The sequence below is a fragment of the Streptomyces sp. NPDC057950 genome (genome assembly GCF_042887295.1).
Classification (GTDB): Bacteria; Actinomycetota; Actinomycetes; order Streptomycetales; family Streptomycetaceae; genus Streptomyces; species Streptomyces kaempferi.
In genome coordinates this window covers 310,871-368,138 of record NZ_JBHVPP010000001.1, presented here as the reverse complement: position 1 = coordinate 368,138, position 57,268 = coordinate 310,871, and the positions used below count along the sequence as shown (strand labels likewise).

Here is a 57,268-nt window from a genome sequence, read left to right as displayed (position 1 = left end):
CCGCGACAAGGCCGTCATGTGGTCGCCGAGCGGCAAGGCGGCGATCGCCTACCGTGTGATCGGCGGAGTGACCCTGGCCTCGGGCGACCCGATCGGTGACCCGGAGGCATGGCCCGGCGCGATCGAGGAGTGGCTGCGCGAGGCGCGCCGGCACGCGTGGACACCGGCCGTGATGGGCGCCGGTGAGGAGGCCGGAACCATCTACGCCCGGCACGGTCTCGACGCCCTCGAACTCGGTGACGAAGCCATCGTGGAGCGGACGGACTTCACCCTCGAAGGCCGCGCGATGCGCGGAGTCCGTCAGGCGCACAACCGTATTCGCCGGGCCGGGTACACCGTCCGCATCCGCCGCCACGCGGACATTCCCGAGGCCGAGATGGCCACGCTGATCGACAAGGCGGACCACTGGCGGGACGGCGAGACCGAACGCGGCTTCTCCATGGCGCTGGGACGGCTCGGCGACCCGGGCGACGGCCGCTGCGTCATGCTGGAGTGCCACGACAGCCGGGCCGAGCCCCGGGCGGTACTGAGCTTCGTGCCCTGGGGCGAGAAGGGGCTGTCGCTCGACCTGATGCGCCGTGACCGGGACTCCGAGAACGGGCTGATGGAGTTCATGGTCATCGAACTGCTGCTGCGTGCCCAGGAGTTCGGGGTGCAGCGGCTGTCGCTGAACTTCGCCATGTTCCGGGCGGTCTTCGACCGGGGTTCCCGGCTCGGCGCCGGGCCCGTGCTCCGGCTGTGGTGCACCGTGCTGACCTTCCTCTCCCGCTGGTGGCAGCTCGAGTCCCTCTACCGGGCCAACGCCAAGTACCGGCCGGTCTGGGAGCCGCGCTACCTGCTGTTCGAGAAGAGCAGCGACCTGCCCCGCATCGGGATCGCCACAGCCCGCGCGGAGGGCTTCCTCACCACGCCCGCGCTGCCCGCCCTCGGCCGTCGCGGACACCTGCGGACACCGGGGGGAAGGACCCGACCGCCCCACGACGGTGCGCCGTCGAGCCCGGCGTCCGGTTCCCCGTCCGGTTCGTAGTCGGCTCCGTCGTCCGGTTCTTGGTCGGCTCCGTCGTCCGGTTCGTAGTCGGCCCCGTCGTCCGGTTAATGGTCGGCTCCGTCGTCCGCCGGGTGGTGCGACGTGCCCGGCGGGTACGGGAACGCCCTTGGGCTCCCGTACGGCCGGGCACCCGTCGCCACGTCGCGGTCACCGGGCGTTCACGTCTCCCCGCGACGATGCGGCCGACCGCCCGAGCCCGCTCCGGAGGAATCGACCACCCCATGAAACGCATCACGGCCGCCCCCGCCCTGGTCCTCGCGCTCTCCGCCCTCCTCTCCTCCGCCCTCCCGGCGGCAGCGACGGGAGGACTGGCCGGCTCGTACGGGACGAAGACGCCCTACGCCCCGCAGCAGGACGCCCGTTCGTACCAGCGGGCGCCGAAGGGCTTCGCCCCGGTGTTCACGGAGAACGTGTCCCGCCACGGCTCCCGCGCGGCGACGAGCGCTGAGGACGCGGAGTTGATCCTGCGGCTGTGGGACAAGGCCGCGAACGAGGGTGAACTCACGCGCTCCGGTGCGGAGTTCGGCCCCCAGGTACGCTCCCTGACCGCCGCGATGGAGAAGGTCGGCTACGGCAGTCTCAGCGGCCGGGGGCAGCGGGAGATCCAGGGCGCCGCGGTCCGTATGGAGCGCCGGCTGCCCGGTCTGTTCGCGCGGATCGCCCGGGACGGCCAACCGATCGACGTGGTCAGTTCCGGCCAGGGCCGCGCCGTCGACAGCGGCCGGCTCTTCGCCTCCGCCCTCGCCGACGCCGACCCCGCGCTAGGCCCCCTCATCGGCCCGGCGCGGACCGACGCCGACCTCCTGTACTTCCACAAGTCGGCGGGGGGCGCCGCCTATCGTGACTACATAGCCAACGACCGGCGACTGGCGACCACGCTCAGCGACATCACCGAGGAGCCCGCCACCCGGCGCGCGGCCCGCGGCATCCTGAAGAAGATCTTCACCCCGGCCTTCGTCCGGCGGATCACGGCGGGCGAGTTCTCCTCGATCGGATCCGAAGTCGACGCGGCGCAGGCGGTCTACAACCTGTACAGCATCGCCCCCGCCATGAGCGACGAGGGCGACTGGCACCTGGAGCGCTACCTCGCCCCGCGCGACGCCGCCCGGTTCGCCTATCTCGGCGACGCCGAGGACTTCTACGAGAAGGGGCCCGGCTTCGCGGACAGCGACATCACGTACAGGATGGCGGACGTCCTGCTCGACGACTTCTTCGAGAAGGTCGAGGCCAAGCGCGCGGGAACCAGCGACCTGGGCGCGGAGCTGCGCTTCACCCACGCCGAGGAGATCATCCCGCTCGCCGCGCTGATGCGACTGCCGGGCAGCACCGAGCCGGTGACGGAGAGCCGTCCCTACACCTATGCGGACAACTCCTGGCGGGGCGGGTCGGTGGCTCCGATGGCCGCGAACATCCAGTGGGACGTGTTCCGCAAGGGGAACACGTATCTGGTGCGGATGCTCTACAACGAGAAGGAGACCGCGTTCAAGCGTGGCTGTGAGCCCGTGCGGAAGGGCAGCCCGTTCTACGACCTGGACGAACTGGAACGCTGCTTCGGCCGCGAGGTGTCGTGACACCTGCCTCCGTCCAGGTGACCTGGGAACTTCTCCGCCCGCACCGTCAGTTCTGACGAGACCGGCCCGGCGCGCGAGCGTCGGGCCGGTTCGGAACGACGAGTGCGATCAGTGAAGGAGCCACAGCGGCATGGTGTTCAAGAGGCTGCTCGGGGCGATGGGCGCAGGCGGCCCCTCGGTGGACACGGTTCTCGACGGCGGCGCGGTGGCGCCCGGCGGAACCCTGTCGGGACAGGTCCATCTCCAAGGCGGCGACGCGGAGGTGGAGATCGAGCACATCGGGCTGGATCTGATCGCCCGGGTCGAGGCGGAGCACGAGGACGGGGAGAGTGAGGGCGCCGTCGTCTTCGAGCGGTTCACCGTCGGCGGCGGTTTCCGCCTGGCCGAGGAGGAGCGGCGCAGTATCCCGTTCAGTGTGCCGCTGCCGTGGGAGACACCGGTCAGTGAGTTGTACGGGCAGCCGCTCGGCATCGTGCTCGGGGTACGGACCGAGCTCGCGGTGGCCGGCGCGAGGGACAAGGGAGACCTCGATCCGCTCACCGTCCGGCCGCTGCCGGTCCAGGAAGCGGTTCTGGAGGCGCTGGGACAACTGGGGTTCGGCTTCCGCTCGGCCGACCTCGAGTACGGCCACATCGGGGGCACGGGACAGCGATTGCCCTTCTACCAGGAGATCGAGCTGTCCCCGGCGCCGCGGTACGCGCACGCGGTGAACGAGATCGAGCTGACCTTCCTCGCCACGCCGGCCGGCACGGAGGTCGTGCTGGAGGCCGACAAGCGTGGCGGTCTGTTCGAGTCCGGGCACGACGCCCTCACCCGTTTCACGGTGAGCCATCGGGACGCGCACACGCTCGACTGGAACAGCGAAGTCGAGGGCTGGATGGGGGAGTTGGTCGAGCACCGGGCGTCGTACGGCTCGCACGCCTCGTTCGGCCACGACGACCCGTACGCCGCCGGGAACGCGTACGGACACGCGCCCGGCCACGGCGGCCACGGGGGCGGTCACTCCGGGCCCGGCGTGGGGAGCGCGATCGCGGCCGGCGCGGCGGGACTCGCGGTGGGTGTGGTGGGCGGCCTGGTCGCGGCCGAACTCATCGACGAGGTGGGCGACTTCTTCGAGGGTGACGACGACGAGGAGGGCGAGGAGGACTGAGTCCCGAGCGGTGTCGGTACCGGGCGGCCGTGCGCGCCGACCCGGTGCGGACACCGGAGGGTCAGTGCGCGGAGCCCGGAAGGTCGGCCGTCGCGGGCGCCAGGAAGCGGTTGAGGGCCGGACGCACTGAACCCGCGGGACATGCTGGACCGTCGCGGCACCTGTCAGGCGTCGAAGCCGCTCAGCCGCCCCGCGCCCTGGGCGGGGAGCCCGGACGGGTCTGCTCGATCGGCCCGGTCGGCCCGGCCCGTCAGTTGTCCGACCATGAGGCGTGCGACGGTCACCACGTCCGGGTCGTCGACGAAGTAGACCTGGCGCCGGCCCTCGCGCCGGGACCGTACGAGGCCGGCGAGCTTCAGCTTGGTGAGGTGCTGGCTCACGGCGGGCAACGCCCCGCCGACCCGATCGGCGAGTCCGGTCACGTCGCTCTCGCCCTGTGCGAGCGCCCACACGATGTGCAGCCGTGCCGACGACGCGAGCAGCCCGAAGGCCGCGGCCGCCTCCGCCAACACTTCGGCGGACGGATCGTCGTCGAAGCCGCCGACCTCTGTCGCCACCGTGTTTCCTCCCCCTCGCCGGGATCGTCTCGCGCGAACCGCACCGGCCGCCATGTGAACCGCCCCAGTCTAGGAGCCCGGCCGACAAGGTCTCTTCGTACTGGCCCGCCCGGCCGCCGACCGCCTCGCCGACCTCGTGGCCGCCGGCCCCGAGCACTCGGTACGTCAGTGGGAGCGCGGGGCACCGGCGTTGGGCGGACCGATCAGGGCGCCGGCCAGGGCCGGGGGCCGGGGGCCGGTACCCGCGCTCGCCGGTGTACTGGACGGACCGGTCGGGCCGCACGGCGCCGGCTCCGCGCTCACGTACCCGGGCGCGGCGGCGGAGCCGCTCGGCCCGCTGCTGCGCGCGCGGTTCGGCGAGGTGCCCGTCGACTCGCCGGACGCGTACGACCGTGCCTCGCCGCTGCTGTCCGCGCTCGGCGGGCTGCGGTACGCCGAGCGCTGCCGGAGGCGCTGCGGCCGTTGCGCGGCCTGCCGGCCGGACTACGCGGCCGGGACCGGCCGGTGGAGGCGGCCACGCGGGCCGTAGGGGCATTCGGACCGGCGGCGCGGGAGGCGATACCGGTGCCGCGTGAACTTCTTGACGGCGCGTACGCGGTGCGGGCGGCGGCCGTGCTCTGGTCGGCGAAGGGGGACGCCGGGCCCGTAATGCCGGTGCTGCTGTGTGAGTTGACGCGGGGGGTGACGCGGGGGCATGCCCGCGCGAGCGCCGGAGCGCCGGAGCGCCTGGCTGCCGGGTCCCTCGGCGGGCGCCGCGCTGCCCGACCTGCGCCGCGTGGCCGCGCCGAGGGACATAGGGGAACGGACGGCGGCCGCGGGGGCGCCGTGGGACGTCGCCGGGAATCCGGATCCCGCCCTCACGGCGCTCCGTCCGACCCGGGAACAGAACGTGCGTACGCGCGGCACGCCGGCCCTGTGTCTGGGCCGAATGGGTCCGGCGGTACAGCCGCCCACGATCTGCTCCGTACGGAACTCGCCGCACCGCGACGGCACCGGGCACGGTCCGCCGGGCACGGCAGCCACGACGTCGTCGAGGACGAACAACCGCTGCGCGCCTGCCGGGCCGTGCTGGACGGCGCTGGTGATCAATACGCCTAAGGCGTCGCGAAGGCCCCGTCGTCCGCCCGGGATGCGTGCCAGGCGGGGCGAGGCAGGCGGGGCTTTCGCGTCACGCCCCAGGACGGCATCCGCCTCAGCCTGTCTTCCGCCCCCACAGTGGTCCGATCCGCTGCCACTCCTCGTCCCACTGCTCCATGCGGCGCCGTTCCATGCGCCCGCGCACGAGCCGGCCGCCCATGAACGGCACCCCCGCGGCGCTCACCCCCATCAGGATCCCGACCAGCGAGGCGCGCAGCCGGGCCTGGGAGGGCGAGGAGGGCCTGGCGACCAGCCGGCCGTCGTCGTCCGTCCACACGGTGACCGGGGTGCCCGCGTGACTGCCGACCGAGACCCGCGCCTGGCCGGCACGCGGCGAACCGTCCGTCGCGGTCCAGCGGACCTTCGCCCACACCATGTCGGCGCCGGTCGCCGACGCGGTCGACTTCGGCACGTCGTCGGCGAGCAGAGCCAGGACGGGGTGCCACTCGGCGCGCTGCCGGGCGAGGCCGTGCTCCACGGACTGCGTCGCCAGCAGGCAGGCGAGCACTCCGCCGAGCACGGTGAGCGCTCCGGCGACGAGCACGATCCATGCCTCGAGGGCGTCACTGCGACGCCGCAGCGGATTGCGCCGCCATCTCCACAGCCACACGTTCGGAACCTTCGGACCACGGAATGCCGCCATCAACGGCGTCCTCCTCACGACCGCACGGACATGTCACGTCGCCCTCCCATACGGGATCGGTCCCTCCGATGCTCACAACGAACCCGTCGACACGTCCGTTCCGCAGCTTCCGTCGCCCTCGGCTCTCCGTCCCCCGCGCACGGGCCGTCGACGGACAAGGCCGTCCGACACGTGCCGTCATCCACTCCCGTGATGCCGTGATGACGCCGAGGTGTGCTCGGTGATGGCCTCGAAGAGGAGGAGACCCTGATCCACCAGGTCCTCCCTCGAGACGTCCAGGGCTCCGCTGAACCAGCTCAGCGACATCTCGCCGATCGCCCCCACGACGGCCACGGACAGGGCGGCCGTGTCGATACGGGGGTCGAGAGGCCGCTCCCTCAGGAGGGAGCCCACGAGGTCGCTCATCCGCCGCAGGCCCAGGCGCCGTTCGCGCGCCGTGAGGGGGCCGGCGCCCAGGGATTCCGCGAATTTGACGCGCCCTTTCTCCGGGTCTTCCAGAGGAAGGCCGACGACGACGTCGATCATGTTCCGTGCCCGGTCGCGCAGCGGTTCGTCCGTGCCGATCGCCTCGGCGCACCGGGCGATCTGTTCCTCGTAGATCTCCCGCATGAGCGCTGCCATGAGGTCGTCGAGGGACGAGAAGCTCTCCGCGAAGTACCTGTCCTTCAGGCCGGCGTGGCGGAGCACCGCGCTGATGGAGGTGTGGGCGTACCCCTGGCCGGCGAAGAGTTCGAGGCCGCTTTCCATCAGGCGCCGCCGGCGCGTCGAAGCGCGCTGCTCCGCCGTCGCTCCGCCATATGTCCTCACGACGGGCCACCTCTCCTGAGGCCGCACCCAAAGTTCTCCACCCTGGTTCTACCCATCTGGTGACGCTCTACCCCAGATGGGTGTAACGTCGCTTTTAATCATCAATGAACCGGGAAAACGCCCTCCACGAGGTGGGTGTCCGCCGCTGGAGGCGTCCCGGATGTGGCCCGTCCGCCGGTTCGACGCGCCGGGCGACGACATGAACGGCCAGGCCGGTAACGGGCCTGCGTACCACGCTGAGTACCGCGGTCCCGAGGCCATGCCGAGGGAAGGGTTCACCATGGATCCCCACCATCTGTTCATCGGCGGACACTGGGTGCGCGCGTCCGGCGACCGTGTCATCGACGCCGTGTCCGCGAGTACCGGCGATCACCTCGGCGCCGTACCGGACGGCTCCCAGGCCGACATCGACCGAGCGGTCGGAGCCGCGCGCGCCGCGTTCGACGCCCCGTCCGGCTGGGCCTCCTGGGGCGCCGAACGCCGCGCGGCCGCCATGATCCGTCTCGCGGACGCGCTCGACGCCAGGAGCGGGGCGACGTCCGAGGCCGTCAGCGCGCAGAACGGCATGCCGATCACTGTCGCCCGGTCTTTCGAAGGGGCGGTTCCGTCAGTCCTGTTGCGCTATTACGCGGGGCTTGCCGACGAGGCGGCGACGGAGGAACTCCGTACCGGGATGCCCCGTGGCACCACCTTGGTCCGCCGGGAACCCGCAGGCGTCGTGGCCGCCGTCATGACCTGGAACTTCCCCCAGACCATCGGCTTCTTCAAGGTGGCCCCGGCCCTGGCGGCCGGTTGTGTGCTCGTCCTCAAGCCGGCGCCGGAGACGGTCCTCGACTCGGTGCTGCTGGCACGGGCCGTCGAGGAGGCGGACATCCCCGACGGCGTGATCAACATCGTTCCCGGCGGACGTGACACCGGCGCGTATCTGGTCTCCCACCCCGGCGTCGACAAGGTGTCGTTCACCGGCTCGACCGGAGCGGGCCGCCAAGTGGCCGCCGCCTGCGCCGATTTGCTGAGACCGGTGACCCTGGAACTGGGAGGCAGGTCCGCCGCCGTCGTCCTCGACGACGCCGACCTCACCGCGGATCCCGAGCAGTTCTTCATGGCCAGTCTGCTGAACAACGGACAGACCTGTTACGCGAGCACCAGGATCCTGGCCCCCCGCGGCAGGTACGGCGAGGTGGTCGAGTTCTGCACGGCGATGGCCCGTGACGCCGTCGTCGGTGACGCGCTCGACCCCCGGACCCAAATCGGCCCGCTCGTCAGCTCACACCAGCGAGAACGTGTGCTGGGCCATGTCAGGACCGGCCTGGACGAAGGTGCCCGGCTCACCACCGGAGGCGGCCGGCCGCCCGGCCTCGACCGGGGCTGGTTCGTCGAACCGACCGTGTTCGCCGACGTCGACAACTCATGGACCGTCGCGCAGGAGGAGATCTTCGGCCCGGTCCTCACCATCACGCCCTACGACGGCGAGGACGAGGCCGTGCGCCTGGCGAACGAGTCGAACTACGGCCTGGCCGGAACCGTCTGGACCACCGACGTGGACCACGGTGCCCGAGTGGCCCGCCGAATCCGGACCGGCACCGTGGGTCTCAACGGCTATCTGCCCGACCTGACCTCGCCCTACGGAGGCAGGAAGGCCAGTGGCCTCGGCAGCGAACTGGGGCCCGAGGGGCTTCAGGCCTACCAGCAACTCCAGTCGATCTACCGTCCCTGATCCGACGGCCGGCCCACGGCGCCATCCCCGGGTGGGTCCGGGCGGCGGCGTCGGCCGGGTGATGGAGCCATCATGACTTCCACCGGAACCGAAGGCTTCGACTACGTCGTCGTGGGCGCCGGCAGTGCCGGTTGCGTGCTCGCGGACCGCCTGAGCCGCGACGACCGTGTCCGCGTGCTGCTCCTCGAGGCGGGCGGCCCCGACACCGACGAACGCATCCACACCCCGGCCGCGCTCGGAATGCTCTTCGGATCGCACGCCGACTGGAGCTACCGGACGGTCGGGCAGGCCACGCGGGGCCGCGCCTTCTCCTGGCCCCGCGGCAAAGTACTGGGCGGCTCGTCATCCACCAACGTGATGATCTACATCCGAGGCAACCGGCACGACTACGACGGCTGGCGGGACGAGCACGGGGCGAAGGGCTGGGGCTACGACGACGTCCTGCCGTATTTCATGAGGTCCGAGTCGAACGGCCGCCACGGCCGGCCCCACCACGGATCGGACGGGCCCCTGCACGTCGAGGACCGCGTCTACACCCACGACCTCTCACAAGCATGGCTGGACGCCGCCGTGGAGTGGGGACTTGACCCCAACGACGACTTCGCGGGCGTGTCTCCCCTCGGCGCCGGCCCGTACCAGGTGACGTGCCGTCAAGGACGCCGGTGCTCCGCGGCCGACGCCTATCTGCGCCCGGCCCTCGGCCGGCCCAATCTCACGGTACGCGCCGACGCCCTGGTGACAGGGGTCACCTGCGACGGCTCACGCGCGACGGGTGTCACCTATCTCCTGGACGGTCAGGAGCGGTTCGCCCACGCCGACATGGAGACGCTGCTCTGCGGCGGAGCCGTCAACTCCCCCCAGTTGCTGCTTCTTTCGGGCATCGGCGATCCCGGCGAGCTGCGCCGTACGGGAACGGATGTCCGCGTTCCGCTGCCCGGGGTCGGACGGAACCTGCAGGACCATTTGATGGCCCCCGTCGTGTGGGAGACGCGGAACTCCACCGACATCGTCCGGGACCTCCTCACCCCGGGGAATCTCGAACGATGGCGTGCCCACGGCGACGGGCCCTTCGCCTCCAACTACGGCGAGGTCGGCGCGTTCCTCAACGTGACGGACGGCGACAGCCGTCCCGACGTCCAACTGACCGGAGGCGCCACGGCACTCATCCTCAGCGGCGAGGTGGTACCGGACCGGCCGGTGTTCACGATGAACTGCGCCGCCCTGAACCCCCGGACCCGCGGCACCGTCCGCCTCGCGTCCGCCGATCCGCAGGCCCCGCCGCTGATCGATCCCCGGTACTTCGACGAGCCGGCGGATATGAAGGTCATGGTCGCCGGACTGAGATCGGTCATGGGCATCGCCCACCGCGCACCGTTCGCCGAACGCCTGGCACGGCCCTTTCTGCCCGCCACCGACGACCCGTTCCCCCCGGACTCCCTGGACGACGCGGCTCTCGAAGAACATGTCCGCAGGTGGAGTGCCACGTCGTATCACCCGGTGGGGACCTGCGCCATGGGGACCGGAGAGGACTCCGTCGTCGGTCCGGACCTGGAGGTCCACGGAGTCGAGCGACTCCGTGTCGTCGACGCCTCGGTCATGCCCACCGTCATCAGCGGAAACACCAACGCACCCACGATCATGATCGCCGAGAGGGCGGCCGACCTGATCCGGGAGCGGTCACACTGACGTCGAAGGCCGGGAGCCGTCACATTGACGTCGAAGGCTCTGAACCCCTGCCGCGAGGCAGGTACCCGCCCCGCGCAACGGGTCCGTGCCCTACGGCAGTTGCCAGTCCACCGGTTGGGCGCCCTGCCGCACCAGCAGGTCGTTGGCCCTGCTGAACGGCCGCGAACCGAAGAAGCCCCGGTCGGCCGACATCGGCGACGGGTGCGCGGACTCGATCGCCGGAAGATCCCCCAGCAACGGGCGGAGATTGCGCGCGTCACGCCCCCACAGGATCGACACCAGCGGCTTGCCGCGCGCGGCGAGCGCCCGGATGGCCTGCTCCGTGACCTCCTCCCAGCCCTTGCCCCGGTGCGCGGCGGGCTTGCGCGGGGCCGTCGTCAGCGCCCTGTTGAGCAGCAGCACGCCCTGCCGCGTCCACGGCGTCAGATCGCCGTTCGACGGCCTGGGCAGCCCGAGGTCGGAGTGCATCTCCCGGAAGATGTTCTCCAGACTGCCGGGCAACGAACGGACCTCGGGCGAGACCGCGAAACTCAGCCCGATCGCCATGCCCGGCGTGGGATAGGGATCCTGACCCACGATCAGGACGCGCACGTCGTCGAAGGGCTGTTGGAAGGCGCGCAGGACGTTCGCCCCGGACGGCAGGTAGGTCCGGCCCGCCGCTATCTCGGCCCGGAGGAAGTCCCCCATGGTCGCGATGCCCCCGGCCACGGGCTCGAGAGCCTTCGCCCAGCCCGCTTCGACAAGTTCATACAAAGGTCGTGGTGCCACGCTGCGTCACTCTACTGGTAGATGCAGGCGCCCTGCATGCGCGCGCAAGCCCGCCGGACCAGTGCAGTTGACTCTCGTCCCGGCGGCCTCGGATCACCGCACAGGCATGTCCGGCATTACCGATCATTTCTGATCCGTGCGTAACTCATCCGACAAAAGCGGACGGATACCGCTCACCTGCACCCTCCCCGAACAGGGGAGCCCAGGAAACCAGTAACATGCGGCGCCATGAGCTCCCCCACTGGGCCCGCGTCCGGCCTGCCAGTACGAATGCCGCGACCCCGCCAGCCCGGGCGGCACCGCCGTCCGGAGCCCCTGGCGGCTCCCGAGGGCGCGCCCGCGCTCGTCCTCGCGGTGCCGGGCACCTCCAGCGCGGCCACGCGCAGCCTCGCCGAGGAGGTCGTGAGCATCGCGCGCTCCGAGCTGCCCGGCCTCGACGCCCGCATCGGGTACCTCGACGGGGACGACGCCGAGTTCCCCACGCTGCAGTCCGTGCTCGCGCGCGCCGCCGAGGAGCGCACCGCCCGCTTCGAGCAGGCCCGTGCCGCCGGTTCCGACGTCGCACAGCCCGACGGCCCCGTCGCCGTCGTGGTGCCGCTGCTCGCCGGTCCGGACAACGCGCTGCTGCGCCGGATCCGCCAGGCTGTCATGGACAGCCGTGTCGCGGCCGACCTGACCGATGCCCTCGGTCCCCACCCGCTGCTCGCGGAAGCGCTGCACGTGCGTCTGTCCGAGGCGGGTCTGGCACGCGCCGACCGCGCCCGGCTGTTCACCGTGGCCACCGCCGCCGACGGCATCATCCTCGCCTCCGTGGGCGGCGAGGAGGCCGTACAGGCCGCCGGTATCACCGGCATGCTGCTCGCCGCGCGCCTCGCCGTGCCGGTGATGGCGGCGGCGCTCGACGAGGAGGGCGCGATCGCGGCCACCGCCGAGCAGCTGCGCGGCTCCGGCTCCCAGCAGCTGGCGCTCGCGCCGTACCTGATCGGCCCGGAGGTCGACGCCGGCCTGCTGGACGAGGCCGCCAAGGAGGCGGGCTGCTCCGCCTCGGAGGCGCTCGGCCCGTACCCGGCGATCGGCAAGCTCGCGCTGGCCAAGTACACCGCGGCGCTGGGCATCGCCCCCCAGCAGCCGCAGGGAGCGCCGGTCCGCTGACCGGTCCCGTACCACCCTCTCGCACTCCGACTCTCGCACTCCGAAGGGCCCGCTCCTGATCCCAGGAACGGGCCCTTCTCCCGTCGCCCTCACGGACAGCCGCCCGCGTCCTCGCCCCGGTCCCGCGAGGTCCCACGAGGTCCCACGAGGTCCCGCGAGCAGCCGTACGGCCGGTGGCCGGCTCAGCCGAAGACCACGCAGGACGCCGCCGGAACCGGCACCGAGCCGCCCCGCCGCGGCACCCCCGTGTCCGCGTCGACGGCGAACCAGGTCACGTCGCCCGAGCGCTCGTTGGCGACGTAGAGGAAGCGTCCCGAGGGGTCGACGGCCAGGGCGCGCGGCCAGACACCCCCACAGGGCACCGAGGCGACCAGCCGCAGCCCCTCGCCCGCCGGGTCGGGCGTCAGCAGGGAGACGACGTCCTGGCCCCGCGTGGCGGTCCACACGAAGCGGCCGTCGGGCGACACCACGATGCCCGAGGGGTACGCGTCGCCGTCCGGGACGCCCGGGAGCACCGGCGTCTCACCGACGGGCCGCAGCGAGCCCTCCAGGGCGTTCCAACGGCACACCGTGACGGTGGGCGCGAGCTCGTTGAGCACGTACGCGTGTTCGCCCCGGGGGTGGAAGGCGAGGTGGCGGGGTCCGGAGCCGGGGCGCAGCGCGATCTCGCGGTGCAGCGCGAGCCTGCCGCCCTCCAGCGTGCACACCCGCACCGAGTCCGTACCGAGGTCGACGCTCACCGCCCAGCGCCCGCTCGGGTCGGACTGCACCTGATGCGCGTGCGGGTCCTTCTGGCGCCGGGTGTGCGGTCCGGAACCGGTGTGCTGGAGCACGCTCGTGGCGGCGCCGGCCAGCGTGCCGTCGGCGCGGACGGGCACGGCGGTGACGCTGCCCGAGCCGTAGTTGGCGGTGAGGACGTGTCCGGCGAAGACACTGAGGTGCGTGGGGCCGCTGCCGCCGACCGGCACCAGGGGCCCGGCGGGTTCCGGCTTGTCGCCGTCGACGCGGTACGCGGCCACCGCGCCGTCGGCCGTCTCGCTGACCGCGTAGAGCATGTCGCGGGTGGGCGAGAGAGCCAGGTACGAGGGATCGGGCACCCCGTCCACCGTGCTCAGAAGGGTCAGCGCGCCGCTGTCGCGGTCCACGGCGGCGGTGAGGACTCCCGGACCCCCCGCCGCCGTGAACGAGCCGATGAACGCCCGGTGTTCCCGCCTGCCGCCGTCTGCCACTGCCGACCCCTCTCGGTCCCCGCGTTGCCCGGGGCCGACGGTAGCAGTCGACGGCCTGCGGTCTAGACCAGGATCTCCCCAGTGCCGCCGCGCGCCCGTTCGTGCGCCTCGGGGTGGTGCACGTACGCGGGTCGCTGCTCCACCGTTTCGTAGGTGCGGTGGAAGACGGGTGTGGCGCTGCCGGAGATGGGCGGCACGATCCACGACCAGTCGGCGCCGACGCGACGGCCCTTGCGCTCCTCGCGGCCGAGGTGGGTGAGGAAGTGCCGGGACTCGGTGTGGTGGTCGGTGACGGTGACGCCCGCGCGGTCGAACGAGTACAGGACCGAGCGGTTGAGTTCGACGAGCGTCCGGTCCTTCCACAGGGAGCGGTCGGTGCGGGTGTCGAGGCCGAGACGTTCGGCGAGGAACGGGAGCAGGTCGTAGCGGTCGGCGTCGGCGAGGTTGCGCGCGCCTATCTCGGTGCCCATGTACCAGCCGTTGAAGGGGGCCGTCGGGTAGCAGATGCCGCCGATCTCCAGGCACATGTTGGCCAGCGCGGGCACGGCGTGCCAGCGCAGTCCGAGCGAGCGCCACCAGGTGTACTCGGGGTGTTCCAGCGGTACTTCGAGCACCGCGTCGTCCGGCAGCGTGAACCAGCGGGGCCCTTCGCCGGCACCCTGGACCACCAGGGGCAGGACGTCGAAGGGGGTGCCCGGACCGCCGGGCCAGCCGAGGCGCCGGGCGAGCGCGGTGAGCCCGGCGTTGCGCGGGTCGCCGGTCACGCTCCCGTCGGGGCGTGCGTAACCGGCGTACCGGATGAGCTGTTCGTTCCAGATCCGCGGGCCGGGTCGGCCCGGCTCGTCCGGCGCGAAGACCGTGATGAGCGCTCGGATGCGGCCGTCGCGGGTGGCCTCCCGCAGGTGGTCCGCGGAGGCGTCGGCGACGTCCTGCGCCGTCCGCACCTCCCTGCGGTCGCGGACCCGCAGCGAGTGCCAGTACAGGCGCCCGATGCACCGGTTGGCGTTGCGCCAGGCGACACGGGCGCCGAAGACCAGTTCCTCGGTGGTGTGGCGGTAGGTGCCCGTCCCGGCGATCTCCGCCCGTGCGGCGGCGATGCGGCGGGACGGGTCGCCGAGACGCTGCTCGGTGTGATGGAGGGTGAGGAACTCGGCGGCGGCGCGGAGCAGTTCGTACGCCGTGCGCCGTGGACTCGTGAGGGTGCGTTCCGTCGCGCCGGGTGTCCCGGGCCCGGTCCACGGCACGGTGCCGGGCGCCTCGGGGCCGGTCCACGGCGCGGTCCGGTCCGGGCGGGACGCCTGCCCCGGGCAGGAGCGCGCCTCGGTCGCGGGGCCTCCGGCCGGCCGACCGTGAAGGCCCGGTACCGGCACCGGGGCGGAGACCCGGGCTGGGACCTGAACCGTGGCAGCGGGGTCTGGGCGGGTACGAGGCTCCGTGCCGGCCCGCGCGCGCGGCGGACGGGACTCCGTACGTTCCGTCCGCTGTCCGCCGGGAAGCTGCTCCCGGAGGCCGGGGCCGTCCACGAGCTGATCCCGGTGGCTGCCGGGGAGGTGGTTGGGGGAGTCACCCGCGGGCTGACCCCGCCGGGTGTCCCCGTGCCGGTCCCCCGGACCGTCCCGACGCGGATCCTGGCGGCCGTCCCGGCGCCGGTCGCCACGGTCGTCCCGGCGCTGGTCCCGGCTGCCGTCCCGGCGCTGGTCCCGGCTGTCGTCGGGAAGCCGGTCCCGGTGGTCGTCGAGAAGCCGGTCCCGGCTGTCGTCGAGAAGCCGGTCCCGGCTGTCGTCGGGAAGCCGGTCCCGGTGGTCGTCGGTCTCGTCCACGGGCTCGTCCGTCCCGTCGTCGTCCCGGCGAGGTCCGGCCACCAGCCGGTCCAGCCGGTCCAGCCATCCACCCGGCCCGCCGGGCCACGGCGCGCTCCCCTCGTCCGCGAAGCGCTCCCCGTGTCCGGTTACGCGCGACATGTCCCGCATGGCGCCCCCCAGCGGCTCCTCCGTCCGCGGGCCGCTCCCGTACGGTCCGCGGCTCCCGTGCGTCTGATAGCGGCGGGGTTACCCCACCCGCACGGTGATCCACCATCCGCGTGGCACGTACATCCGTCCTGTCCACGAGGCTGGTTTGCCCCTGGCCCATGCCCGACGCACGCGCCCGCTGTCAGACACGCAGGGGCCGGGAGCCGCGCAGCGGCGCGGCGAGCTCGACGAGCGCCCGTTCCAGGCCGTGCAGGTGGGCGAGCGCCTGCTCGGCGCCCGGGTGCAGGCCCGGCACCCCCGGGTCGGCCGTCAGGGCACGCTCCGGCACCGCTCCGACCAGGGACTCCACCGCTGTCTCCACGCGCCGGCAGGCAGCCGTCAGCCGGGCGTCGTGGGAGGCGTCCGGGTCCCCGGCGACGGCCACGAGACCGTGTGCCTCACGGGCGCAGTCGTCCAGCAGGGCGAGCACCTGACGGGCCCGCGCCTTGCGCGCCCGCATGGGGTTGAGGGGATGCACCAGGGGCGCGAGAGCCATCCGCACGCGCCCCAGAAGTGCTTCGAGCTCCCCCGCATGGAGGGCGGGGTCCGCGGTCTCGTCCCCCGCGAGCCGTGCGGTCGCGGCCGCGGTGCAGCCGTGCACCGCGTGCAGGGCCCGCTCGACCCAGCGGTCGGTGACCGTGTGCGTGGTGAGGGGCAGGATCAGCGCGACGCCGAGCGCCGCGCCGAGCGCGCCGACGCCGGTCTCCGCGAGCCGCAGCACGATCAGCCCCGGGTCCAGCACGCCGAGCAGACCGTAGAGCAACTCGGCCATCAACGTCACCGCGAGCATCATCCAGGTGTACGAGACGGCGGCCGCGTAGAAGATCCCGAAGACGCACACCGCGACGAGAACGGTGCTCGGGACCGGCGCGCCGTGCAGGGGCACCGCGACGACGAGGCCCAGCGCCATGCCGAGCACGGTGCCGAGCACCCGGCGGAACCCGCGCACCAGCGTCTCGCCGCGCGACGCGGTGTTCACGAAGATCCACCAGGTGGCGCCCACGGCCCAGTACCAGCGGTCCTGCGACAGCCACTGGCCCACCGCCAGCGCGAAGGCGGCGCCCACGGTCGCCTGGAGCGCCTGGCGGGTGGTCGGCCTGGCCCAGCCCCTTCCGTGCGGTGCGGGGGGCGTCGCGCCGGGCGGCAGCCGCCTCTCGAAGCACCACAGGGCGAAGCGCACCAGCGAGGACGCCAGGAGCGAGAGCAGCACCGCGGCGTACAGGCCGGGCAACTGCCGGGGGACGGCGTGCAGGAACTGCGCCATGAACAAGGTCATGAACGCGAACACGCCCAGGGAGTGACCCCGAGGCCCCCACCGCCGCGCGTACACGCCGGCGCCGACGACCGCCAGGAAGGCCAGGTCCCTCGCGACCGGGTGCTCGTGCAGCCCGGCGGCGAGGGCCAGGACGGGGAAGCCCACGGCGGGGAGCAGGGCCGTGGTGACGGCCTGCCCCCGCACGGTCGCGTCGGTCACCGTGAAGAGGGCGAGCAGCGCGGCGAGGCCGCCGGCCACGGCCCCCACGAGTCCCCGGCCGGCAAGGCCGCACAGGGCGACCGCCAGACCGATTCCGAGGACGGCCCGGGAGGCGTTGCGCAGCCGCAGCCGTCCTGGATCCGGCGCCATGAAGACCCTCTTGAGCACTGCCCCGCCCTCTCACCACCGCCCGGCCGAACCGGCATGGAAAAGGCGCCGCGGGATTCCGCAGCGCCGTCGATGGGGACATCACACCATCCGCGGCCCACCTGGCTCAACAGAGGTCGGATCCGGAGGACCATTGGCCCACCCCGGCCGACTCACGCCGTGCCAAGGGTGAGCCAACGGATCACCCGGTGGGCAACGCGTCACTCGACGGGCAGGTCCGGCCGCACGAGCGTGCCGGACCTGCCGTGGACGATCTCGTACGCCGCGTCCAGGGCTCCGATCGCCGCCGGTCCGCCGGTGCGCTCGACGAAGCGCGCGGCGGCCTCGGCCTTGGGACCCATGGAGCCCTCGGTGAAGGCGCCCCGGCGCAGCTCGGCGGGCGTGGCGCCGGGCAGCGGCCGCTGCCCGGGGGTGCGATAGCCGGCGTAGACGCAGGGCACGTCGGTGAGGATGAGCAGGAAGTCGGCCGCCAGGTCCTCGGCGAGCCGCGCCGCGGTGAGGTCCTTGTCGACGACGGCCTCCACGCCGGTCAGCGCGCCGGTGTCGTGGTCGGCGGTGACGGGCACGCCTCCGCCGCCGGCGCAGATGACGAGTGTGCCGCCCCTCAGCAGCTCGTGCACGGTGTCCGTCTCCCACACCCGCTCGGGCTCCGGGGAGGGCACGACGCGACGCCGGCCCGTGCCGGCCGCGGCGAAGTGCCAGCCGCGCCCGGCGGCGAGGGACGACGCCACGTCCCGTGGGTACACCGCGCCGACGGGCTTCGTGGGGTGGTCGAAGGCCGGGTCGTCGGCGCGCACGAGGGTGTGCGTGACCAGCGCGGCGATCCGGCGGCCGGGCAGCGCGTCGTGCAGGCTGCGGGCCAGCAGGGACCCGATCATGCCCTGGGTCTGGGCGCCCAGGAGGTCCAGCGGGTAGGGGGCGCTCAGGGCGGGGTCGGCCGCGCTCTCGCCGGCGAGGAGGCCGAGCTGTGGCCCGTTGCCGTGCGTGATGACCATCTCGTGCTCGTGGGCGAGGGCGGCGAGCGCGGTGGTGACCCGGTCGACGTTGGCTTCCTGAACGGCCGCGTCGGGGCTTTCGCCCCGGTGCAGCAGGGCGTTGCCGCCGAGCGCCACGACGATGCGCATGGGTCGGTCCTTCTCGGGGGTCGGTCCGTCTCGGGGGCAGGACTTGTGTGTGGGGGGGCAGGACTTGTGTGTGTGGGGGGGCGGCTGGGGTTGTCGGAGGTCGGTCCTTCCAGGAGGAGCGGTGTTCGGGGGCCGGATGGTTCCCCGGGGGGCGAGCGCTTCAGAGGGAGAGGTCGACTCCGTACGCCGTGCGTCCGCCGACCAGTTCACGGCCGGTCACCAGTTCGGGTTCGATGCGGATGAAGACGTCGCGGGGTGTGGCGACCCAGGAGCGGGGGCCGGTACGGGACAGCCTGCCGTGTTCGGCGGGGTCGGTCACCACCGTCGCGCGGCCGGTGACGACGACGCTCCAGCCCGAGCGCGCACGGGCGTCGACCTCGTCCGCCTCGAAGGCCACGACCACGCCGTCGACCGAACGGGCCAGGTCCGAGCCCGCCGCGGTCCGCAGCAGCACGGCGGAGTCGGCGTCCAGGCAGAAGGTGACCGGCAGCACCGCGGGCAGGGCGTGACGCGTGTGCACGATGCGGCCGACGGGCGCCCTGACCAGCAGGACGAGACACTCCTGCCGGCCGAGTTCACGGAAGCCGTCGTCGGAATACATCACGGGTCGACTTTGATCCGGCGTCCGGAGATGTCGGCGGTGTCGATGGAAAGCCACACCAGGCCCTCGCCGCCCACCCAGGGCGCGCTGTACGCGAGCTCCTCCAGCCGTCGTACGGCGGCCGGGTCCGTCACGGTGTGGGCCAGGCCGCGTACGAGCACGCTCCAGCCCTGGCTCAGCTCCTCGTCGATGTGGTCGACCTCGAAGGCGACCCGGGCTCCGTCGGCGGCGGCGGGGGTCGAGCCGGGTGCCGTCCTGCAGACCACCGCGCCGTCCACGACGCTGTAGTTCAGCGGGCCGATGTACGGGCCGCCGGGCGTGTCCACGGCCAGTCTTCCGACACCGTGCGTCGACAGCCGCGCCCGGCACTCCTCGGTGTCGAGCACCAGCAGTTCGGGGTGGCCACCGGCCCGGCCGACGCCGGGCGACGGGTCGGCGTCACCGCCGCGCAGGGCCGTCACGCTGGTCTCCAGGACGTCGGCGAGCCGGATGAGCAGGCCGACGCCCGGGGTGGCCGTGGGCTGGTCCTCGATGTACCGGATGTAACCGGGAGCCGTGCCCGCCCGGTCGGCGGTCTCCTCCCTGGTCAGACCCAGTTCCTCACGTCGCCGGGCGATACGGCGCCCGATGTCGCCCTGTGCGCTGTCCGCTGCCGGGGACACCGTGTCCGGCGGGATCTGTCGGGACATGGCCTTCACTTCTTCCTGTCGGGAGGCCCTGGTCGTCGTCCTGCCGGAGGCCCTGGTCCCCGTCCGGGCGGAGGCCCTGGTCCCCGTCCTGCCGGGGCGCCGGCCGGTGTCCGGTCGGCGGCTCCGATCGTCGTGACCGGCCGTGCGGAGCGGTCGTACGAGGTCGAGGCGGCCTCGTACGACCAGCGTGACCGTGCTGGACGCGGTCCGCTTGGGCCGGTCGGACCCCTTCGCCGGCCGGACGGGGCAGGGCGGCCACCCGCGGTCCGCGGCACGCGGACGGGCCACGGCGGCCGTCCCGTCCGATGCCATGCGGCCCGGTGCCCGGGGCCGGGTGGCCCCTGGCACCGGTCGCGGGACGGGGAGAGTGTGAATGCGGCAGGGCCACGCGTCAGGAAGAGACAGGGACATGAACGCTTCTCCCACATTCACCAGGCTCCGGGCACTGCCCGTCGAACACCGCGAGCATCTGATGCGTCTCGCTCGCGAGGTGTCGTTCCCCCAGGGAACCCGTCTGTTCGAGGAGGGCAGGCGCGCCGACCGGTTCTGGATCATCCGGACCGGTACCGTCACGCTCGACCTGCGCGTACCGGGCCGTCGCGCGGCCGTCATCGAGACCCTCGGGCACAACGAGCTCATCGGCTGGTCCTGGCTGTTCCGGCCCCACATCTGGCATCTCGGCGCCGAGACGACCAGTCCTGTGCGCGCCTTCGAGTTCGACGCCGGGGAGGTCAGGGCCATGTGCCAGGACGACCCGGTGCTGGGAATGGCGGTGGCCGAGTGGGTGGGGGACACCGTGGCGCGACGGCTGCGGTCGGCCAGGACACGGCTGCTCGACCTGTACGCGCCCTACGGCAGCGGCCCGTTCGGCTGACACCGGCGGGCCTCGTCGCCCGGGTTGGACCGGTCGGCCCTGGTGCACCCGCGCCCGGAAGGCGATCATCGTCCTCACGGTCGCTCGTGCTCCGGGACGCAGGTCCGCCCGGGGAACGATCGGCGGTCCGCCGGGGAACATCCGCCAGGGAGCAACGGAACAAGGGGTCGTCATGGCCGAGGCGCGTGCCTTCACGGAAGAGAACCCGATCCGGGTCTTTCTGCTGGACGACCACGAGGTCGTACGCCGTGGCCTGACCGATCTTCTGGACGCCGAGCCGGACATCTCGGTGGTCGGCGACGCGGGCAGCGTCGAACAGGCGCTGGTGCGCGGCCCGGCGCTGCGCCCACACGTGGCCGTCCTCGACGTACGCCTGCCGGACGGCGACGGGATCGGCGTCTGCCGCGAGCTGCGCAGTCGGATGCCGGGTCTGGCCTGTCTGATGCTGACGTCCTTCGACGACGAGGAGGCGCTGCTCGACGCGATCATGGCCGGGGCCGCGGGCTATGTGCTCAAGCAGATCAAGGGCTCCGACCTGGTCTCGGCGGTGCGCACGGTCGCCGCGGGCCAGTCGATGCTGGATCCGACCACGACCGCCCGCCTGATGCGGTCGCTGCGCGCCGACCCGGCCGGGGAGCCGGCCCTCGCTCCCGAGCTCGCCGGCCTCTCGCCCCGCGAGCGCGACATCCTCGCGCTCATCGGGGACGGACTCACCAACCGGGAGATCGGCAAGAAGCTGTACCTGTCCGAGAAGACGGTGAAGAACCACATCTCCCGGCTGCTGGCCAAACTCGGTGTCCAGCGGCGTGTGCAGGCGGCGGTCCTGGCCAGCCACCTGGAGAATCCGGACACCACGGGCCGCTCCGCACGCTGACGCGCCGTGCGCCGTGCGCCGTGCCCCATGGCGCGCGTGTCCCGTACGCCGTGCCCCGTGGCGCGCGTGTCCCGCGGCCCCGTAGTCCCCGTGCCCCGTGCCCCGTGCCCCGTGCTCCGGCAGAGGCACGGCACCGCGACATCACCGGTCCGGGACGCCCGCAGGCCCTCGCCCGGCACCACCTGTACCACCTGGACCACCTGGACCACCTGGACCACCTGGACCACCTGGACCACCGTCTCGGACGCCCCCCGGTCTCCCGGCCGTCCGCGGGTCGGCCGGGGCCACCGGCACCCGCCACACCAGCCGCGTACCGCCGCCCTCCGGCCTCTCGCCGAGTGTCAGGGATCCGCCCAGGGCGACGGCACGCTCCTCCAGGTTCCGCAGCCCGCTGCGCCCGGCCCCGGGCGGCACCCCGCGGCCGTCGTCGGCCACCGTCAGCGTCAACTCGCCTCCGCCGCACCGGAGCCGGACGTCCACGGCCCGTGCCCCGGAGTGCCGGGCCGCGTTGCTCAGTGCCTCTCCGAGCACCGCGACGGCGTGGTCGGCGATCTCGCCGGGGACGTCGGTCTCCACGAGTCCCTCGATCCGCAGCGCGGGCGAGAACCCGAACGAGGTGGCCGAGGCCGTCACCGCCTGCGAGACCCGGCCGCGCAGCCCGCTGTCCTCCCCGGTACCCGCGCCGTGCGCGCGCAGACCGAAGATCGTGGACCGAATGATCTTGATGGTGTCGTCGAGGTCGTCGACGGTCCGCGTCAGCCGCTCCCTCCCCTCCGGATGCTCCATGAAGCGCTGCGCGCTCTGCAGGGTCATGCCCGCCGCGAAGAGCCGCTGGATGGCCAGGTCGTGGAGGTCGCGGGCGATGCGGTCACGGTCCTGGAGCAGCGCGATCTGTTCCGCGTCCCGGCGCCGTTCGGCCAGTTCCAGGGCCAGGGCGGCCTGGTCGGCGAACCCGAGCAGCGGACCGGTGTCCGCGTCACCGAAGGGCACGCCGCCCGGTTCCCGCCCCAGCAGCAGCACTCCGCGCGCCTTTCCACTGGTCCCCAGCGGCACCGCCACCACGGGCCCGAGACCGGCCCACGGCGCCGCGTCCGCGCCCGGCCGGGCGCCGTGCGCGAGGTCGTGCGCGAGGTCGGTGCTGACCACCGGCTCGGCCGTGGCCAGCGCGGCTCCCACGAGACCGTCCCGGGAGGACAGCACCAGGCCGCCGCGCTCGCGCGCACCGAGGCCGACCGCCAGTGCCGGCCGCAGGGCCTCCTCGCCGGGCACCCGCTCGGCGATCATCCCCATGTCCGCGCAGACGATCTTCCGCGCCTCGTCGATGATCAGTTCCAGCACCTCTTCGCCGGGCGCTCCGGTCAGCAGCACGCTGGTGACCTTCCCGCTGGCCCGCTGCCACCGCTCGCGCAGACGCGTCTCCTCGTACAGCCGCGCGTTCTCGATGGCGACCCCGGCCGCGACCGCGAGCGTCGACAGGACCGACTCGTCCTCGGCGTCGAACTGCGTTCCGCTGCGTTTCTCGGTGAGGTAGAGGTTCCCGAACACCTCGTCGCGCACCCGGATCGGGACCCCGAGGAACGAGTGCATCGGCGGGTGGTGGGCGGGGAAGCCGTACGACTCCGGGTGCCGCGAGAGCTCCGGCAGCCGCAGTGGCACCGGGTGCCGGATCAGCTCGCCGAGGAGCCCGTGCCCGCTGGGCAGCGCCCCGATCCGCGCGCGCCGCTCGTCGTCGATCCCGACGGTCAGGAACTCGGACAGCTTCCGGTCCCCGCCGATGACGCCGAGCGCCCCGTACTCGGCGTCCACGAGCACCACCGCGGCCTCCACGATGCTGCGCAGCACCTGCGGCAGGTCCAGCTCCCGCCCGACCGAGAGGACGGCCTCCAGCAGGCTGTGCAGGCGGTCCCTGGTGCCGCGCACCGCGTCGATACGCACCTGCAGCTCGCCCAGCAGCTCATCGAGCCGCAGTCGGGGCAGGTGCTGCCCGGACCCCTGGCTCCCGTCCGCGTTCATCGCTTCCTCCGACCGACAGGGCAGACAAGGCAGCTCGGACCAGCTCTCGTGTCTTCACGGTACTGGCCGGGAGCCCCGGTCTCATCAGGACGCCACGGGGACCGGGCTCGCGCGGGAATCGACCCGCCGGTGCCGAGGAGCGCCGCCGCACACCGGGCGGACGGTGTGCGGCGGCGCTCCTCGGCCCGGTGCCCCTCGGGCGTCGGAAGCCCGCTCGGGGTGTGCGGTCACGACGGTGGGCTCCTCCTCGCCACCCACGGGGTGCCGGTCGTCAGCCGGTCCAGCTCCAGTCGGCGACCTCGGGCAGATCGGTGCCGTGTTCGCGGATCCAGGCGTGGTGGCGGGTGCGGACGTCGGCCATCCGCTGGCGCACGGCGGCGGCGCGGACGCCGAGGCCGGGGACCCGGTCGATGACGTCCATGACGAGGCGGTAGCGGTCCAGGTCGTTGCGGACGACCATGTCGAAGGGGGTCGTGGTGGTGCCCATCTCCTTGTAGCCGCGGACGTGCAGGTGGGGGTGGCCGGTGCGGCGGTAGGCGAGGCGGTGGATGAGCCAGGGGTAGCCGTGGTAGGCGAAGATCACCGGCTTGTCGGTGGTGAACAGTCCGTCGTACTCGCGGTCGCTCATCCCGTGCGGGTGGTCCTCGTGCGGCATCAGCCGGGTCATGTCGACGACGTTGACGACGCGTACGGCGAGTTCGGGCAGATGGCGCCGGATGAGGTCGGCGGCGGCCAGCACCTCCTGGGTGGGGACGTCGCCCGCGCAGGCGAGGACGACGTCCGGTTCCCCGCCGTTCTCGGTGCCCGCCCAGTCCCAGATGCCGGCGCCGCGGGCGCAGTGGGCGCGCGCCTCGTCCATGGAGAGCCAGTCGAAGCAGGGCTGCTTGCCCGCGACGACGACGTTGACGTAGTCGCGGCTGCGCAGCACGTGATCGGCCACGGACAGCAGGGTGTTGGCGTCCGGCGGCAGGTAGACGCGTACGACCTCCGGGCTCTTGCTGAGGACATGGTCGACGAAGCCGGGGTCCTGGTGGGAGAAGCCGTTGTGGTCCTGGCGCCAGACGTGCGAGGTGAGCAGGTAGTTCAGGGAGGCGATCGGGGCACGCCACGACAACTCCCTCGACGTCCTGAGCCATTTGATGTGCTGGTTGACCATCGAGTCGACGATGTGGACGAAGGCCTCGTAGCAGGAGAACAGGCCGTGCCGGCCGGTGAGGAGATAGCCCTCGAGCCAGCCCTGGCAGATGTGCTCGGAGAGGATCTCCATGACCCGCCCGTGCCGGTCCAGGTGTTCGTCCACCTGGAGGGTCTGGGCCTGCCATGCCTTGCCGCTGGCGCCGTAGACGGCGTCCAGCCGGTTGGACGCCGTCTCGTCGGGGCCCACCAGCCGGAAGTCGCGGCGGTGCGCGCTGTCCTTCATGACCTGTTCGAGGAGATCGCCGAGGATGCGGGTGGGCTCGTGCTGGGTCGTGCCCGGCTTGTCGACGGGTACGGCGAAGCGGTCCAGGGAGGGGACCGGCAGGTCGCGGACGAGCAGACCGCCGTTGGCGTGCGGGGTGGCGCCCAGCCGGCGCGCTCCCTCCGGGACACAGGAGAGGACCTCGGCGACGGGCCGGCCCTCGGCGTCGAAGAGTTCCTCGGGGCGGTAGGACCGCAGCCAGGACTCCAACTGGCGCAGATGTTCCGGGTTTTCCCGCACGGAGGCCAGCGGGACCTGGTGAGCGCGCCACGTCCCCGCGACGGGCAGGCCGTCGACCTCCGCGGGACCCGTCCACCCTTTCGGCGTGCGCAGTACGATCATGGGCCAGTGCACCCGCTCGGTCACGCCGTCCTCACGGGCGGTGCGCTGCATCAGCGCGATGCGGTCCAGGGCCCGGTCGAAGGCGTCGGCCATGGCCCGGTGCACCTGGTGCGGGTCGTCACTGGTGACATGGATGGGGTCGTGGCCGTAGCCGCGCAGCAGCTCGTCGAGTTCGGGCTCGGGGATGCGGGCCAGCACGGTCGGGTTGGCGATCTTGTAGCCGTTGAGGTGCAGGATCGGCAGGACGGCCCCGTCGTGGACCGGGTCGAGGAACTTGTTGGAGTGCCAGGACGCGGCCAGCGGGCCGGTCTCCGCCTCGCCGTCCCCGATGACGCAGGCGACCAGCAGGTCCGGGTTGTCGAAGGCGGCGCCGTAGGCGTGGGCGAGGGAGTAGCCGAGCTCTCCGCCCTCGTGGATCGAGCCCGGTGTCTCGGGAGCGACATGGCTGGGCACGCCACCGGGGAAGGAGAACTGCCTGAACAGTCGCTCCATGCCGGCCGCGTCCCGCGACACGTTCGGGTAGGTCTCGCTGTAACTGCCCTCCAGCCACGAGTTGGCGAGCACGGCCGGGCCGCCGTGACCGGGTCCCCAGACGCACAACGCGTCCAGGCCGCGGGCCCTGATCACCCGGTTGAGGTGGGTGTGGACGAGGTTGAGTCCGGGCGAGGTGCCCCAGTGCCCCAGCAGCCGCGGCTTGATGTGGGCGGGGGTCAGGGGCTCGGTCAGCAGCGGGTTGGCCAGCAGGTAGATCTGGCCCACGGCAAGGTAGTTGGCGGCCCGCCAGTGGGCGTCCAGGGTGCGCAGTTCCTCGTCGCTCAGTACGGTGGCGTCCTGTTGTTCCACCTTGGACGGTTGGACCTTGGGCATGGTGACTCCGAAGTCATCGGGGCAGGTCAGTGGGCGGAGGAGGCGGCATGGCCGGCAAGAGGACGGCGTCGTTGCCGGGGGCGGTGTACGAGCGGGAACTGCTGCGGCTCCAGACGGAACTGGTGAAGCTCCAGGAGTGGGTGCGCGCCGAGGGCGCCCGGCTCGTGGTGGTCTTCGAGGGACGTGACGCGGCGGGCAAGGGCGGCACGATCAAAAGGGTCTCGGAGCACCTCAACCCACGGGTCGCACGGACCGTGGCGCTGCCCAGGCCGACCGAGCGCGAGCGCACCCAGTGGTATTTCCAGCGGTACGTCGAGCACCTGCCGGCCGCCGGGGAGATCGTCCTGTTCGACCGCAGTTGGTACAACCGGGCCGGTGTCGAGCACGTCATGGGTTTCTGCACCAAGGAGGAGTACCAACTCTTCCTGCGTCAATGCCCCGTTTTCGAGCGCATGCTCGTGGAGGAGGGGATCGTGCTGCGCAAGTACTGGTTCTCGGTGAGCGACGCGGTGCAGCAGGACCGGTTCCGGCGCCGGCTGAAGGATCCGACGCGGCGCTGGAAGCTCTCTCCGATGGACCTGGAGTCGATCACCCGCTGGGAGGCGTACTCCCGGGCGAAGGACGAGATGCTGGTGCACACCGACATCTCGGAGGCTCCCTGGTTCGTGGTCGAGAGCGACGACAAGCGCCGCGCCCGGCTGAACATGATCGCCCATCTGCTCGGCTCGGTGCCCTACTACGAGGTGCCCCCGCCGGTGCTCGAACTGCCGCCCCGGCCGCCGTCGACCGGGTACGAGCGGCCGCCGCGCGATCTTCAGACGTACGTCCCCGACCACGCGGCGAGCCTCTGACCCGGTCACGGTGTTCCCGCCCGGCCGGGGACGACGGCGACCGGGCAGTCGGACCGGTGCAGGACGGCGTGCGCGAGCCTGCCGACCGGCAGCCCGACGTGTCCGTGGTGCCGCTCGGCGCCGACGACCAGCAGGTCCGCCTCGGCCGCGGCGGCCAGCAGCACGCCGCGGGCGGGCCCCTCGGCGGCCCGCAGGCGGAGGTCCACCGAGGGATGGTCCGCCGCGGGTCCGCCGAGCACCGACTCCAGGATCTCCACCGCCTGCCGCTCGTTCCGTCGGGCGGGTTCCCCCTCGACGGGCGGCTGGTCCGTCGGTTCCCGGCCGGGCCACCGCCAGGCCCGTACCGCGTCCAGGGCGGCCCCGCGGGCCTGCGCCTCCTCGAGGGCGAAGCGCGCGGGTGCGGAGCTGTGCGGGCCGTCGCCGACGCCGAGGACGATCCGCCGGTGCTCCCCGGCCGGGCGGCTCTCGTGGCCGCCGCGCAGCACGATCACGGGGCAGTCGGCACGGGCGGCCACCGCGAGGCTCACCGAGCCGAGCAGCAGTTCGACCAGCCCGTTGCGCCCGCGCGAGCCGATGACCAGCGCGCACGCGGCGTGCCCCTCGTGCAGCAGGACACTCACCGGGTCGTCGGGCAGGACGTCTGCGGACACGTTCAGGCCGGGCCGCCGGTCACGGACACGCCGTACGGCGGCGTCGACGACGTCCTCCACCATCACCTGCTCCGAGGGCCGGTCCGCTCCCGTGGCGCGGGAGACTCCCTCGTAGCGTTCCCACAGTGAGGCGTTCACCAGCCGCAGCGGGGCGCCGCGCAGCGCCGCCTCGTCCGCCGCCCAGTCCACGGCGCGCAGACTCGGTTCGGAACCGTCGACGCCCACGACGAGGGGAAGCTCCAAGATCCTCACCTTCCCGTGCCGGGATCGAGGACGATCCCGGCCCTGGCCCGACCGAGCGGCACCTCGTCGGCGGGCTCGTCGGCGGACGCGAGCGGACGGGTGCCGCGGACGGTGCCGGTCCGGTCCACGGCGTGCGGCCGGGGGACCTCGTCGGCATCGTGCCGCGTCCCGGGGGCGGGTCCCGTCACCGTGATGCCGTCGCGGACCGTGCCGTGGGCGGGGGCCCGGATCGTGCGGTACGCCGGCACGGCCACCCTCACGAGTTTCCCGCCGGGCCGCAACCCGGGGTGGGAAAGGGCGAAGGCGGCTTCGGCCACCGAGGTGGTGATCCGCTCGCCGCGTGGCGTCTGCCCGCCGGACGGGCCCCGCTCGCGCCACCCGTGCGGCCTGCCCGGCCGGAGCACGGCCGTTCGCCGCCGCCGGGCCCCCGGCCGCCGCGGAGCCGGACGGGTGACACCCCGGACCAGGACCTGCCCGTGGCCCGCTACGGGAGCGGGACGCACCTCGACGACCGGAAGCCCACCGAAGACGGCGACACTGCGGGGCATGGTCTCCCTTTCCTGGGCGGGGCCGACGATCCCTTTCCAGCCTCTGGTCCCGAAAGGCCGCGGTGCAGGGGCCGCAGGTCCCCGGCGGGGGCCGAACGGCCCTATGGACGGACGCGACCACCCCGAAGACCCGGACCCCCGCGCCCGGAAGCAACCGGCGAGAGGCACGACACCGCAGGTGGGCCCGGTGCACCGGGCCCGGGGCCGGCCGACCTGTGGTGCCCGCCCGCTCGAGCGTCCACGCTGGAGGGAGCACCCTCGGCCCGGTGCCCCCTCCGGTGAAGCGACCGGACGGTCCTCGTACCGGTACGTACGCCCCTACGGCAGCGGAGGCCGGCCATGGACGACGTTCCCCTCCCCTATCAGGTGACCCAGGCGCGTGACGAGACGGCCGACACCGTCACGCTCACCCTGGCGCCGACCGGCACCGGACTGCTCGCGCCGTTCACGCCCGGCCGCTACGCCCTGGCGCACGCCCTCGGGGTGGGCCGGATCCCGGTACCGGTGTCCCGCATCGACCGCCACGAACTCGCGCTCACGGTCCGGTCGGCGGAGGCGGTCTCGGCCGCGCTGTGCGCCCTTCGGCCGGGCGGCCGGGTCGGTCTGCGCGGCCCGTTCGGCACCGGCTGGGAACTCGACAGGGCCGTCGGACAGGACCTGCTGGTCGTCGCGGACGGGCTCGGCCCGGCGCCACTGCGGCCGCTCGTCCTCGACGCGCTCGCCGCCCCGCAGCTGTACGGACACCTGAACGTCCTGGTCGGCGCCCGCACCCCGGACGACATCCTCTACGCCCAGCAGACGCACGCCTGGTCGGCGGCGCACGGCCCACCGCACTGCGCGGTCGCCGTCGAGTACCCCGGCCCCGCCTGGGAGGGTCCCGTCGGCGCCGTCACGGCTCTCCTGGACGGAGCCCGGTTCGATCCCGGGAACACCACCGCCTACGTCTGCGGCCCCGTGGCGACGGTCCGGGCGGCCGCCCGTGCCCTGCTCGGACACGGCCTGCCCGCCGAGCGGATCCGGGTGGCCCTCGACGGCTTCCCGGACGGCGACACCGGTCACGGCGGCACCGGTCACGGCGACCGTGTCCGTCCAGAGGATGTCCTGCTGTCCCGGAACGGTGGCCCGGTGGCCGGCTGGGACGAGGTCGAGTCCCCGTCCTCCACCGCGGGTCCCGACACCTGACCTGGGGTCCTCACCGTCAGGGCCGGTCCGCCGCACGAGGGGGCCATCGGCCGCGCAAGGAGCCGTCGGTACAGTCGGTGAAGATCACTTCAGGCGGCAGGAAGGCCGGCGCACCATGGCCGTGGACGAGCTCGACACCCGGATCCTGCGGCTGCTCCTGGAGCAGCCGCGTACGAGTGTGCGTGAGTACGCCCGCACGCTCGGTGTCGCCCGCGGCACGCTGCAGGCCCGCCTGGACCGGCTGGAACGGGACGGGGTGATCACCGGCATGGGTCCCTCGCTGTCCCCCGCGGCGCTGGGCCATCCCGTGCTGGCCTTCGTGCACATCGAGGTCACGCAGGGACATCTCGACGAGGTGGGCGACGCGCTCGCCGCCGTACCGGAGATCATCGAGGCGTTCTCGATCACGGGCGGCGGCGATCTGCTCACCCGGGTGGTGGCGCGCGACAACGCCCACCTGGAGGATGTGATCCAGTCGCTCATCAGCATGCCCGGCGTCGTACGTACCCGCACCGAGGTGGCGCTGCGCGAACGTGTACCGCACCGGGTGCTGCCGCTGGTGGAGTCGATCGGCCGGACGCCGAACGGCTGACGCGAGCGGGGGCGGTCTTGGCATCCTGGACCCCATGAGCGCTTTCGGCCGCACCTCGGTCATCTTCGATCTCGACGGAACTCTCGTGGACAGCGAGCCGAACTACTTCGAAGCCGGACGGCAGACGCTCGCCGCGCAGGGCGTCACCGACTTCACCTGGGCCGACCACGAACAGTACGTCGGCATCAGCACCCGGGAGACGCTCGCCCTCTGGAAGGAGCGCTACGGTCTGCGGGCTCCGCTGGAGGTCCTGCTCGCCGACAAGAACCGCCGCTATCTGGAGCTGGCCCGTGCCTCCACGCATGTCTATCCGGAGATGCGGAGGTTCGTCGGACTGCTGGCCGACGAGGGCGTCCCGATGGCCGTGGCCTCGGGTTCCTCGGCCGCCGCCATCGAGGCGATCCTCACGGGGACCGGTCTGGCGGCCCGTCTGACGACCGTCGTCTCGGCCGACGAGGTGGCGCACGGCAAGCCCGCCCCCGACGTCTTCCTGGAGGCGGCCGCCCGGCTGGGGGCGGCGCCGGCGGACTGCGTGGTCCTGGAGGACGCCGCCCCGGGGGCCGCGGCCGCGCACGCGGCCGGGATGCGCTGCCTCGCGATCCCGTACGTCACCGCGCAGGCCGACGACCCGGCGTTCGGCACGGCGGGACTGCTGCTGCGCGGTGGCCAGGCCGAGTTCACCGCGCGGGCCGCGTACGACTGGCTCGCACGCTCGGCATCGTCCTCGGGCACGTCCGGCACGTCCGGCACGTCCGGCACGTCCGGCTCCTCGGGGTCGCCCGGCACGCCCGGCACCTCCGGCACGTCCGGCACGCCCGGCTCCTCCGGCACGTCATGAGCCTCCGGCACGTCAGGCACGTCCGGCACGTCAGGCATGCCCGGCTCCTCCGGCACGCCCGGCACGTCCGGCTCCTCCAGCGCGTCATGAGCCGCCGGCACGCCCGGCACGCCCGGCTCCTCCGGCGCGTCATGAGCCGCCGGTACGTCCCACCGCGTGAATACGCACGCGGCCGGCACCCGTCAGGCGGCCTCCCGCTTCCCGGTCGCATGGTCGGCGGGGCCGCCGCCCCCGTCACGGTGGATCGGCGTCCGCGAGCCGGTCAGCGGAGCGCCGGTGCCGCCCTCCCGCGCCGCGACGATCTCCGCCGCGATGGACAGCGCGGTCTCCTCCGGCGTACGGGCGCCGAGGTCGAGCCCGATCGGGGACCTCAGCCGGGACAGCTCCCGCTCGCTGAGACCGGCCTCGCGCAGCCGCCGCTCACGGTCCTCGTGGGTGCGGCGCGACCCCATGGCCCCAACGAAGGCCGCCGGCATCCGCAGGGCCGCCTCCAGCAGCGGTACGTCGAACCTGGCGTCATGGGTGAGCACGCACAGGACCGTCCGCTCGTCGGTCCCGGTGCGCCGGAGATAGCGGTGCGGCCAGTCGACGACGATGTCGTCCGCCTCGGGGAAGCGGACCCGGGTGGCGAAGACGGGGCGGGCGTCGCACACGGTCACGTGGTAGCCGAGGAACTTGCCGACCCGTACCAGCGCCGTGGCGAAGTCGACGGCGCCGAAGACGATCAGACGGGGCGGCGGCACGCTGGACTCCACGAACAACGTCACGCCCCCGGGGCACCGCGAACCGTCCTCGGAGACCTCGACCGTGCCGGTACGCCCCGCCGCGAGCATGCCGCGGGCCTCCGCCGCCGCGGTGCCGTCCAGCGCCGGGGACCCGCTGAGACCTCCCTCGACCGGTGACCCGTACGTCTCGTCGGGGCGGACGAGCAGCGCCCTGCCCAGCAGTCCGGCCGGTCCCCGGACCACCCGGGTGACGGCGGCCGGCTCGCCGCGGGCCGCGGCCGCCAGCGCCGCCTCGAACACCTTTCGGTCCGGTGCGTCCGCGCGCACCGGAGTGACCAGGACATCGATGACACCGCCACAGGTCAGCCCCACCGCGAACGCGTCCGCATCGCTGTGTCCGAACCGTTCCAGCACCGTCCGGCCGTCTCGGAGCGCCTGGACGCACAACTCGTACACGGCCGCTTCGACGCATCCCCCGGAGACCGAGCCGAAGGCGGTGCCGTGACCGTCCACGGCGAGGGCGGCGCCCGGACCGCGCGGCGCGCTGCCGCCGACGCCCACGACCGTGGCGACGGCGAAGTCCCGGCCCTCGTCGGCCCAGCGGTGCAGCTCGCCGGCGAGGTCAAGCACCGTGATCCCCTTCCGTCGCGGTCCCCGCGAGCAGGACCCGGTCGGGGCGGATAGGCAGGTTCCGATGGCGTACGCCGGTCGCGTGCCAGACCGCGTTGGCGATCGCCGCCGCGGCCCCGACGACCCCGATCTCACCGATGCCCTTGATGCCGACCGGGTCGTCCGGATCCGGATCGTCCACCCAGTCCGCCTCGATGTGCGGCACGTCGGCGTGCGCGGCGAAGTGGTAGCCGGCCAGATCGGCGCCGACATGGCCGCCCGTGGCCCGGTCCCGGACCGCCTCCTCGTGCAGCGCCATGGACAGGCCCCAGACCATGCCGCCGACGAACTGCCCGCGCGCGGTCAGCGGGTTGACGATGCGGCCCGCGGCGAAGACGCCGAGCATCCGGCGCACCCGCACCTCACCGCTGGTGACGTCGACGGCGACCTCGGCGAACTGCGCCCCGAAGGTGTGCCGTTCCATCGGCGGCAGCGCGCCGACGGCCTGGGAGGTGTCCGAGCGTGCCGTGATCCCCTCCGGCGGGACGGCGCCGCCCAGGACCAGCCGCTCGCGCAGCTCGGCCGTGGCGACCCGGATCGCCCAGGCCCAGGAACGGGTGCCCATCGAGCCGCCGGCGATCATCGCCGGGCCGAAGTCGCTGTCCGCGATCCGCATCCGGATACGCTCCGGCTCCGTCTCCAGCGCGTCCGCGGCGACCAGGGTGAGCGCCGTCCGCGCCCCGGTCCCGATGTCCGAGGCGGTGATCCGTACGGTGAAGGTGCCGTCGGGCTCCGCCGTCACGGCCGCGGTGGACGGGGCGGACAGCATCGGGAAGGTGGCCGCGGCCGTGCCGGTGCCGAGCAGCCAGCGCCCTTCGCGCCGGACTCCGGGGCGCGGGTCACGGCCCGCCCAGCCGAACCTGCGCGCCCCCTCCTCGAAGCAGCCGACCAGATTGCGGCTGCTGAAGGGCAGCCCGGAGACGGGGCCCACGTCCGGCTCGTTGCGCAGGCGCAGCTCGATCGGGTCGAGGCCGCACTTCTCGGCGAGTTCGTCGATCGCGGACTCCAGCGCGAAGGAACCCGGTGCCTCCCCCGGGGCCCGCATCCAGCTCGGTGTCGGCACGTCGAGCCGTACGACGCGGCTGACGGAGTGGTGCGCGTCGGAGCCGTACATCGCCCGCCCGTACTCGGCGCACCGCTCGACGAACTCGTGGACGGTCGAGGTGAGGCTCTCGGCCCGGTGCTCGACCGCGCGCAGCCGTCCGTCCGCGTCGGCGCCGAGCCTGACCCGCTGCGCCGTGGGGCTGCGGTAGCCGACGAGGGAGAACATCTGACGCCGGGTCATGACGACCCTGACCGGGCGGTGCAGCACGGTCGCGGCCATCGCGGCGGCGACGGAGTGGGGGCGGGTCCCCTTGGAACCGAAGCCGCCTCCCACGTGTTCGGAGCGCACCCGAACCGACTCGGGGTCGAGCGAGAACAGTTTGGCCAGTTCGTCGGCCACGAACCTGCTGCCCTGGTTGGAGTCGATCACCTCGAGCCGGCCGCCGTCCCACCGCGCGACCGCCGCGTGCGGCTCCATGGGGCTGTGGTGCTCCTCCGGAGTGCTGTACTCGGCGTCCACGACGACGGCGGACGCGGCGAGTTCGGCCTCCAGGTCGCCCTTGGTCTCGGCGGGGGAGCTCTCCGACGTGTACACACCGGGAAGACCGGCGACGAACACGACGTCGTGCGGCTCCTCGTCGTACTCGACGACGAGCGCCTCGGCGGCCTCCCTCGCCTGCTCGGGCGTCTCGGCGACGACGAGGGCCACCGGCCAGCCGGAGTACGGTACGTGGTCCCCCTGGAGGATCTGGGCGATCGGGTCGGGCACGCCGAAGGCGTTCGTGTAACCGCCGTTGAGACGTGGGGCGTTCTCGTGGTGCAGGACGGCGAGGACACCCGGCATCGCGAGGACGGGCGCGGACCCCACGGCGCGGACACGGCCGCGGGCCACGGTGGACAGCACCAGCCAGCCGTGGGCGAGTTCGGGATACGGCACCTCACCGGCGTAGCGGGCCGCTCCGGTCACCTTGGCCACGCCCTCCACCCGGGTGCGCGCGGTGCCGACGGCCGCGACCGCCGTGGCCGCCGTAGCCGCCGTGGTGGTCGTAGCCGCCGTGGTGGTCGTAGCCGCCATAGCCGCCGTGGTGGTCGTGGTCGTCGTAGCCGTCGTGGTCGTCGTGGTCATCGGGCGGCCTCCTCGGTGAGCTCGGTCAGCGTCGCCACGACGAGATTGCGCGTCAGGGGCACCTTGTATCCGTTGTGGGGCAGCGGCTCCGCCCCGGCCAGTTCGGTGTCCGCGGCGGCGGCGAAGGCGTCGGCGTCCGCCGGTCCCCCCAGCAGCACCCGTTCGGCCTCCCGGGCACGCCACGGCCGGGACGCCACCGCCCCGAAGGCGAGGCGCACCTCGCGCACGACACCGTCGTGGACGTCGAGCGCGGCGGCGATCGAGCCGATCGCGAAAGCGTACGAGGCGCGCTCGCGCACCTTGCGGTAGCGGGAGCGGGCGGCGACCGGGGCTGCGGGCAGCGTGACGCCGGTGATCAGCGCGCCGGACGGCAGGGCGGTCTCGCGGTGCGGAGTGTCGCCCACCGGAAGATAGAACTCCGTGAGCGGCAACTCGCCCGGTCCGTCGAGGGTTTCGTACATCACGACGGCGTCGAAGGCGGTGAGGGCCACCGCCATGTCGGAGGGGTGCGTGGCGACGCAGTGCGCGGAGGCACCGAGGACGGCGTGATTGTGGTGCTCGCCCTCGATGGCGGGACAACCGCTGCCGGGAACACGCTTGTTGCAGGGTTTCGCCAGGTCGGTGAAGTAGCCGCAGCGGGTGCGCTGGAGCAGGTTCCCGCCGACCGTGGCCATGTTGCGCAGCTGCCCCGAGGCACCGGCCAGGACGGCTTGCGCCAACGCCGGGTAGCGGCGCCGCACTTCGGGATGCGCGGCGAGGTCGCTGTTGGTGACGGTCGCACCGATGCGCAGCCCCTCGTCCGGAGTGAACTCGATCCGGTCCAGGGGAAGTTCACGCACGTCGACGAGGCGTGCGGGCCTCTCCACCCCGCTCTTCATCAGGTCGACGAGGTTGGTGCCGCCGCCGAGACAGCGCGCCTCGGGGTCGGCGCCCAGCAGGGCGACCGCGCCTGCCACGTCGAAGACCCGCTCGTAGCCGAACTCCCTCATGCCGCCGCCTCCTTGACATCCGCTCCGGTCCCGCCGGGTTCCTCGGCCGCGTCCGTCCCCGGGACGGCGGAGTCCATGGCGACGGAGTCCGCGGCACGGGATTCCCCGGCACCGAATTCCATGACGTCGGGTCCCGTGCCGTCCGACCGCACGGCACGGACGGTCGGGGCGGCTCCTCCCGCACGGACGGCTCCGTCCCGTGCCGCACGGGCGACGGCCTGCACGATCGACACGTAGGCGCCGCAGCGGCACAGGTTGCCGCTCATCCGCTCCCGGATCTCCTCCGCGGTGAGCGGCGGGACGCCCGCCTCGGGCCGTAGGTCGGCGGTCACGGCGCTGGGCCAGCCCGCCGCGTGCTCCTCGATCACACCGAGGGCCGAGCAGATCTGGCCCGGGGTGCAGTAGCCGCACTGGTAGCCGTCGAGGTCGAGGAATGCCTGCTGCACCGGATGCAGTCGTTCCCCGTCCGCCACACCTTCGATGGTGGTGATGTCGCGGCCCTCCGCGGCGACGGCGAGTTGCAGACAGGAGACGGCCCGGCGCCCGTCGAGCAGCACCGTGCAGGCGCCGCACTGGCCCTGATCGCAGCCCTTCTTGGTACCTGTCAGATCGAGGTGCTCGCGCAGCGCGTCGAGCAGGGTGGTGCGGTGGTCGACGGGCAGCGTGTGCTTCTCGCCATTGATGTTCAAAGTGATGGCGCTGGACGTCGATGGGGCCATGATCAGCCTTCTTTCGCCGAGTCGCGGGGTCGCGGGGTCGCGGGGGAAGGAATGGCGCTGTGCGCTGGTGGGTGGGGGGCTGATGGGCCGGGGCCGCCCGCACAGGCCCGCGGGGCGGGGCCGGTTCAAAGGGGCACCGAACAGTCCACGGTGGCCGGATCTCACGCTATGGTGAACCTAAGTGGACAGCTGTCCACTAGCTCCGAACTTAGCGGACAGCTGTCCACTTATCAAGGCCCGGCCTCCGCCAGGACCGCCACGGGCTTGCGGAAGGGGGACGAGTGCGGCAGAAGAAGGACACCCCGCTGCGTTCGGACGCGCAGCGCAACCGCGACCGCATCCTCGAAGTGGCCCTCGCGGAACTGACCCGCTCCGCGGACACCCCGCTCAGCGCGATCGCCAAGAAGGCGGGCGTGGGACAGGGAACGTTCTACCGGAACTTCCCCGACCGGGAGGCGCTGGTTCTGGAGGTCTACCGCTACGAGGTGCAGCAGCTCGCCGACACCGCGGCCCAGCTGCTGGAGACCCGCGCTCCGGACCGGGCCCTGCGGGAGTGGATGGACCGGCTGGCGCAGTACGCCATGGCCAAGGCGGGCCTGGCCGAGGCCTTGCGCGCGTCCACCGTGACCCGGGGCACCCTGACCCGGCTGGGGCACGGCGCGGTCTCCTCGGCCGTCTCGCTCCTTCTCGACGCCAACGAGCGGGCGGGCACCATCCGCCCGGGGGTGACCCCCGACGACTTCGTCCTCGCGATCGCCGGCCTCTGGCAGATGGACGCGCACGGGGACTGGCAGCCGCGCGCCGCACGTCTGCTGGACCTGGTGATGGACGGTCTGCGGGTGGGCGCACCTGGTCCACGCCCACCGGCGCCCGGTACGGCCTCCGCGGACGCGGGGTGAAGGGGTGCGCCGAGTCCGGACGCACCGGATGAGACGCCTGTCGAGGACAGACGCACTGGCGTGAGACGCACCCCGCACTCAGAGGCGCCGGCGTGGGACCGGGTCGACGAAAAGTCGCTCGCCCTCGACGAACAGTCGCTCACCCTGCCCGAGGAGCCGGGGAACGATGGCCGGGTGCGGTTCGCCGATGAGCCCGGCGCGCGGTTGCCGCCGAACGGCGTCCGGGCACCGCCCGATCGGACGAGGTTCGCCGATGAGCCCGGCGCGCGGTTGCCGCCGAACGGCGGCCGGGCACCGCCCGACGCGTACGTCCTGGCCCACCGCCGCCCCGAAGGCAGGGACCGCCCGATCGGACGGTCCCCCCCATACCGTTCACCGGAGGGCTCAGGATCCGCCCGATCCGGACGTCAGACCCTAGGCCCCGCTGGCGTCGAGCATGTCCTCGCGCTCGACGAGCTTCACCCGCTCGCGGCCCTGCGGTTCGCCGAGCGCCTTCTCCGCGGCGTCGAGCCGGTGCCAGCCCTCCCACGTGGTGAAGCGGACTTCGCGCTCCTTCAGGAACGCGTCCACGGCCTCCGGTTCGGGCGCGGAGGGCGTGTGCAGACGGCCGCCCGCGTGGTCGTCGAGCAGACTGGCGACGGTCTCGTTGGCGTCGCCCTTGGTGTGGCCGATCAGGCCCACCGGCCCACGCCGGATCCAGCCGGTGACATACGTCGACCGCAGGTGCTTGCCGGTCTCCTCGATCACCCGGCCCGCCGCGTCGGGGACCGTGCCGGACTCGACGTCCCACGGCAGCTTGGGGAGCTTGTCGGACAGGTAGCCCACGGCACGGTAGACGGCCGTGACGTCCCAGTCCTTGAAGGCACCGGTGCCCTTGACGTTGCCGGTGCCGTCGAGGACGGTGCGCTCGGTGCGCAGGCCGGTGACCTCGCCGTCTTCGCCGAGGATCTCGGTCGGCGACTCGAAGAAGTGCAGGAACAGCTTGTGCGGCCGGTCGCCGACGTCGCGGATGGCCCAGTTCTCCAGGGTCTTGGCGACCATGTCCGCCTGCTTGTTGCCGCGCCGGGTGGCGATCGAGCCGTCGTCGTAGTCGATGTCCTCGGGGTCGACGATGACCTCGATGTTCGGGGAGTGGTCCAGCTCCCGCAGCTCCATGGGACTGAACTTGGCCTGCGCCGGGCCACGGCGGCCGAAGACGTGGACCTCCAGCGCCTTGTTGGCCTTGAGTCCCTCGTGGACGTTCGGCGGGATCTCGGTCGGCAGCAGCTCCTCGGCGGTCTTCGCCAGGATGCGCGCGACGTCGAGCGCGACGTTGCCGACGCCGAGGACGGCGACCTTCTCCGCTTCGAGGGGCCAGGTCCGCGGCACGTCCGGGTGCCCGTCGTACCAGGAGACGAAGTCCGCCGCGCCGTACGAGCCGTCGAGACCTATGCCGGGTATGTCCAGGGCCCGGTCCGCGGTCGCGCCGGTGGAGAAGATCACCGCGTCGTAGAAGGCGCGCAGGTCGTCCAGGTTGATGTCCCCCGGGTAGTCGACATTGCCGAAGAGACGTATCTGCGGCTTGTCGAGCACCTGGTGCAGGGCCGTGATGATGCCCTTGATCCGCGGGTGGTCCGGGGCGACGCCGTAACGGATCAGGCCGAAGGGGGCCGGCATCCGCTCGAAGAGGTCGATGGACACACCGGGCTCGACGGCCACTGCGGACTTCAGCAGCGCGTCGGCGGCGTAGATGCCGGCGGGACCGGCTCCGACAATGGCTACCCGCAGAGGGCGAGGCATGATCAGATTCCCTTCGAAGGGGGCGGGGTGACTCGCCCGGAAGCCTAAGCTAAGGCATGCCTTAGTCAGTACTCGGGTTGGATCTATGACCCCATAAGGGCGACTTATGACCCTTGGTTTCTGAGCACATCCCTAGAGTCGGGCGAGAGCCGGACGGCCCACAGGACCCCCGACGGGACACCGGACAGCGCGCCGGGAAGCAGGTGCTCCGGCTCCGGGGGAAAATGGGGAGGTGAGCGTCCGGCGCATGTCAGTGGACCGCCTCGTGGAGCAGCCGTCAGGCCGCGGGCTGGTGGCGATCCCCGTCGCGCTGATCGTAGTGATCACGGTGGTGGACATCCACTCACCGGCCGACATCCATCTCGGCCCACTGCTGGTGATCGCGCCCGCGCTCACCGCCTCACTGGCCGGCCCACGGCTGACCGCCCTGGTCGGAGTGCTGGCCGTGACCGCCCAGGTGCTCATCGCGGTGCTGCACGGCGGCCTCACCACGGCCAACCACGTCGCGCAGATCATCGCCCTCAGTGTGCTCTCCGCGCTGGTGGTCTTCGTGTGCCACGTGCGGGAGCGGAGAGCACTGGAACTGAGCCGGTCACGTTCGGTGGCCGAGACGGCGCAGCGTGTCCTGCTGAGGCCACCGCCCCGGCGCATCGGGCCGCTGCGGGTGGCCTGGCTGTATCTGGCGGCCGAGGACGAGGCCCGGATCGGGGGCGATCTCTTCGCGGTGGCCCGCTCCGCCCACGCGTCCACCCGGTTGGTCATCGGGGACGTCCGCGGCAAGGGCATGTCCTCGATCGGCGAGGCGTCGGTGGCGCTCGGCGCCTTCCGCGAGGGCGCCCAGCGGTACGCCACGCTGCCCGAACTGACGGCGGCGCTGGAGGCGAGCGTGTGCCGGGACCTCGACGAGGTGGCCGACACCGAGCACGATCCCGGCGAGCACTTCATCACCGCGCTCGTCCTCGACATCCCCGACCACGGCACCCGGGTCGAGATGATCAACTGCGGCCATCCCCCGCCCCTGCTGCTGCACGACGACAAGATCGAGGTCCTGTACGCCCAGCACCCGGTGCCCCCGCTGGGTCTGTGCGAAATGCCCGCCGCGCGCCACCACACCGACCCGTTCACCTTCGAGGTGGGCGACATCCTGCTGCTCTACACCGACGGCGTCATCGAGGCCCGGTCACCGGCGGGGGCCTTCTACCCGCTCGCCGAGCGGGCGGCCGCGTTCCGGGGCGCCGGACCCGACGCCCTGCTGCGTCACATCCACGACGACCTCCTCGCCCACGTCGGCGACCGGCCCTCCGACGACGCCGCCCTTCTGATCGTCGAACGGGTCGCCTCCGAGCATCCGCACCGCCCGCACCTCACGCCCCACCCCGTCGACGGCCACCATCGGATCCGCCCCGGCGGTCCGCCACCCAGCTCCGGCTCGCCGACCTGATCCGGCCCCGCACGACCCCCTTCGGACGCGTGCCGGGACGGCCGGTGAGGGTGCGGGTGCGGGTGCGCGGGGAAGGCCGTGACGGTGCACGGGCACCGGGACGGCTGTGACGACGGCTGTGACGGTGCCCGTGCACCGGGACGACGACCACGGCGATGCCAGTGCCCAGCCTCCGCCTGCCGTACCGCCCCCGGCCTGGGGGGCGGTACGGCGGCAGGCCGCGGGTCCGACGTCACCGCCGTGGGTGCCCCGCTCCTGGGCGGGAGGCCGGCCCCCACGGACCGCCGTGGTCACTCCCGGGCCATGTCCGACTCCGCTTTGCTCGCCGCCGAATCGGCGTCGTCGACCAGTTTCCGCAGGTGGCCGAGGTCCGTGGAGGACGAGGAAGCGGGCGCCGGCTGCCCGGCGTCCGCGCCGTGACCGCAGCCGGCCAGCAGCAGGACGGCCACGGCGGCCGTCCCGGCCGGTGCGACCCGGCGCGCGCCCCTCACTTCGCGCTTCCGTCGCCGTTGGCGCCACACCACTTCTCGACCTGGGACAGGTCCTTCTGGCGTGCCTCCAGGGTGGGGATCAGGGAGCGCCGGAAGGTGAGCCTGTCGTTGAGATAACCCTCGATCTCGGTGTGCCCCGCCGCTTTGGCGTTGGCGACGCGCTGTTCGAGGCGGGCGACGGAGCCGCGCCGGGACGCGTCCGCGTTCAGCCGCTCGAGGATCCTGTCGATCCGCTGGTCGGTCTTCGGCGCGCGACGGCACAGCGCCGCCGCGCCGTCGCCCGTGGGCGCGCCGGACGGCGTGGGGGACCCGGTGTCCGCCGCGGCGACGCCCGCGGCGCCGAGCAGCGTACCCACGGCGACCAATGAGACGACGGTCTTCCTGGTGCTTGGCATGACGAACTCCTCCGTGTTCACGGGCGGTTGCCCGCACACCGCGGAAACTAGGAGTCGTCCTTGTGGAATTCTTGTGGCCGGTCGGCGGCCTCGATCATCCAGTTGCGCCGGAGCGGCAGCGTGCCCCCTCCGTCCGCCACACCGTCGACGAGCGGCAGCGCGACCTCGATACGGGTGCCGGGCCCCGTCGGCCGGTCCAGGACCCGGACACGTCCCCGGTGCAGAGCGATCTGCTGGGCGACGAGGGTGAGTCCGAGGCCGGAGCCCGGACTGTCGGGCCGCCGTCTGAAGCGCTCGAAGACCTGCGCGCGCAGTTCGGGCGGGATGCCGGGGCCCTGGTCGTCGACGACGAGGAGCACGTCGGTACCGCTCGCGCGCAGGCTCACCTCCACCCGCGCGGGCCGCCCCTCCCCGTGCCCGTGCACCAGGGCGTTGACGAGGAGGTTGTCCACCACGGTCCGCAGTCCCGGCTCCCAGCCGTGCACCCGCAGGCCGGGCGCGCGGTGTCCGGACAGCAGCGCGCGGGGATGGCGCCGCCGCTGTTCCTCCGTGCTCGCCTCGACGACGTCGGCCAGGTCCACGGGACCGAAGGCGTCGGCCTCGACGAGGTCCCCGCGGCCCAGGTCGCGCAGCATCACCAGGAGGCCCAGCAGCCGGGCGTGCTCGCGGCGCAGGTCGTGCAGCACCTCGTCGCGGTCGGCTCCGGCGAGTTCGGGATGCCCGGCAAGGATCTCCAAATTGGTCTGCATGCTCATCAGCGGAGTCCGCAGTTCGTGCGAGGCGGCGGAGGCGAAGGAGCGTGCGGTGGCCAGTGCCTCGGCCGTTCTGGCGGCCTGTTCGTCGTAGCGGGCCAGCACGGTCCGCAGGGTGTGCGCGAGATCGTCGACCTCGGCGATACGCGTCGGGGTGTGGTCCAGCCGGGCCGGGCTGGAACGCGGGTCCAGGCCGCTCGCGCGGCGTTGCAGACGGCGCAACGGCCGGCTCGCCCGCGCGGCGACACCCCAGGCGAGCAGTCCGGACAGCGGCGCGGCGAGCAGCGCGACGGACACCACGCGCCGCCGGACCAGCCGCAGTTGGGTGTCGGCGGCGGTGTCCGAAGCGAACAGCCACAGGGTGCCGCGCACTCCGGGCCGGGCTCCGGTCACCCGGGTCGACAGGATCCGCCAGCTGTGGCCGTCGGCCCTGAGCGTGACCGGGACCGGCGCGCTCGAAGGCAGCGGTGCTCCGGCGTCCGGCTGCGGTCCGCCGGTGAAGGTCTCGTCCGCGCCGATCAGCCGGACGCCGACGTCCAGGGCCGAGGTGAACAGCCGTCGCTGCCGCGCCTGTTCCACCGCGGCCGACCGGTCGGCGGCACTCGCGCGCAGCAGTCCCCGGGCGTCCTTGGCCACGGTCGTCGCGCGCTCGCGCAGATGGGCGTCCTGCTGGTCGTGGAGATCCGCCGCGACCAGCCGCAGCAGCAGCCAACCGGTCGCCAGGACCAAGAGCGGCACGGTGGCGCCGACGGCCAGCGCGATCCGCGTGGACAGCCTCACCGCCGCTCCCCCGCCCGGTCGTCCCGCAGGACGAAGCCCACGCCCCGTACGGTGTGGATGATCCGCGCGCGGTTCGGGGTCTCCAGTTTGCGGCGCAGGTAACTGACGAAGGTGTCCACCGCGTCGGTACGCACGTCGAAGTCGTATCCCCATACCCGGTCGAGGAGTTGGTCCCTGCTGAGTACGAGGCCGGCGTTGCGCGCGAGGACGTGCAGGAGCTCGAACTCGCGCCGGGTCAGGTCCACCGGCCGGCCGTCGAGGGTGACGCTGCGGGCGGCGGGGTCCATCAGCAGGCCGCCGACCCGTACGGTGTCGGTGTCGCGCGGCGGTCTGCGGCGCAACAGCGCCTCCAGGCGCAGCACCAGCTCCTGCAGGGCGAAGGGTTTGACGAGGTAGTCGTCGCCGCCGGCCTGCAGCCCCGCGATCCGGTCGGCGGTCTCGTCGAGCGCGGAGAGCATCAGCACGGGTACGTCGTTGTCGTCGCCCCGCAGCGCCCTGCACACCTCGATGCCGTTGAGGTCCGGCATGGAGATGTCCAGCACGATCACGTCCGGTGGTCTCGTCCGGGCCACGGCCAGCGCCGGGCGGCCGCCGTCGGCCAGGTCCACGGTGAATCCGCCGAGCCGCAGGCCGCGCTCCAGTGAACGGCGTATCGCCGCGTCGTCGTCGACGACCAGGACCCGGCCCCGGTCTGTGCTCATCGCCACTGTCCCTCCGCACCGCCGTCTCTTTGCGCCGGTGTCCCTTCCGGCCGGTGTCTCTTCGCACCGCCTTCCCCGTGCGCCGGTGTCCCTTCCGGCCGGTGTCCCTTCGCACCGCCGTCCCCGTGCGCGCCTGTTCCTTCGTCCGCCCTGCTCCTTCGCACGGCCTGCTCCTCCGCGTGCCTTGCTCCGTCGCGAGTCTGCTCCCCCGCGTGCCCTGCTCCGTCGCGAGTCTGCTCCCCCGCGTGCCCTGCTCCGTCGCGAGTCTGCTCCCCCGCGTGCCCTGCTCCGTCGCGAGTCTGCCCCTCCGCGTGCCCCCGCTCCGTCGCGAGTCTGCCCCTCCGCGTGCCCCCGCTCCGTCGCGAGTCTGCCCCTCCGCGTGCCCCCGCTCCTTCGTGCGTCCGCCGCTCCGCGCGGCGGACCCGGCCGTGTCCGCCGGGGCCCGCCGCCGCCCATCGTGCATCAGCCGCGCCATGGCCGTTCCCCGGGGGTACCGAGAGCTCCTGTCCTGCCGCCGCCCGGCCGGCTCGGCCGGATCCTCTTCCCGGGTGACGGCCCCCGCCCGCACCGGGTCCTCGATCGCTCAGCGCGCCGTGTGTGGTGGAGTGGGCCGCACCGGCGCGGCACCGTCGATCCCTGCTTGCGTGCTTCCACGCGGCCCCGCACCGGCGCGTCGGCCGCATCTCTGGAGGAGCGATGACCGAGGACACGAGCGGCGCGACCCGCGGCCGGCAGCGATGGGCGGCCAGGGCCGCACTGGCCGCGGCGGCACTGGCGGTGCTGCTGCCGCTCGCCAAGGGCGGCCTGAGCGGCCTACTGCTCCTCGCGATCGCGTTCGTCGGTGCGGTGGTCACGGCGGCCGCGGCATGGTGGACGCTGACCCGGCGCGGCCCGCTGCGCTGGGTGGCGGCGCTGCTGGCGATGGCCGCACCCGCCGCCGTCGTCACCGTGTTCGCGCTCTCCCTGCTGTGGGCCGTCCCGGTGTCCCTGGTGCTGTGGGCCCTGGCCGTCGGGACCGGGCGCTACGCGCTGCGCGGCGATCACCCCCGCTCCCGGCCTGCCAGGGAGCGCAGGACGCCGCCCCCGCGCCGCCCCTTCCTCGTCATGAACCCGCGTTCCGGGGGCGGGAAGGTGGCGAGGTTCGGCCTGGTGGAGAAAGCCGAACGGCTCGGCGCGCGGGTCGTCCTCCTCGGCCCCGACGAACAGCGGGACGTCACCGCGCTGGCCCGCGCGGCCGTCGCCGACGGAGCCGATCTGCTGGGCGTCGCGGGCGGCGACGGGACCCAGGCGCTCGTCGCGGCCGTCGCCGCCGAGCACGGTCTGCCGTTCCTGGTCGTCTGCGCGGGTACCCGCAACCACTTCGCGATGGACCTCGGGCTCGACCGCGACGACCCCGCGCGCTGCCTCGACGCACTCACCGACGGCGTCGAACTCCGGGTGGACCTCGGCTACGCCGGAGGACATCCGTTCGTCAACAACGCGTCCTTCGGCGCCTACGCGGCGGTCGTCCAGAGCCCGGCGTACCGCGACGACAAGATCGGCACCATCCTGGAGCTCCTGCCCGAACTGCTCACCCGCCGGGTCGGGCCGCGGCTCACCGCCCGCACCGAAGGCACGACGCTCGACGCCCCACAGGCCGTACTGGTGAGCAACAACCCCTACCGCACGAACGATCCGGCCGGGATCGGCCGCCGCGAGCGGCTCGACTCCGGGCTGCTCGGTGTCCTGGGAATCAAGGTCGACAGCGCGGCCGAGGCCGCGGCCCTGGTGCTGGACCGCGCCTCGGAGGGACTCGCGGTCCTCACCACCCGCGAGGTGGTCGTCGACGCGGACCAACCGGAGATCGAGGCCGGTGTCGACGGCGAGGCCATGACGCTGCCCGCCCCGGTCCACTGCCGCGTCGACCCGGGCGCGCTGCGCGTCCGGGTCCCCAGGAAACGTCCCGGTGTGCCCGACTCCCAACCACCCCTGAACTGGCGCCGGTTGCGGGAACTCGCGACGACTGCGGGGCGGACCCGGGCCACCCGCCGAGGCGTCCACGCCGAGGACACGGCCCGGCACCCCTGAGAGCGGCCCGCCCGGAACGCCTTCCCCCCGGAACGGCAGCACGGCGCACCCGGCACTCACCCGGCCCCGGCCGCCCGGTACCGGGGCGGGAACGGCTGCCGGCCGTCCCGCCCCGTCCCGCTGGTGTCAGGCCGTGCAGTTCAGCGTGCCGGCGCGCAGTGCGTGGCCGCCGTCGTTGGTGTCGTCGGACCACAGGACCGGCTTGTGGCCGCCCACGCAGGCGGACTGGGGGGCGATGGCGAAGCCCTCGTTGTTGTAGTCGGCCATGCCGGTGGGCCGGTCGTAGGTGTGGGTGACGGCGAACTTGCCCTGGGCGTTGATGTCGAGGGTCGAGGTCCGGCCCTGGCAGGTGTCGTCGCAGGCCGCCCACAGGCGTCCGGTGGCGGGCTCGAACTCCAGGTCCATCACACCGGGGAAGCCGCTGGCGACGGTGGCGACGCGGGTGTATCCGCCGCCGGACTGGTTGAGGGCGTAGGCGTAGACGGTGCCGTTGCCCTCGACGCCGGCGAGGAAGAGACCGCTGCCGTGGCCGGGGTAGCCGGCCGGGTCGTAGGCGGCACCGGTGTGCTCGTCGCGGAATCCGTGCGCGGTCAGGAAGGTGTCCGGGATCCACGAGATGCCCTCGGGCCCGGCGTTGGCCGGCAGGGAGGGCAGGTCGGAGGTGAGGTTCCACTCCGCCGTCGCGTTCAGCGACGAGGCGGTGGAGGAGGCGTCGAAGCGCAGGATCTTCGGCATGCTGGTGGAGCCGTTGGCGTTGTCGCGCTCGGTGGCGACGAACATGCCGTCGGGCGTGACGACCACACCCTCGGCGTCGGGGTCGCCGCTGCCGCCCGCGTAGTGCAGAGCCTTGCCGGAGCCCCAGCCGCCGGCCGGGTCGGGGCGCCATGTCGCGCCGTTGGGCACCAGCCGGTAGAGCTTGCCGGGGCCGTTGTCCACCGCCCAGAGCACACCCTCGCTCTCGAAGGACAGCCCGCTGAGGTTCTCCCCGAACACGTTCGAAGCGTCCGCGACGGTGACCGCCGCGCCGCCCGGCCACGTGGTGCCGCCCCCGCCGCCGGTGGTGCCGCAGGCGTTCGCCGCACCCTTGGTCGGCGCGGTCGTGGTCGTGAACGCGCCGGTGCCGTCCGCGCACCGCCCGTACGTGGTACTGGCGTGGTCGGTCCAGGTGTAGGAGTCCACCAGGGTGGAACCGTCCGCCAGGAACAGCCGCGCGGAGTCCGAACTCCCCAGCCCGTACGACGACTCGACGTCCAGCGCCAGGAACGCGCCCGGGGCGATCGACGTCTTCTTGCCGACCTTGTAGGAGTGGGAGTTGTCGTTGTCCTTGACGATCCACCCGGACACATCGACCGCGGCGGTCCCGGTGTTGACGAGTTCGATCCAGTCGCCGGGGCTGCCGCCGCTGGACTCGACCTCGTTGATCCGCACCGTGGACGGGTCCTGGGCCGAAGCCGGCGCACCCGACAGGCCGAGGGCGAGGAAGATCAGGGCGGCGGCAGTGATGGGGGCTTGTCTACGCCAGTGCGTACGCAAGGTGGCCGGTCCTCTTTTCAGGGGGTCGGGCAGACAAGGAGCGCGCTCACGCTCCCGGCGAAGCCTCGGGCACACCGACGACCACGGACTGAACGCACCGCGAACAGCGCGGGTACAGGCCGGATGGACTTGATCAAGCGGTGACCGCCGCCGCGATCCCGCCAAGGCAACATCCCTGAAGCCGAGTTGTGCACCCACGCCGTCGAAGTCGCCTCGACGCGCACAGTCGACTCGGCCAAGTGGGCTTCCCCGTGGGCCCGTTCGGCGAACCGGCGAGTGGACGGGGCGTGCCTGCCCGAGACGGTGTCCGATGCCCCGCCCCGGGCGAGGAAGACCGACGCCCGCGCCAACCAGGCGCGGGCGTCGGGCAGTCCGTGCGGGACCAGCCGCCTCGGCACCCCTCTTCAGACTGCGGGCCGGCAGCCGTGGGCGCCGCCTCCCGGCCCCTTACGCGGGCCGCGCGGCACTGTGGATCGCCGCCTGTCCGGCGTAGAAGATCGACTCTTCGCGTATGTACGCCCCCGGGCTCGGCGCGTGGACCATCATGCCGTCGCCGACGTAGAGGCCGACATGGCTGACGTCGTCGTAGAAGAAGATCAGGTCGCCGGCGCGGATGTCGGTGAGCGGGATCGCCGTGGTGGCCGTCGCCTGGTCGCGCGCGGTACGCGGGAGCGCGACCCCGGCCACCGTCCACGACGCCCGGGTGAGGCCCGCGCAGTCGTAGGAGCCCGGCCCGGCCGCGCCCCAGACACACGGCCTGCCGATCTGGGCACGTGCGAAGGCCACCGCCTTGGCGGCCTTCATGTCGTACCCCGAACCGGACGTGTCGCCACCGCCCATGTTCATGCCCACGCCCATGCCGATGCCGATGCCCGCGGTAGTGGGTACTCCCGTGGTGACGGGCGCGACCGCGACGAAGGCCGGGCCGGGAGCGACGGCCGGCGCGAACGGTGCGGACACGACCGGCGGGGCAGGCGCGGGAGCAAAGGTCATGGCGGGGATGTAGGCCGTCTCCGCGGCGACGGGCGGCTCCGGGGCGAAAGGCGGGTCCGGGGCAGGGAGCGGCTCCGGGGCTTGGAACCGGTCGGGGGCGTAGGCCGTGTCCTGGGCGTAGGACAGCTCAGGAGCGTGGGCCGTGCCCGGGGCGAACGCCGTGTCCGAGGCGAACGTCACGCCTGAGCCGAACGCCGTGTCCGCGGCGGACGTCACCCCCGAAGTGAAGGTCATGTCCGAGGTGTACGTCATATCCGGGGTGTACGTCATGTCCGGGGCGTACGTCATGTCCGGGGCGTACGTCATGTCCGGGGCGAGGGGTGTTCCCGCGCCGAGGGACGCGTCCATACCGGCGGGTGCGCCCATACCCGCACGGGCGGCCGTGGCCACGGGTGCGCCCATGCCCGGTCCGGCCGACTGCTGTCGCCGCCACTGCTCCTCGGCCTCGCGGCGGGTCTGTTCCTGCGGGGTGGGCCAGACCTCCTGGGCCGGCCGCGCCCCGATCGCCGCGATCGGGGTGCTCCGCTGCCGGACGGCGTGCCGGGACAGCAGCTCACGGGCGAGTGCGAGCTTGCGCCGGTTCTGCTCCTTGCGGTTCTTCAGCGAGGAGTGACCGGAGTCGGCGGCCGGCGCGGGCAGGGCCCTGACGGTCTCCTGCCGCGCCCCGGTCCCGGCCGGCAGCGCGGCCACGGCCCTCCCGGAGGCGAGCTCCGCCACAGGCCCAGCCGCGGCCGCCAACTCGGCCACGGGCCCCGCTGCGGGTCCGGCGGTCAGCTCCGGAACGGGGCGGCCTGCGGCCTCCAGGGCGCGGGCGGAGGGGCCGCCGTCCAGGCGCGTCGCGGCAGGCGCGGGACGCGTCTCGGCCGGGCGTTTCGGCATTCGGTCGGCCGGCAGCCGCGCCGGCGCGCTCGGGCCCAACTGCGCACGAACCGCGTCGAACCAGGGCCGGGACACGTCGTCGAGGGTGGCGTCGCCGCCCCTGCGCCCGTTGTCCCGGGCGGGGTTGAGGCGATTGCGTGAAGCGGTGGTCATCGCGCGGGTCGCGTTGTAGTTCCCGGTGGCGGTCTCGGCTCGGTCGTAGAGAGAGCTGATCCGCTGCTGGACCTCTTCGCGGCTCGGACCGTCGTCCCCGCCGAGGGAGGCGGAGTTGGGGCTCTGCGGGACCAGGTCCGCCGAGGAACGGGCCACCGTCGCGGGTGCGGAGCGGGGCATGCCGGGGAGGCTGTTGCCTCCAGGGCCCGGGGTGCGTTCCGGCGCCATGGCAGACGTACTCCTTCCGTGCTCCGCCTACCGAGTTAGCTGTCGGGTTCGGGCGGACAGATCCGGAAGGTATGCCCTACAGCCTCTGCCCGGTGGGGCAGTTGGGCCGATTCACCCCAGGGTTCGGTTGGGTCCCCGGCTCCGGTCGCCAGGAGGCCGCACCGGATTAGGCGGAGGCCAAGCGACCCGGCGAGGTTCGCCGGAGGAAGTCGTGTGGCCTGTCGTCAACTTAGCCAACTTGTGTACCTCGCGTGAAGATTGAAGTGCGAAGTGTCCGATATGTAATTGTGACCTTCGTCGTACTCACGATCCTCGGCGAATTCGCCCACCGGACGCCGGACGGGGTCACCGGCGGCACACCCTCACCCGCCGTACGTCTGGCGTCACGTCCGGCGACGTGCGCCCGCCGTGGAACAGCCTTCGGCCCGAGTCGGCGGTGTCAGCGCAGTCGCGCCCGCGGCTCGTTGGCGCGATGCGCGGGGACCGGCGGGTCCGCACGGGCCGCCGGATCCGCCGGAGCCGGTGGCCGCGCGGCGGCCGGTGCTCCCGTCCGGGCCGGTGACTCCGCCGCGCCCGGTGGGGCCGCTGGTTCCGGCAGGTGCGGGCCGTCGGTCGGCCGGTTCTCCGCGCGGCGCGAGTGGAGCAAGACCGTCAGGGCCCGTACGGGTCTTCGCCAGCGCCCGCGCAGCAGCCCCAGCACGATCGCGGCCGCCACGGCGATCAGGTGTTCCCGACCCGCCAGATTGGGTCTGACGATCGACTCCCACACCATCGAGCCGCCGGTGAGCGCGAACACCACGGGCGCCCGTCGGACGACCGCGAGGTAGGTGAACAGACCCACCACCGCCGCGGACGGACCGGTGTCCAGCACCTGCCCGGTCTCGGGCGGCAGCCCCAGACCCCACCAGCCCGGCCCCATCGCGATCATCACGCGCACCGTGAGGGTGCCGGCCAACGTGGTGGCGTACGCGATGGCCAGGGTCCGGGCGCGGCCGAGGGCGAGTTCGGCGAGGGCGAACGCGAGGAACAGCTGGGTGATGCCCGCCCACACCGGCAGGTCGAGGGCGGGGACGTACAGGGACACGGGGGTACGCAGCAGGGCCAGCGGCAGGGGCAGGGCCGCCTTGACCCCGCCCGTCAGCCGCACCACCGTGGCGCCCGTCGGATGCTGGGCGATCGCGTGGAAGAAGATGACCCCGAAGGCGGCCACGAACGCCAGCACGAGTCCGGACAGTCCGCGGCGCCGGAGTTGCCGGAACGGTTCGACGACGATGCCGTGCCACTCGCCGCGCAGGGTGCGTCCGACGAACGACGCGATCCGGTACGGCGTGCCGCCCGGTCGCCCCCGTCCGCCGCCGCCCACGGCGGGCGGCGGTGGACCGTCACCGGGTCCCGCCGTCCGTCCATGACCCATGCCGACATCGCCGCGACGCTCTTCCACCGCCCTAAGCAATGCCCTCTCCCCCCACCACCCGCAGGACGTCTCCTCGTATAGAGGGACGAGATCTTCATAAGGTTGACTCAGGCCGTACCCGCTCCCTGACGCGGGTCCGGTCCCCACGGCCCGCGCGGATCAGGGCGAGCGGCGCTGGCGGTCCGTCGACCTGCCCAGATAGGTCAGGGGGCCCGGTTCCGGCACCGGGATCTCGTGGAAACCGAGACGGTCGTAGAAGACGCGTGCCGACGTGTTGGCGGTGACCATGCCGAGGTGGACGGCGGGGACACCGCGGTCCGCGAGCGCGTCGAGGAAGGTGTCCATCAAGGCCCGGCCATGGCCCCTGCGCTGCCAGTCCGGGAGCAGGTCGATGTGCAGATGCGCGGGATAGGCGGCGAGCTCGGGCAGGATCATGCGTTCGGGGCGGTGCAGCAGGTCGATCATCGTGTCGCCCGGCGTGCGCGGTGGCGTCGTCCTCCGTGGGTAGCGCGTGGCGACACGCGGTATCCAGAGGTCGCGGAGCTCGCCCACGAACCGCGCCGTGTCGGCGGTGCCCAGGACGTAGCCGACCGCTCGGCCGGTCCCGTCGTCGAGCACGAAGGCCAGCTCCGGTTCGAGATGACAGTAGGGGTACGCGAACAGGGACGGCATCAGCTCCAGGTCGGGACAGAGAGCCCGTGAATCCCCTCCGTCGTTGGCCGTCATCACGCACACGTGCGCTACCGCCGCGCGGTCTTCGGGCTTGTACGGGCGGATCGTCGGCTGATCGGTCATGAGCCGTATCCTCCCTGTATGGGAGCGCTCCCGCCACCGTCTGGACCGCTCGAACCGCCCCACCCGTCCGTACCGCCCCACCCGTCCGTCCGGCCCGCTCGAACGCCCGGATCCTGAGCCTCCACCTCCCCGCCACCGGGCCCTCCGACTCCCGGTCCTCCGGCTCCCAGCCCTCCGGCTCATGACTCCTGACGCCAGGCTCCAGGCCACGGACCGTACCGGCGGGTCATCGCTCCGCGGCACCGCCCGTCGTCAGCGGGCGCGCAGCGACTCCCACTGCGCCGCCGCGCTGTCCAGCAACATCTCCAGCGCCGTGGGATAGGCGCTGTCGACCATGCGGGTCACCAGAAGGGGTGCCGCCTCCGCGATCCGGGGATGGGTGACGCGCGGCAGCCGGGCGTACGTCGAACGCCACATGTCCTCATCGGCGCTGCGGCTCTCGCGTGGCAGCGCCAGCGAGGCGGCGTCGAGCGCGGCGAAGGCCAGCGTCTGGTCGATGAAGGCCTGGTAGATCCGTACCGTGTCCGGCAGCGGGAACCCCGCCGTGCGCAGGACATCGAGGATGGCCTCGTCGGCCGCCAGTTCGTGGGCCCGGCCGGTGACCCGGTTCGCGGTCAGCAGGGCCGCCTGCGGATGCCCGACGTACACCGCGTGGATACGCAGCCCGAGGCCGCGCAGATCCGACCGCCACTCCCCCGTGGGCCGCCACCCGTCCAGGGCCTGCCCGATCAGGGCGTCGCCGATCGCGAGGGTCAGGTCGTCCATACCGCGGAAGTACCGGTACAGGGTGCTGGGGTCGGCGTCCAGGGCCAGGCCGAGACGGCGGGCGGTGAGTCCCGCGCTGCCGTGCTCACGCAGCATCCGCAGGGCGGTCTCGACGATGAGTCGCTCGGACAGGACGGTGCCGCTCCTGGTGGGACGCCGACGCCGCCGCTTCTCCTCGGGCACCACCGCTTTCGGCACCGCCGCCTCCTCGCTCCTTACGCCAACACCATTGACCTTATCCGAGCGCCCGGCGTTGGATCTCACGCCAGGGGCGCCGCGTCTGCGGTCCGCGCGGGCACGCCCCTTCTCCGCAGAGAGGAAGTCCGTGTCATGCGTGTTCTGCTTGTGGGAGCCGGCGGTGTGGGCACCGCCATCACCCGGATCGCGGCCCGTCGTCCGTTCTTCGACGAGATGGTCGTGGCCGACTACGACCTGAGCCGCGCCGAGGCCGCCGTGGCCGCCCTCCCGGACGCCGCGGGCCGCTTCCGTGCCGAGCGCGTCGACGCCTCCGACCAGGGAGCGGTGACCGCGCTGCTGGGCCGGCACGGGTGCGACGTCCTGCTCAACGCCACCGATCCCCGGTTCGTGATGCCCCTCTTCCAGGCGGCGCGCGAAGCCGGCGCCACCTACCTCGACATGGCGATGTCCCTGTCGCGCCCCCATCCCGAGAGGCCGTACGACGAGTGCGGGGTCATGCTCGGCGACGCGCAGTTCGCGCAGGCCGCCGACTGGGAGAAGGCGGGCGCGCTGGCCCTCGTCGGCATGGGCGTGGAGCCGGGGCTGTCCGATGTCTTCGCACGCTACGCGGCCGACGAACTCTTCGACGAGATCGAGGAGATCGGCATCCGTGACGGCGCGAACCTCACCGTCGACGGCTATGACTTCGCCCCGTCCTTCAGTATCTGGACCACCATCGAGGAGTGCCTCAACCCTCCGGTCGTCTACGAGGCGGACCGCGGCTGGTTCACCACGGCGCCGTTCAGCGAGCCGGAGGTCTTCGACTTCCCCGAGGGCATCGGCCCGGTGGAGTGCGTGAACGTGGAGCACGAGGAGGTGCTGCTCGTCCCGCGCTGGATCGACGCGCGGCGCGTGACCTTCAAGTACGGCCTGGGCGAGGAGTTCATCCAGACCCTCAGGACGCTGCACCTGCTGGGCCTCGACCGTACGGATCCGGTGACCGTGCCGAGCGCGGCGGGCCCGGTGGCCGTGTCGCCCCGCGACGTCGTGGCCGCCTGTCTGCCGGACCCGGCGACGCTCGGCGAGCGCATGCACGGCAAGACCTGCGCGGGCACGTGGGTGCGCGGCACCAAGAACGGCGCGCCCCGCGAGGTGTACCTCTACCACGTGGTCGACAACCAGTGGTCGATGGCCGAGTACGGCTCCCAGGCGGTGGTGTGGCAGACGGCCGTCAACCCGGTCGTCGCCCTCGAGCTCCTGGCCACCGGGGCGTGGACCGGCTCGGGAGTCCTCGGCCCGGAGGCGTTCCCCGCCCGCCCCTTCCTCGACCTGCTCACCGCGTACGGCTCGCCGTGGGGCATACGGGAGCAGTGACCGCCCCCCGCCGCCCCGCGAGCCCGTACGGCCCCGGAGCCCCGGTGCCTTGAACTCCCGGGGTCCCGGAGCCGGCCGGGTGACGGCACGGTTCCGGGACTCGGGCGTTCGACCCCGCGGGGTCCGACGGGGTCCAGAGGTGTCCCGCGCTGTCCGACTACGCCTGGGCGATCACCATCAGGAGATCGCCCGCCTCGACCTGCTGGACGGAGGTGATGGCAAGACGTCCCACCGTTCCGGCTACCGGGGCGGTGATGGCGGCCTCCATCTTCATCGCCTCGATCGTCGCGACGGTCGCGCCCGCCTCGACGGCGTCCCCGGCCGCGACCGACAGCGTCACCACTCCGGCGAACGGCGCGGCGACGTGCTTCGGATCGGACTTGTCGGCCTTCTCCGCCGCCGGCAGGTCCGAGGCCACCGAGCGGTCACGCACCTGGATCGGCCGGAGCTGGCCGTTGAGCGTGGCCATCACGGTACGCATGCCGCGTTCGTCCGCCTCGCCGATCGCCTCCAGGACGATGAGGAGCCGCACCCCGCGTTCGAGGTCCACCTCGTGCTCCTCCCCCGGCCGCAGACCGTAGAAGAAGTCCTTGCTCGGCAGGACGCCGGTGTCGCCGTAGGCGTCGCGGTGCGCCTCGAACTCCTTCGCCGGGCCCGGGAACAGCAGCCGGTTGAGGGTGGCCCGCCGGTCCTTCTCCAGTCCGTCGCGGTCCTCGGCGGACAGTTCGACGACCGGCCTGGGCGCGGCGCGGCCCTTGAGGGCCTTGCTGCGGAACGGCTCCGGCCAGCCGCCGGGCGGATCGCCCAACTCGCCGCGCAGGAAGCCGATCACGGAGTCCGGGATGTCGTACGCGCCGGGGTCGGCCGCGAACCGCTCGTGCGGGACGCCCGCGCCGACGAGGTGCAGGGCGAGATCGCCGACCACCTTGGACGACGGCGTGACCTTGACCAGGCGGCCGAGCATCCGGTCGGCCGCGGCGTACATCGCCTCGATGTCCTCGAAGCGGTCGCCGAGGCCCAGTTCCCGTGCCTGGACACGCAGGTTGGACAGCTGCCCGCCGGGGATCTCGTGGTCGTAGACGCGTCCGGTGGGCGAGGCGAGACCGGCCTCGAACGGGGCGTAGATCCTGCGGACGATCTCCCAGTACGGCTCGAGGTCGCCGACCGCCCGCAGGCTCAGCCCGGTCGGTCGCTCCGAGTGGTCGGTGGCCGCGACGATCGCCGACAGCGACGGCTGCGAGGTGGTACCCGCCATGGAGGCCACCGCTCCGTCCACGGCGTCGGCGCCCGCGTCGATCGCGGCGAGGTAGGTGGCCAGCTGGCCGCCGGCCGTGTCGTGGGTGTGGAGGTGGACGGGCAGGTCGAACTCCCTGCGCAGCGCGGTCACCAGTTTCGCGGCGGCGGGTGCCCGGAGCAGTCCGGCCATGTCCTTGATCGCCAGGACGTGCGCGCCGGCGTCGACGATCTGCTCGGCGAGCCGGAGGTAGTAGTCGAGGGTGTAGAGCTTCTCGGCCGGGTCGGACAGGTCCGAGGTGTAGCAGAGGGCGACCTCGGCGACGGCCGATCCGGTCTCGCGTACGGCGTCGATCGCGGGCCGCATCTGGCCGACGTCGTTGAGCGCGTCGAAGATGCGGAAGATGTCGATGCCGGTCCGGGTGGCCTCCTCGACGAAGGCGGTGGTGACCTCCGTGGGGTAGGGCGTGTAGCCGACCGTGTTGCGGCCGCGCAGCAGCATCTGCAGGCAGAGGTTGGGCACCGCCTCGCGCAGCCGGGCGAGCCGGTCCCACGGGTCCTCGGACAGGAAGCGCAGGGCGACGTCGTAGGTGGCGCCGCCCCAGCACTCCAGGGACAGCAACTGCGGCAGCGTCCGGGCCACGGCGGGGGCGACGGCCAGCAGGTCCTTGGTCCGCACCCGGGTGGCCAGCAGTGACTGGTGGGCGTCCCGGAAGGTGGTGTCGGTGACGGCCACCGAGGTCGACTCCCGCAGCCACCGCGCGAAGCCCTCGGGCCCCAGTTCGGTCAGCCGCTGCTTCGATCCGGCGGGCGGTTCGCCGGCCGGGACGTCCGGCAGTTTGGTCGTGGGGTCGATCAGGTGCGGGCGTTCCCCGTGCGGCTTGTTGACCGTCACGTCGGCGAGATAGGTGAGCATGCGGGTGCCGCGGTCGGCGGAGTGGCGCGCGGTCAGGAGATGCGGGCGTTCCTCGATGAACGAGGTGGTGACCCTGCCCTCCTGGAAGTCCGGGTCGTCGAGCACCGCCTGCAGGAACGGGATGTTCGTGGCCACGCCCCGGATGCGGAACTCGGCCACCGCGCGCCGGGCGCGGCGCACCGCGGTGGCGAAGTCGCGGCCCCGGCAGGTCAGTTTCACCAGCATGGAGTCGAAGTGGGCGCTGATCTCCGAGCCGACGAAGGCGGTGCCGCCGTCCAGCCGGATCCCGGAACCGCCGGGCGAGCGGTACGCGCTGATGGTGCCGGTGTCGGGCCGGAACCCGTTGGCCGGGTCCTCGCTGGTGATCCGGCACTGCAGTGCGGCGCCCCGCAGCTGGATCCGGTCCTGCGAGAGGCCGAGGTCGGCGAGGGTCTCGCCGGAGGCGATGCGCAGTTGCGCCTGGACCAGGTCGACGTCGGTGACCTCCTCGGTCACCGTGTGCTCGACCTGGATGCGCGGGTTCATCTCGATGAAGACGTGATTGCCGTCGCGGTCGAGAAGGAACTCGACGGTGCCGGCGTTGCGGTAGCCGATGCTCTGCGCGAAGGCGACCGCGTCGGCGCAGATGCGGTCACGGAGCGCGGGGTCGAGGTTGGGCGCCGGCGCGAGTTCGACGACCTTCTGGTGGCGCCGCTGCACCGAGCAGTCCCGCTCGAAGAGGTGGATGACGTTGCCGTCTCCGTCGGCGAGGATCTGCACCTCGATGTGGCGGGGGTCGACGACGGCCTTCTCCAGGAACACCGTGGCGTCGCCGAAGGCGGACTCGGCCTCGCGGGACGCCGCCTCGATGGACTCACGCAGGTGCGCCGGGTCGTCCACGCGCCGCATGCCCCGTCCGCCGCCGCCGGCGACCGCCTTGACGAACAGCGGGAAGCCGACGTCCCGCGCGGCGGCCGTCAGCTCGTCCAGGTCGTTCGACGGCTGCGACGACCCGAGGACCGGGACGCCGGCCGCGCGGGCCGCGGCGACCGCGCGCGCCTTGTTCCCGGTCAGCTCCAGTACGTCGGCGCTGGGGCCGATGAACGTGATGCCGGCCTCTTCGCAGGCCTGGGCCAGCTCGGGATTCTCGGACAGGAATCCGTACCCGGGGTAGACGGCGTCCGCCCCGGCCCTGCGCGCCGCCCCCACGATCTCCTCGACCGACAGGTAGGCACGCACCGGGTGCCCTCTCCGGCCGATCTCGTAGGCCTCGTCGGCCTTGAGACGATGCAGCGAGCCGCGGTCCTCGTAGGGGAACACCGCCGCCGTTCCCGCGCCCAGTTCGTAGGCGGCGCGGAACGCGCGGACGGCGATCTCACCACGGTTCGC

45 protein-coding genes, 2 pseudogenes and 1 riboswitch (2 of these 48 cut by a window edge) are annotated in these 57,268 nt (G+C 73.0%); of the genes and pseudogenes, 18 read left to right on the top strand and 29 right to left on the bottom strand.

Annotated elements, in window-relative coordinates; genetic code table 11:
* From ACFVTC_RS01705 to ACFVTC_RS01695, 3 genes are all read left to right on the top strand, one after another.
* Positions 1-1,027 carry the 3' portion of a phosphatidylglycerol lysyltransferase domain-containing protein gene (locus ACFVTC_RS01705; protein WP_390122844.1) on the top strand. 848 nt of this gene lie to the left of the window's left edge, so the window shows 1,027 of its 1,875 coding nt (coding positions 849-1,875); its start codon lies off the left edge, out of view; it ends in the stop codon at positions 1,025-1,027.
* Between the two features lie 242 nt (positions 1,028-1,269).
* Positions 1,270-2,619: a histidine-type phosphatase gene (locus ACFVTC_RS01700; RefSeq protein ID WP_390122842.1), complete on the top strand. Its 1,350-nt coding sequence runs from the start codon at positions 1,270-1,272 to the stop codon at positions 2,617-2,619.
* 130 nt (positions 2,620-2,749) lie between these two features.
* Positions 2,750-3,769, top strand: a complete 1,020-nt coding sequence (locus ACFVTC_RS01695; RefSeq protein WP_390122841.1) for a sporulation protein — start codon at positions 2,750-2,752, stop codon at positions 3,767-3,769.
* Between the two features lie 164 nt (positions 3,770-3,933).
* Here the strand turns inward: ACFVTC_RS01695 and ACFVTC_RS01690 are convergent, their stop codons facing one another.
* A complete protein-coding gene (locus ACFVTC_RS01690) occupies positions 3,934-4,326 on the bottom strand; it encodes an ArsR/SmtB family transcription factor (RefSeq protein WP_390122839.1) in 393 nt (130 codons plus the stop codon).
* Positions 4,327-4,516: 190 nt separating this feature from the next.
* On the opposite strand from ACFVTC_RS01690, the gene ACFVTC_RS01685 reads away from it, so the two are divergent.
* Positions 4,517-4,855 (top strand): hypothetical protein, encoded by a 339-nt coding sequence (locus ACFVTC_RS01685; RefSeq protein WP_390122837.1) that lies wholly within the window; start codon positions 4,517-4,519, stop codon positions 4,853-4,855.
* A 386-nt stretch (positions 4,856-5,241) separates the two neighbouring features.
* Entirely contained in the window at positions 5,242-5,424 is a 183-nt protein-coding gene (locus ACFVTC_RS01680; RefSeq protein ID WP_390122835.1) for a hypothetical protein, read from the top strand.
* 94 nt (positions 5,425-5,518) lie between these two features.
* Here ACFVTC_RS01680 and ACFVTC_RS01675 read toward each other — a convergent pair whose 3' ends face one another.
* On the bottom strand, positions 5,519-6,106 hold the full coding sequence (locus ACFVTC_RS01675; RefSeq protein WP_390122833.1) for a hypothetical protein: 588 nt from the start codon (positions 6,104-6,106) through the stop codon (positions 5,519-5,521).
* Positions 6,107-6,283: 177 nt separating this feature from the next.
* A complete protein-coding gene (locus ACFVTC_RS01670; RefSeq protein WP_390122831.1) occupies positions 6,284-6,913 on the bottom strand; it encodes a TetR/AcrR family transcriptional regulator in 630 nt (209 codons plus the stop codon).
* Between the two features lie 280 nt (positions 6,914-7,193).
* Between ACFVTC_RS01670 and ACFVTC_RS01665 the strand changes: the two genes are divergently transcribed.
* The gene (locus ACFVTC_RS01665) at positions 7,194-8,630 is read left to right on the top strand and encodes an aldehyde dehydrogenase (RefSeq protein ID WP_390122829.1); all 1,437 of its coding nucleotides are present in this window, start codon (positions 7,194-7,196) and stop codon (positions 8,628-8,630) included.
* A gap of 72 nt (positions 8,631-8,702) precedes the next feature.
* A complete protein-coding gene (locus ACFVTC_RS01660; protein WP_390122827.1) occupies positions 8,703-10,316 on the top strand; it encodes a GMC family oxidoreductase in 1,614 nt (537 codons plus the stop codon).
* A 90-nt stretch (positions 10,317-10,406) separates the two neighbouring features.
* Here ACFVTC_RS01660 and ACFVTC_RS01655 read toward each other — a convergent pair whose 3' ends face one another.
* Complete coding sequence (locus ACFVTC_RS01655) at positions 10,407-11,084, bottom strand: uracil-DNA glycosylase (RefSeq protein WP_390122825.1); 678 nt, start codon at positions 11,082-11,084, stop codon at positions 10,407-10,409.
* Between the two features lie 228 nt (positions 11,085-11,312).
* On the opposite strand from ACFVTC_RS01655, the gene ACFVTC_RS01650 reads away from it, so the two are divergent.
* A complete protein-coding gene (locus tag ACFVTC_RS01650) occupies positions 11,313-12,236 on the top strand; it encodes a sirohydrochlorin chelatase (RefSeq protein WP_390122823.1) in 924 nt (307 codons plus the stop codon).
* 182 nt (positions 12,237-12,418) lie between these two features.
* Here the strand turns inward: ACFVTC_RS01650 and ACFVTC_RS01645 are convergent, their stop codons facing one another.
* The 6 genes from ACFVTC_RS01645 to ACFVTC_RS01620 all read right to left on the bottom strand — a co-directional run bounded on the left by ACFVTC_RS01645 (position 12,419) and on the right by ACFVTC_RS01620 (position 19,530).
* Positions 12,419-13,465: a lactonase family protein gene (locus tag ACFVTC_RS01645; RefSeq protein ID WP_390122821.1), complete on the bottom strand. Its 1,047-nt coding sequence runs from the start codon at positions 13,463-13,465 to the stop codon at positions 12,419-12,421.
* Positions 13,466-13,527: 62 nt separating this feature from the next.
* Entirely contained in the window at positions 13,528-14,634 is a 1,107-nt protein-coding gene (locus tag ACFVTC_RS01640; protein ID WP_390123733.1) for a nitric oxide synthase oxygenase, read from the bottom strand.
* 982 nt (positions 14,635-15,616) lie between these two features.
* The gene (locus ACFVTC_RS01635; RefSeq protein ID WP_390122819.1) at positions 15,617-17,116 is read right to left on the bottom strand and encodes an FUSC family protein; all 1,500 of its coding nucleotides are present in this window, start codon (positions 17,114-17,116) and stop codon (positions 15,617-15,619) included.
* A gap of 200 nt (positions 17,117-17,316) precedes the next feature.
* Complete coding sequence (locus ACFVTC_RS01630; protein WP_390122818.1) at positions 17,317-18,240, bottom strand: carbamate kinase; 924 nt, start codon at positions 18,238-18,240, stop codon at positions 17,317-17,319.
* Positions 18,241-18,400: 160 nt separating this feature from the next.
* Positions 18,401-18,841, bottom strand: coding sequence for a pyridoxamine 5'-phosphate oxidase family protein (locus tag ACFVTC_RS01625; protein WP_390123731.1), 441 nt, complete (start codon positions 18,839-18,841; stop codon positions 18,401-18,403).
* Positions 18,841-19,530: a helix-turn-helix domain-containing protein gene (locus ACFVTC_RS01620; protein WP_390122817.1), complete on the bottom strand. Its 690-nt coding sequence runs from the start codon at positions 19,528-19,530 to the stop codon at positions 18,841-18,843. Before ACFVTC_RS01620 ends, ACFVTC_RS01625 begins: the two co-directional genes overlap by 1 nt.
* A 409-nt stretch (positions 19,531-19,939) precedes the next feature.
* Between ACFVTC_RS01620 and ACFVTC_RS01615 the strand changes: the two genes are divergently transcribed.
* Positions 19,940-20,404, top strand: coding sequence for a cyclic nucleotide-binding domain-containing protein (locus ACFVTC_RS01615; protein ID WP_390122816.1), 465 nt, complete (start codon positions 19,940-19,942; stop codon positions 20,402-20,404).
* 172 nt (positions 20,405-20,576) lie between these two features.
* Complete coding sequence (locus ACFVTC_RS01610) at positions 20,577-21,278, top strand: response regulator (RefSeq protein ID WP_390122813.1); 702 nt, start codon at positions 20,577-20,579, stop codon at positions 21,276-21,278.
* Between the two features lie 141 nt (positions 21,279-21,419).
* On the opposite strand, the gene ACFVTC_RS01605 is transcribed toward ACFVTC_RS01610, so the two are convergent.
* Together ACFVTC_RS01605 and ACFVTC_RS01600 are read right to left on the bottom strand one after the other, a co-directional pair.
* Positions 21,420-23,291, bottom strand: coding sequence for a GAF domain-containing protein (locus tag ACFVTC_RS01605; RefSeq protein WP_390122811.1), 1,872 nt, complete (start codon positions 23,289-23,291; stop codon positions 21,420-21,422).
* 271 nt (positions 23,292-23,562) lie between these two features.
* Complete coding sequence (locus ACFVTC_RS01600) at positions 23,563-25,959, bottom strand: phosphoketolase (RefSeq protein ID WP_390122809.1); 2,397 nt, start codon at positions 25,957-25,959, stop codon at positions 23,563-23,565.
* A 47-nt stretch (positions 25,960-26,006) separates the two neighbouring features.
* Here ACFVTC_RS01600 and ppk2 point away from each other — a divergent pair, with 47 nt between their 5' ends.
* Positions 26,007-26,810: a polyphosphate kinase 2 gene (gene ppk2 / locus ACFVTC_RS01595; RefSeq protein ID WP_390122807.1), complete on the top strand. Its 804-nt coding sequence runs from the start codon at positions 26,007-26,009 to the stop codon at positions 26,808-26,810.
* Between the two features lie 5 nt (positions 26,811-26,815).
* Here ppk2 and ACFVTC_RS01590 read toward each other — a convergent pair whose 3' ends face one another.
* Both ACFVTC_RS01590 and ACFVTC_RS01585 read right to left on the bottom strand, forming a co-directional pair.
* Positions 26,816-27,703, bottom strand: coding sequence for a universal stress protein (locus ACFVTC_RS01590; RefSeq protein WP_390122805.1), 888 nt, complete (start codon positions 27,701-27,703; stop codon positions 26,816-26,818).
* 5 nt (positions 27,704-27,708) lie between these two features.
* Positions 27,709-28,251, bottom strand: coding sequence for a hypothetical protein (locus ACFVTC_RS01585; protein ID WP_390122802.1), 543 nt, complete (start codon positions 28,249-28,251; stop codon positions 27,709-27,711).
* A 339-nt stretch (positions 28,252-28,590) separates the two neighbouring features.
* Between ACFVTC_RS01585 and ACFVTC_RS01580 the strand changes: the two genes are divergently transcribed.
* The 3 genes and pseudogenes from ACFVTC_RS01580 to ACFVTC_RS01570 form a co-directional block, all read left to right on the top strand.
* Positions 28,591-29,433 (top strand): oxidoreductase, encoded by an 843-nt coding sequence (locus ACFVTC_RS01580; protein ID WP_390122800.1) that lies wholly within the window; start codon positions 28,591-28,593, stop codon positions 29,431-29,433.
* 115 nt (positions 29,434-29,548) lie between these two features.
* The gene (locus tag ACFVTC_RS01575; protein WP_168526827.1) at positions 29,549-30,025 is read left to right on the top strand and encodes an Lrp/AsnC family transcriptional regulator; all 477 of its coding nucleotides are present in this window, start codon (positions 29,549-29,551) and stop codon (positions 30,023-30,025) included.
* 34 nt (positions 30,026-30,059) lie between these two features.
* Positions 30,060-30,740, top strand: a pseudogene (locus ACFVTC_RS01570) (HAD family hydrolase); the annotation flags it as partial.
* 305 nt (positions 30,741-31,045) lie between these two features.
* Here the strand turns inward: ACFVTC_RS01570 and ACFVTC_RS01565 are convergent.
* The 4 genes and pseudogenes from ACFVTC_RS01565 to ACFVTC_RS01550 all read right to left on the bottom strand — a co-directional run.
* Positions 31,046-32,218, bottom strand: a complete 1,173-nt coding sequence (locus ACFVTC_RS01565; RefSeq protein ID WP_390122798.1) for an XdhC family protein — start codon at positions 32,216-32,218, stop codon at positions 31,046-31,048.
* Complete coding sequence (locus tag ACFVTC_RS01560) at positions 32,211-34,376, bottom strand: xanthine dehydrogenase family protein molybdopterin-binding subunit (protein WP_390123729.1); 2,166 nt, start codon at positions 34,374-34,376, stop codon at positions 32,211-32,213. Before ACFVTC_RS01560 ends, ACFVTC_RS01565 begins: the two co-directional genes overlap by 8 nt.
* Before the next feature lie 47 nt (positions 34,377-34,423).
* Entirely contained in the window at positions 34,424-35,416 is a 993-nt protein-coding gene (locus tag ACFVTC_RS01555; RefSeq protein WP_390122796.1) for an FAD binding domain-containing protein, read from the bottom strand.
* Positions 35,417-35,589: 173 nt separating this feature from the next.
* A pseudogene (locus ACFVTC_RS01550) lies at positions 35,590-36,135 on the bottom strand ((2Fe-2S)-binding protein); the annotation flags it as partial.
* 281 nt (positions 36,136-36,416) lie between these two features.
* On the opposite strand from ACFVTC_RS01550, the gene ACFVTC_RS01545 reads away from it, so the two are divergent.
* Positions 36,417-37,034: a TetR/AcrR family transcriptional regulator gene (locus tag ACFVTC_RS01545; protein WP_390122794.1), complete on the top strand. Its 618-nt coding sequence runs from the start codon at positions 36,417-36,419 to the stop codon at positions 37,032-37,034.
* 414 nt (positions 37,035-37,448) lie between these two features.
* On the opposite strand, the gene ACFVTC_RS01540 is transcribed toward ACFVTC_RS01545, so the two are convergent.
* Entirely contained in the window at positions 37,449-38,813 is a 1,365-nt protein-coding gene (locus ACFVTC_RS01540) for an FAD-dependent oxidoreductase (protein WP_390122792.1), read from the bottom strand.
* Positions 38,814-39,060: 247 nt separating this feature from the next.
* Here ACFVTC_RS01540 and ACFVTC_RS01535 point away from each other — a divergent pair, with 247 nt between their 5' ends.
* A complete protein-coding gene (locus tag ACFVTC_RS01535) occupies positions 39,061-40,254 on the top strand; it encodes a PP2C family protein-serine/threonine phosphatase (RefSeq protein WP_390122790.1) in 1,194 nt (397 codons plus the stop codon).
* Between the two features lie 290 nt (positions 40,255-40,544).
* Here ACFVTC_RS01535 and ACFVTC_RS01530 read toward each other — a convergent pair whose 3' ends face one another.
* The 4 genes from ACFVTC_RS01530 to ACFVTC_RS01515 are packed head-to-tail and all read right to left on the bottom strand — an operon-like array spanning position 40,545 to position 43,373.
* Complete coding sequence (locus tag ACFVTC_RS01530; protein ID WP_390122788.1) at positions 40,545-40,745, bottom strand: hypothetical protein; 201 nt, start codon at positions 40,743-40,745, stop codon at positions 40,545-40,547.
* Complete coding sequence (locus ACFVTC_RS01525) at positions 40,742-41,140, bottom strand: hypothetical protein (protein WP_390122786.1); 399 nt, start codon at positions 41,138-41,140, stop codon at positions 40,742-40,744. The genes ACFVTC_RS01530 and ACFVTC_RS01525 overlap by 4 nt, the downstream gene beginning before the upstream one ends.
* Before the next feature lie 47 nt (positions 41,141-41,187).
* Positions 41,188-42,672 carry a sensor histidine kinase gene (locus tag ACFVTC_RS01520; protein WP_390122784.1) on the bottom strand — a complete coding sequence of 495 codons (1,485 nt, stop codon included), beginning with the start codon at positions 42,670-42,672 and terminating at the stop codon, positions 41,188-41,190.
* Complete coding sequence (locus ACFVTC_RS01515; protein ID WP_390122782.1) at positions 42,669-43,373, bottom strand: response regulator transcription factor; 705 nt, start codon at positions 43,371-43,373, stop codon at positions 42,669-42,671. The genes ACFVTC_RS01520 and ACFVTC_RS01515 overlap by 4 nt, the downstream gene beginning before the upstream one ends.
* A gap of 696 nt (positions 43,374-44,069) precedes the next feature.
* On the opposite strand from ACFVTC_RS01515, the gene ACFVTC_RS01510 reads away from it, so the two are divergent.
* Positions 44,070-45,440: a diacylglycerol/lipid kinase family protein gene (locus ACFVTC_RS01510; protein WP_390122780.1), complete on the top strand. Its 1,371-nt coding sequence runs from the start codon at positions 44,070-44,072 to the stop codon at positions 45,438-45,440.
* Between the two features lie 126 nt (positions 45,441-45,566).
* Here ACFVTC_RS01510 and ACFVTC_RS01505 read toward each other — a convergent pair whose 3' ends face one another.
* The 5 genes from ACFVTC_RS01505 to ACFVTC_RS01485 form a co-directional block, all read right to left on the bottom strand.
* Positions 45,567-46,973, bottom strand: a complete 1,407-nt coding sequence (locus ACFVTC_RS01505) for a lamin tail domain-containing protein (protein WP_390122778.1) — start codon at positions 46,971-46,973, stop codon at positions 45,567-45,569.
* A 447-nt stretch (positions 46,974-47,420) separates the two neighbouring features.
* Entirely contained in the window at positions 47,421-49,226 is a 1,806-nt protein-coding gene (locus ACFVTC_RS01500; RefSeq protein WP_390122776.1) for an NlpC/P60 family protein, read from the bottom strand.
* Between the two features lie 8 nt (positions 49,227-49,234).
* Positions 49,235-49,409, bottom strand: a riboswitch (cyclic di-AMP (ydaO/yuaA leader).
* A gap of 256 nt (positions 49,410-49,665) precedes the next feature.
* Positions 49,666-50,640 (bottom strand): hypothetical protein, encoded by a 975-nt coding sequence (locus ACFVTC_RS01495; RefSeq protein ID WP_390122774.1) that lies wholly within the window; start codon positions 50,638-50,640, stop codon positions 49,666-49,668.
* A 159-nt stretch (positions 50,641-50,799) separates the two neighbouring features.
* Positions 50,800-51,435 carry a GNAT family N-acetyltransferase gene (locus tag ACFVTC_RS01490; protein ID WP_390122772.1) on the bottom strand — a complete coding sequence of 212 codons (636 nt, stop codon included), beginning with the start codon at positions 51,433-51,435 and terminating at the stop codon, positions 50,800-50,802.
* 252 nt (positions 51,436-51,687) lie between these two features.
* Complete coding sequence (locus tag ACFVTC_RS01485) at positions 51,688-52,398, bottom strand: TetR/AcrR family transcriptional regulator (protein WP_390122770.1); 711 nt, start codon at positions 52,396-52,398, stop codon at positions 51,688-51,690.
* A gap of 132 nt (positions 52,399-52,530) precedes the next feature.
* Here ACFVTC_RS01485 and ACFVTC_RS01480 point away from each other — a divergent pair, with 132 nt between their 5' ends.
* Positions 52,531-53,751: a saccharopine dehydrogenase family protein gene (locus ACFVTC_RS01480; RefSeq protein WP_390122769.1), complete on the top strand. Its 1,221-nt coding sequence runs from the start codon at positions 52,531-52,533 to the stop codon at positions 53,749-53,751.
* A gap of 157 nt (positions 53,752-53,908) precedes the next feature.
* On the opposite strand, the gene ACFVTC_RS01475 is transcribed toward ACFVTC_RS01480, so the two are convergent.
* A protein-coding gene (locus ACFVTC_RS01475) for a pyruvate carboxylase (protein WP_390122767.1) crosses the window boundary here: on the bottom strand, positions 53,909-57,268 show its 3' portion. 21 nt of this gene lie beyond the right edge of the window; the window shows 3,360 of its 3,381 coding nt (coding positions 22-3,381); its start codon lies off the right edge, out of view; the stop codon is at positions 53,909-53,911.

Bases quoted from the DNA above. Each gene is read 5' to 3' on its own strand.
- ACFVTC_RS01555 (WP_390122796.1), bottom strand. From the start codon at position 35,416: ATGAGGGAGTTCGGCTACGAGCGGGTCTTCGACGTGGCAGGCGCGGTC.
- ACFVTC_RS01525 (WP_390122786.1), bottom strand. From the start codon at position 41,140: ATGCCAAGCACCAGGAAGACCGTCGTCTCATTGGTCGCCGTGGGTACG.
- ACFVTC_RS01495 (WP_390122774.1), bottom strand. From the start codon at position 50,640: ATGGGTCATGGACGGACGGCGGGACCCGGTGACGGTCCACCGCCGCCC.
- ppk2 (WP_390122807.1), top strand. From the start codon at position 26,007: ATGGCCGGCAAGAGGACGGCGTCGTTGCCGGGGGCGGTGTACGAGCGG.
- ACFVTC_RS01580 (WP_390122800.1), top strand. From the start codon at position 28,591: ATGGACGACGTTCCCCTCCCCTATCAGGTGACCCAGGCGCGTGACGAG.
- ACFVTC_RS01615 (WP_390122816.1), top strand. From the start codon at position 19,940: ATGAACGCTTCTCCCACATTCACCAGGCTCCGGGCACTGCCCGTCGAA.
- ACFVTC_RS01480 (WP_390122769.1), top strand. From the start codon at position 52,531: ATGCGTGTTCTGCTTGTGGGAGCCGGCGGTGTGGGCACCGCCATCACC.
- ACFVTC_RS01585 (WP_390122802.1), bottom strand. From the start codon at position 28,251: ATGCCCCGCAGTGTCGCCGTCTTCGGTGGGCTTCCGGTCGTCGAGGTG.
- ACFVTC_RS01660 (WP_390122827.1), top strand. From the start codon at position 8,703: ATGACTTCCACCGGAACCGAAGGCTTCGACTACGTCGTCGTGGGCGCC.
- ACFVTC_RS01675 (WP_390122833.1), bottom strand. From the start codon at position 6,106: ATGGCGGCATTCCGTGGTCCGAAGGTTCCGAACGTGTGGCTGTGGAGA.
- ACFVTC_RS01620 (WP_390122817.1), bottom strand. From the start codon at position 19,530: ATGTCCCGACAGATCCCGCCGGACACGGTGTCCCCGGCAGCGGACAGC.
- ACFVTC_RS01490 (WP_390122772.1), bottom strand. From the start codon at position 51,435: ATGACCGATCAGCCGACGATCCGCCCGTACAAGCCCGAAGACCGCGCG.
- ACFVTC_RS01605 (WP_390122811.1), bottom strand. From the start codon at position 23,291: ATGAACGCGGACGGGAGCCAGGGGTCCGGGCAGCACCTGCCCCGACTG.
- ACFVTC_RS01610 (WP_390122813.1), top strand. From the start codon at position 20,577: ATGGCCGAGGCGCGTGCCTTCACGGAAGAGAACCCGATCCGGGTCTTT.
- ACFVTC_RS01560 (WP_390123729.1), bottom strand. From the start codon at position 34,376: ATGGCGGCTACGACCACCACGGCGGCTACGACCACCACGGCGGCTACG.
- ACFVTC_RS01500 (WP_390122776.1), bottom strand. From the start codon at position 49,226: ATGGCGCCGGAACGCACCCCGGGCCCTGGAGGCAACAGCCTCCCCGGC.
- ACFVTC_RS01600 (WP_390122809.1), bottom strand. From the start codon at position 25,959: ATGCCCAAGGTCCAACCGTCCAAGGTGGAACAACAGGACGCCACCGTA.
- ACFVTC_RS01515 (WP_390122782.1), bottom strand. From the start codon at position 43,373: ATGAGCACAGACCGGGGCCGGGTCCTGGTCGTCGACGACGACGCGGCG.
- ACFVTC_RS01575 (WP_168526827.1), top strand. From the start codon at position 29,549: ATGGCCGTGGACGAGCTCGACACCCGGATCCTGCGGCTGCTCCTGGAG.
- ACFVTC_RS01535 (WP_390122790.1), top strand. From the start codon at position 39,061: ATGTCAGTGGACCGCCTCGTGGAGCAGCCGTCAGGCCGCGGGCTGGTG.
- ACFVTC_RS01625 (WP_390123731.1), bottom strand. From the start codon at position 18,841: ATGTATTCCGACGACGGCTTCCGTGAACTCGGCCGGCAGGAGTGTCTC.
- ACFVTC_RS01650 (WP_390122823.1), top strand. From the start codon at position 11,313: ATGAGCTCCCCCACTGGGCCCGCGTCCGGCCTGCCAGTACGAATGCCG.
- ACFVTC_RS01695 (WP_390122841.1), top strand. From the start codon at position 2,750: ATGGTGTTCAAGAGGCTGCTCGGGGCGATGGGCGCAGGCGGCCCCTCG.
- ACFVTC_RS01540 (WP_390122792.1), bottom strand. From the start codon at position 38,813: ATGCCTCGCCCTCTGCGGGTAGCCATTGTCGGAGCCGGTCCCGCCGGC.
- ACFVTC_RS01510 (WP_390122780.1), top strand. From the start codon at position 44,070: ATGACCGAGGACACGAGCGGCGCGACCCGCGGCCGGCAGCGATGGGCG.
- ACFVTC_RS01630 (WP_390122818.1), bottom strand. From the start codon at position 18,240: ATGCGCATCGTCGTGGCGCTCGGCGGCAACGCCCTGCTGCACCGGGGC.
- ACFVTC_RS01700 (WP_390122842.1), top strand. From the start codon at position 1,270: ATGAAACGCATCACGGCCGCCCCCGCCCTGGTCCTCGCGCTCTCCGCC.
- ACFVTC_RS01665 (WP_390122829.1), top strand. From the start codon at position 7,194: ATGGATCCCCACCATCTGTTCATCGGCGGACACTGGGTGCGCGCGTCC.